45 protein-coding genes (1 of these 45 running past the window's edge) are annotated in these 57,671 nt (G+C 53.9%); 29 read left to right on the top strand and 16 right to left on the bottom strand.

What is annotated here, in order from left to right:
* The 7 genes from GK091_RS28180 to GK091_RS28210 all read left to right on the top strand — a co-directional run.
* A partial coding sequence (locus tag GK091_RS28180; protein ID WP_164044089.1) for a hypothetical protein occupies nt 1-285 on the top strand: 285 nt, incomplete at its 5' end.
* 37 nt (nt 286-322) lie between these two features.
* Nucleotides 323-1,750 carry a SusD/RagB family nutrient-binding outer membrane lipoprotein gene (locus GK091_RS28185; RefSeq protein WP_164044090.1) on the top strand — a complete coding sequence of 476 codons (1,428 nt, stop codon included), beginning with the start codon at nt 323-325 and terminating at the stop codon, nt 1,748-1,750.
* A gap of 100 nt (nt 1,751-1,850) precedes the next feature.
* Nucleotides 1,851-3,191 (top strand): MFS transporter, encoded by a 1,341-nt coding sequence (locus tag GK091_RS28190; protein ID WP_164044091.1) that lies wholly within the window; start codon nt 1,851-1,853, stop codon nt 3,189-3,191.
* Between the two features lie 276 nt (nt 3,192-3,467).
* On the top strand, nt 3,468-5,201 hold the full coding sequence (locus GK091_RS28195; protein WP_164044092.1) for a T9SS type B sorting domain-containing protein: 1,734 nt from the start codon (nt 3,468-3,470) through the stop codon (nt 5,199-5,201).
* A 166-nt stretch (nt 5,202-5,367) separates the two neighbouring features.
* Nucleotides 5,368-6,027: a hypothetical protein gene (locus GK091_RS28200; protein ID WP_164044093.1), complete on the top strand. Its 660-nt coding sequence runs from the start codon at nt 5,368-5,370 to the stop codon at nt 6,025-6,027.
* Complete coding sequence (locus GK091_RS28205; RefSeq protein ID WP_164044094.1) at nt 6,027-6,710, top strand: response regulator transcription factor; 684 nt, start codon at nt 6,027-6,029, stop codon at nt 6,708-6,710. The genes GK091_RS28200 and GK091_RS28205 overlap by 1 nt, the downstream gene beginning before the upstream one ends.
* A 10-nt stretch (nt 6,711-6,720) precedes the next feature.
* Nucleotides 6,721-8,076 carry a HAMP domain-containing sensor histidine kinase gene (locus tag GK091_RS28210; RefSeq protein WP_164044095.1) on the top strand — a complete coding sequence of 452 codons (1,356 nt, stop codon included), beginning with the start codon at nt 6,721-6,723 and terminating at the stop codon, nt 8,074-8,076.
* A 26-nt stretch (nt 8,077-8,102) separates the two neighbouring features.
* On the opposite strand, the gene GK091_RS28215 is transcribed toward GK091_RS28210, so the two are convergent.
* The 5 genes from GK091_RS28215 to GK091_RS28235 all read right to left on the bottom strand — a co-directional run bounded on the left by GK091_RS28215 (nt 8,103) and on the right by GK091_RS28235 (nt 13,964).
* A complete protein-coding gene (locus GK091_RS28215) occupies nt 8,103-9,293 on the bottom strand; it encodes a PepSY-like domain-containing protein (RefSeq protein ID WP_164044096.1) in 1,191 nt (396 codons plus the stop codon).
* A gap of 117 nt (nt 9,294-9,410) precedes the next feature.
* Nucleotides 9,411-10,115 carry a hypothetical protein gene (locus GK091_RS28220; protein WP_164044097.1) on the bottom strand — a complete coding sequence of 235 codons (705 nt, stop codon included), beginning with the start codon at nt 10,113-10,115 and terminating at the stop codon, nt 9,411-9,413.
* Nucleotides 10,116-10,275: 160 nt separating this feature from the next.
* Complete coding sequence (locus GK091_RS28225) at nt 10,276-11,535, bottom strand: arsenic transporter (RefSeq protein WP_164044098.1); 1,260 nt, start codon at nt 11,533-11,535, stop codon at nt 10,276-10,278.
* 19 nt (nt 11,536-11,554) lie between these two features.
* On the bottom strand, nt 11,555-12,700 hold the full coding sequence (locus GK091_RS28230; RefSeq protein ID WP_164044099.1) for a metallophosphoesterase family protein: 1,146 nt from the start codon (nt 12,698-12,700) through the stop codon (nt 11,555-11,557).
* 7 nt (nt 12,701-12,707) lie between these two features.
* The gene (locus GK091_RS28235; RefSeq protein ID WP_164044100.1) at nt 12,708-13,964 is read right to left on the bottom strand and encodes an MFS transporter; all 1,257 of its coding nucleotides are present in this window, start codon (nt 13,962-13,964) and stop codon (nt 12,708-12,710) included.
* Between the two features lie 625 nt (nt 13,965-14,589).
* Here GK091_RS28235 and GK091_RS28240 point away from each other — a divergent pair.
* The 6 genes from GK091_RS28240 to GK091_RS28265 all read left to right on the top strand — a co-directional run bounded on the left by GK091_RS28240 (nt 14,590) and on the right by GK091_RS28265 (nt 20,356).
* Nucleotides 14,590-15,546, top strand: coding sequence for an aldo/keto reductase (locus GK091_RS28240; RefSeq protein ID WP_164044101.1), 957 nt, complete (start codon nt 14,590-14,592; stop codon nt 15,544-15,546).
* Entirely contained in the window at nt 15,539-16,573 is a 1,035-nt protein-coding gene (locus GK091_RS28245) for a zinc-binding alcohol dehydrogenase family protein (protein WP_164044102.1), read from the top strand. The genes GK091_RS28240 and GK091_RS28245 overlap by 8 nt, the downstream gene beginning before the upstream one ends.
* A gap of 3 nt (nt 16,574-16,576) precedes the next feature.
* Nucleotides 16,577-17,389, top strand: coding sequence for a sugar phosphate isomerase/epimerase family protein (locus GK091_RS28250; protein ID WP_164044103.1), 813 nt, complete (start codon nt 16,577-16,579; stop codon nt 17,387-17,389).
* Between the two features lie 52 nt (nt 17,390-17,441).
* Nucleotides 17,442-17,795: an L-rhamnose mutarotase gene (locus GK091_RS28255; protein WP_164044104.1), complete on the top strand. Its 354-nt coding sequence runs from the start codon at nt 17,442-17,444 to the stop codon at nt 17,793-17,795.
* A 443-nt stretch (nt 17,796-18,238) separates the two neighbouring features.
* Nucleotides 18,239-19,066, top strand: coding sequence for a DUF5672 family protein (locus tag GK091_RS28260; protein WP_164044105.1), 828 nt, complete (start codon nt 18,239-18,241; stop codon nt 19,064-19,066).
* Nucleotides 19,067-19,126: 60 nt separating this feature from the next.
* Nucleotides 19,127-20,356: a glycosyltransferase family 4 protein gene (locus GK091_RS28265; protein ID WP_246202460.1), complete on the top strand. Its 1,230-nt coding sequence runs from the start codon at nt 19,127-19,129 to the stop codon at nt 20,354-20,356.
* 448 nt (nt 20,357-20,804) lie between these two features.
* Here GK091_RS28265 and GK091_RS28270 read toward each other — a convergent pair whose 3' ends face one another.
* The 11 genes from GK091_RS28270 to GK091_RS28320 all read right to left on the bottom strand — a co-directional run bounded on the left by GK091_RS28270 (nt 20,805) and on the right by GK091_RS28320 (nt 30,584).
* A complete protein-coding gene (locus GK091_RS28270) occupies nt 20,805-21,293 on the bottom strand; it encodes a cupin domain-containing protein (protein ID WP_164044107.1) in 489 nt (162 codons plus the stop codon).
* A gap of 43 nt (nt 21,294-21,336) precedes the next feature.
* Nucleotides 21,337-22,059 (bottom strand): carboxymuconolactone decarboxylase family protein, encoded by a 723-nt coding sequence (locus GK091_RS28275; protein WP_164044108.1) that lies wholly within the window; start codon nt 22,057-22,059, stop codon nt 21,337-21,339.
* 45 nt (nt 22,060-22,104) lie between these two features.
* Nucleotides 22,105-23,193, bottom strand: a complete 1,089-nt coding sequence (locus tag GK091_RS28280; protein ID WP_164044109.1) for an alpha/beta hydrolase — start codon at nt 23,191-23,193, stop codon at nt 22,105-22,107.
* Nucleotides 23,194-23,243: 50 nt separating this feature from the next.
* Complete coding sequence (locus tag GK091_RS28285; RefSeq protein WP_164044110.1) at nt 23,244-25,400, bottom strand: molybdopterin cofactor-binding domain-containing protein; 2,157 nt, start codon at nt 25,398-25,400, stop codon at nt 23,244-23,246.
* 21 nt (nt 25,401-25,421) lie between these two features.
* Nucleotides 25,422-26,063 (bottom strand): cytochrome c, encoded by a 642-nt coding sequence (locus GK091_RS28290; protein WP_164044111.1) that lies wholly within the window; start codon nt 26,061-26,063, stop codon nt 25,422-25,424.
* Nucleotides 26,064-26,126: 63 nt separating this feature from the next.
* A complete protein-coding gene (locus GK091_RS28295; protein ID WP_164044112.1) occupies nt 26,127-26,606 on the bottom strand; it encodes a (2Fe-2S)-binding protein in 480 nt (159 codons plus the stop codon).
* 177 nt (nt 26,607-26,783) lie between these two features.
* Nucleotides 26,784-27,767 carry an aldo/keto reductase gene (locus GK091_RS28300; RefSeq protein ID WP_164044113.1) on the bottom strand — a complete coding sequence of 328 codons (984 nt, stop codon included), beginning with the start codon at nt 27,765-27,767 and terminating at the stop codon, nt 26,784-26,786.
* Nucleotides 27,768-27,803: 36 nt separating this feature from the next.
* Nucleotides 27,804-28,451: a flavodoxin gene (locus GK091_RS28305; RefSeq protein WP_246202461.1), complete on the bottom strand. Its 648-nt coding sequence runs from the start codon at nt 28,449-28,451 to the stop codon at nt 27,804-27,806.
* Nucleotides 28,452-28,556: 105 nt separating this feature from the next.
* Nucleotides 28,557-29,042: a nuclear transport factor 2 family protein gene (locus GK091_RS28310; protein ID WP_164044114.1), complete on the bottom strand. Its 486-nt coding sequence runs from the start codon at nt 29,040-29,042 to the stop codon at nt 28,557-28,559.
* Between the two features lie 84 nt (nt 29,043-29,126).
* The gene (locus tag GK091_RS28315; RefSeq protein ID WP_164044115.1) at nt 29,127-29,603 is read right to left on the bottom strand and encodes a nuclear transport factor 2 family protein; all 477 of its coding nucleotides are present in this window, start codon (nt 29,601-29,603) and stop codon (nt 29,127-29,129) included.
* A gap of 129 nt (nt 29,604-29,732) precedes the next feature.
* Entirely contained in the window at nt 29,733-30,584 is an 852-nt protein-coding gene (locus GK091_RS28320) for an aldo/keto reductase (protein ID WP_164044116.1), read from the bottom strand.
* Nucleotides 30,585-30,737: 153 nt separating this feature from the next.
* Between GK091_RS28320 and GK091_RS28325 the strand changes: the two genes are divergently transcribed.
* The 16 genes from GK091_RS28325 to GK091_RS28395 form a co-directional block, all read left to right on the top strand.
* A complete protein-coding gene (locus tag GK091_RS28325; RefSeq protein WP_164044117.1) occupies nt 30,738-31,652 on the top strand; it encodes a helix-turn-helix domain-containing protein in 915 nt (304 codons plus the stop codon).
* Between the two features lie 628 nt (nt 31,653-32,280).
* Nucleotides 32,281-36,393 carry a hybrid sensor histidine kinase/response regulator transcription factor gene (locus GK091_RS28330; protein ID WP_164044118.1) on the top strand — a complete coding sequence of 1,371 codons (4,113 nt, stop codon included), beginning with the start codon at nt 32,281-32,283 and terminating at the stop codon, nt 36,391-36,393.
* A 129-nt stretch (nt 36,394-36,522) separates the two neighbouring features.
* The gene (locus GK091_RS28335) at nt 36,523-42,153 is read left to right on the top strand and encodes a choice-of-anchor Q domain-containing protein (RefSeq protein WP_164044119.1); all 5,631 of its coding nucleotides are present in this window, start codon (nt 36,523-36,525) and stop codon (nt 42,151-42,153) included.
* A 110-nt stretch (nt 42,154-42,263) separates the two neighbouring features.
* Nucleotides 42,264-42,824 (top strand): RNA polymerase sigma factor, encoded by a 561-nt coding sequence (locus GK091_RS28340; protein ID WP_164044120.1) that lies wholly within the window; start codon nt 42,264-42,266, stop codon nt 42,822-42,824.
* A gap of 177 nt (nt 42,825-43,001) precedes the next feature.
* Nucleotides 43,002-44,729 carry a GMC oxidoreductase gene (locus tag GK091_RS28345; protein WP_164044121.1) on the top strand — a complete coding sequence of 576 codons (1,728 nt, stop codon included), beginning with the start codon at nt 43,002-43,004 and terminating at the stop codon, nt 44,727-44,729.
* Nucleotides 44,730-44,965: 236 nt separating this feature from the next.
* Nucleotides 44,966-45,649 (top strand): recombinase family protein, encoded by a 684-nt coding sequence (locus GK091_RS28350; protein WP_164044122.1) that lies wholly within the window; start codon nt 44,966-44,968, stop codon nt 45,647-45,649.
* Nucleotides 45,650-46,371: 722 nt separating this feature from the next.
* On the top strand, nt 46,372-48,159 hold the full coding sequence (locus tag GK091_RS28355) for a hypothetical protein (protein WP_164044123.1): 1,788 nt from the start codon (nt 46,372-46,374) through the stop codon (nt 48,157-48,159).
* 175 nt (nt 48,160-48,334) lie between these two features.
* Nucleotides 48,335-48,649, top strand: coding sequence for a hypothetical protein (locus GK091_RS28360; protein WP_164044124.1), 315 nt, complete (start codon nt 48,335-48,337; stop codon nt 48,647-48,649).
* An 860-nt stretch (nt 48,650-49,509) separates the two neighbouring features.
* Nucleotides 49,510-50,622, top strand: a complete 1,113-nt coding sequence (locus tag GK091_RS28365) for a fatty acid desaturase family protein (RefSeq protein ID WP_164044125.1) — start codon at nt 49,510-49,512, stop codon at nt 50,620-50,622.
* 102 nt (nt 50,623-50,724) lie between these two features.
* Nucleotides 50,725-51,837 (top strand): transaldolase, encoded by a 1,113-nt coding sequence (gene tal / locus GK091_RS28370; RefSeq protein WP_164044126.1) that lies wholly within the window; start codon nt 50,725-50,727, stop codon nt 51,835-51,837.
* A 350-nt stretch (nt 51,838-52,187) separates the two neighbouring features.
* A complete protein-coding gene (locus GK091_RS28375; protein ID WP_317166375.1) occupies nt 52,188-52,508 on the top strand; it encodes a Na+/H+ antiporter NhaA in 321 nt (106 codons plus the stop codon).
* The gene (locus GK091_RS30185) at nt 52,474-52,635 is read left to right on the top strand and encodes a hypothetical protein (protein ID WP_394351907.1); all 162 of its coding nucleotides are present in this window, start codon (nt 52,474-52,476) and stop codon (nt 52,633-52,635) included. The genes GK091_RS28375 and GK091_RS30185 overlap by 35 nt, the downstream gene beginning before the upstream one ends.
* A gap of 468 nt (nt 52,636-53,103) precedes the next feature.
* Nucleotides 53,104-55,578, top strand: coding sequence for a TonB-dependent receptor (locus tag GK091_RS28380; RefSeq protein ID WP_164044128.1), 2,475 nt, complete (start codon nt 53,104-53,106; stop codon nt 55,576-55,578).
* Nucleotides 55,579-55,688: 110 nt separating this feature from the next.
* A complete protein-coding gene (locus GK091_RS28385) occupies nt 55,689-56,858 on the top strand; it encodes a PepSY-associated TM helix domain-containing protein (RefSeq protein WP_164044129.1) in 1,170 nt (389 codons plus the stop codon).
* A 192-nt stretch (nt 56,859-57,050) separates the two neighbouring features.
* Nucleotides 57,051-57,410 (top strand): nuclear transport factor 2 family protein, encoded by a 360-nt coding sequence (locus GK091_RS28390; RefSeq protein ID WP_164044130.1) that lies wholly within the window; start codon nt 57,051-57,053, stop codon nt 57,408-57,410.
* A gap of 133 nt (nt 57,411-57,543) precedes the next feature.
* On the top strand, nt 57,544-57,671 hold the 5' end (the start) of the coding sequence (locus tag GK091_RS28395) for a DoxX family protein (RefSeq protein ID WP_164044131.1). It continues 244 nt past the right edge of the window; the window shows 128 of its 372 coding nt (coding positions 1-128); the start codon lies at nt 57,544-57,546; its stop codon lies off the right edge, out of view.

The following is a 57,671-nucleotide window of genomic DNA, read 5'->3' on the forward strand; positions in this document are numbered from 1 at the left end:
GCCTCGAACTCAGCCTCCTACAAGCAGTTTGTGGAAGATGCCAGCGCAACGCGGTTGCGCGAGATTACGCTGATGTATAGCCTGCGCAGTCCGGGTTTCCGCCGATTCACGCACCTCTCTACCGTCGATTTCAGCCTGACCGGGCGCAACCTGGTATTGTGGACCAAGTATACCGGCACCGATCCTGAGGTCAACATTACCGGCGCGGGCCTGTCGCGGGGGCAGGACTGGTTCACCAATCCAAATACGAAGTCACTGCTTTTTTCGGTCAAAATAACGTACTAACCCCGTCGGCGTCACTGCCGTACATCGGTGTCAATTCATGAAAAAATCGATTTCCTATAAAGTCATTATTGCGCTGCTGGCCGTTAACCTGCTAAGTGGTTGCCAACGCCTGTTCGAGGAACCCGCCATTCAGAGTAATCCCAACGCCGTAACCGACGTCGATGTAGCAACGCTGCTGGCGGGTACGCTCCTCGGCGTTTCGTTCCTGCACGAAGATACCGACGTCCGGATTGCGTCGATGTGGGCGGGTGAGTTGAACGGCCTGTCGCGGGCGCATCAAGGCTTTGCGCAGTACATCGTCTCGTCGCAGAGTTTTACGTGGAGCCCCCTGTATCCGGTGGCGGGGCAGGCCCGGCTGATTCAAACCAAAGCCGATGCCGTGGGCGACAAATGGACAAAAGGGGTAGGGCAGGTACTGGAAGCGCTGGTCATCGCCAAAGCCACGGACCTCTACGGCGACGTTCCTTACAGTCAGGCGTTCGACGACGTAGCCTTTCCCACGCCGGTCTTCGATAAACAAACAGACGTGTACACCGCGTTGCACACCACGCTCGACAATGCCATTCAGAATCTGTCGGCCTCATCGGGATTGGCTTTTACCAGTCAGGATTTTATTTACAAAAGTGACGTCGCCAAGTGGCGGGCGGCCGCCAATACGCTGAAAGCCCGGTTGTATCTGCACACCGGCGAGTATGCTAAAGCCGTTGCCAGCGCCAGTTCGGGCATCAGCAGCCCGGCGGGTGACGCCTTGATTCCGCACGGTACGAGCCTGGGGGTAGATTTGAACCAGAACTATGATTTCTTCCGGGTCAACCGGGCGGGCGATACGGGTTTCGACGGAGCGTACCTGCCCGTATTGCTGCGATCACGCATTGGGTCAGCTAACACTAAAACCGACGAAACGGCGCTCTATAACCATTACATCAAAGTGGGCATTACGGCCACAGGTGCGCTAGACCCCAACACTACAGACGGAGCGTTTACGGCCAATGCGCCCCATCCCATCCTGACGTACTACGAGAATCAGCTGATTCTGGCCGAAGCGCAGGCCCGGCTGGGGGCGTCCGATAAAGCGCTGGCGGCTCTGAATACAGTTCGTGTAGCCCTGTCTGCCGGGTACGTGAACGGCAAGACAATTTCGGCTACCGGTCGGAAGTATGACGCCTACACCCTGGATGATTTCGGCCCTACCGGACTGGCTAACCCAACGAAATTGGCGACTCTGCAAACCGCACTACTGTACGAAATTATCAGCCAGCGGTTTCTCCTTTTTTTGATGCAATACGAAGCCTTCAACGACTATCGGCGACTGGCAAAAGCGGTGCCCGTTGTACAGTTACCCATTCCATTATACACCGGTTCTCAACGCCCGCAACGGTTCATTTATCCGCAGGTCGAGATCAATACGAATCCGAATGTGCCCAAACCGTTACCCGATCAGTTTACCAAAGTAACGGTGTTCTGACAGAACGCAGATGGTTATGCTCCTTGCGATTTATTGGGAGCATAACCATCCGCGTTCCAGACGTTCTACTACCTCTTTCTAACCACTTGATTCCCCCTCGATGACTACCTGTACTAGTTTACCGGTCCTTTCGGAAAGTGCCTTCTGGCGGTATTTCGCGTTTACGGCCTTGTACTTCGCGGAAGGGCTCAATATGGGACTATTGTTCGTCGGAATTCCGGCCTGGATGGCCCAGAACAGCAAGACGCCCACCGAAATTGGTCAGTTTGCAGCCGCCTGCGCCCTACCCTGGACGTTCAAATTCATCGTGGCCCCACTCATGGATCGCTATGCGTACCTGCCGATGGGGCGTAAACGGCCCTGGGTGTTGTTTGGGCAGCTTGGCCTGATGGGAAGCCTGATCGTGATGGCGTATATTCCCGACCCGTTGAACAACCTGAATCTTTTCGCGGGAGCCGCCTTTCTGGTGTCTTCGTTCGGGGCCATTCAGGATGCCGCTGTCGATGGCATGGCCGTTGACGCGATTCCCGGTGATCAGCAGGCCCGCGCCAACGGGTTTATGGGGGGTGCCCGCATGATCGGCAGTTCGCTGTCGCTGGCCGGTGGTAGCTGGCTGATGAACCAGTATAATTTTACGGTATCGACCCTGGCCCTGGCGGCTCTAATTGGGCTGATGACGCTGGTGCCCCTCGTGTTGCGGGAAGACCGGGGCGAAAAAATCCTCCCCTGGACGGCAGGAACGATTTCCCCCGAAGCGCAAAAGATGCAGATCACGAGCTGGACTACCATTCTGCAATCGTTGTACAGTCTGTTTCGCCTGAAAAATTCGTTGCTGGTGGCACTGCTGATGTTTATTACAATGGGGTCGTACAACTACTTCGAAACGCTGCTACCCCTGTTTGCCGTCAACGTCTCCGGCTGGACTAACGTATCGTATTCCCAGGCGTTTGCTTCGGCCGATCTGATCGGTGGTATCAGCGGTATTTTGCTGGGTGGCGTGCTAATCGAACGGTTTGGGAAGAAACGAATGATTGGTCTGTATTTTCTGGGTATCATGGGCATTACGACCGCCCTCGCCTTACTGACGCCCTATTGGACCAACAGCGTATTTATTCAGGGCTTTATTATTGTATACCGCTGGCTGAACGCCTTTGCCAAAATCGGCGTCTACGCGATCGCCATGGAGTGCTGCTCGAAAAAAGTATCGGCCAGCCAGTTTACATTTTATATGACCATCGGAGCTGTTGGATCAATGGTTGGCGCGACGCTGATTGGTCCCATTAAGGAGAATTTTAGCTGGCCGTTTACGATGCTGTTATTCGTAGGACTGATCGCTCTTGCCTGGCTGGTGATGCGGTTGCTGAACATCAGTAAGCTGGAAACGCAGATTACGGAATTGGATGAGAAGACAAGCCAAAACGAGGTATACCAACTGAACTGACTTACAGACCAGTCTGAAAAGTGATGGTAGACTGGTATCGCCATATACAAAGTCAGCCTCGAAAATAACTAGTGCAGGGACTTAGTCCGGTAATGTCAAGGGTCTTCCAGCTCAATCGGGAGCATACGCTGCATGGATCGTTACCGTAAACCGGTAATTGATGCAAGTTGCAGACATTGGTTAACCAACCCGATTAAGAAACCTTAATAACATCCTAAGCTCGTCTTCAGATCGACCGTTTACTTTAGCCCTCACGCAGAGCTAGATGAATTTGGCATGAAACGAGCGATTTACTTTTTCTTTCTTTTTGGCACAACCAGCGCACCAATCATCGCTCAGCAGCTTGACTGTACCACCATCGGCTTTGAACGGGGAACGACCGACGGCTGGACGCTGACCAACGGACAGGTCACCAATCAAGGGCAACAGGTCGTTTTTCAGAACGAGACAGCGGGAACGTTTGAGAACGGGCATCGGATCACAAGCTTGGGTGATGGCAACGACCCCAAAATAACCGCCGAGGCTATTCCTATGGTAGCGCCCGGTAGTACGCATTCTATCCGCATCGGCAACGTAACCCGTGGCAGCCGCTTTGACCGTATAAAAGGGTCTTTTGTGGTTACAGCTGACAATACGCTGTTTCAGTACAAGCTGGCAGTTATTCTGCAAAATGCCAATCACGAGGCTTACGAAAAACCGGGTTTCACCATCCGAATCACCGATAGCGAAGGGCAGGAACTACCTTGTAGTTTTTACGATATACAGGTTTCAGCGGCTGGTACGGTCGATGGCTTTAAAACGCAGGGCGATATTCAGTACCGCAACTGGACCGTTGGCGCCATTGATCTACGCAACTACATCGGTCGGCGCATTACGGTGGAAGTGACCGCGCATGGTTGCACGCACAATGGCCACGTTGGCTACGCGTACTTCGATGCGCAATGCCTCAAATCAGAAATCAACCAGGCGTCGGCCTGCCCCGACGCCGACGGATACGTCGTACTGAACGCACCCGATGGCTTCGACAAATACAGCTGGAATATGGGCCAGACGACCCGCTCGATCCGCGTGAAAGCTGCCGTCGGTCAAACGTATTGGGTTAAACTGTCACCCTTCTCCAGTCTGAGCGCCAGCTGCGAATTTCAGCTTGATCATCAGCTAACCTTCCAACCCGTAGAAACAACGTTGACAAAGACGATTTGCGAAGGCGACGGAGTTGTGGTGGGCGATACGACGTATCGGAGCAGCGGGCAATTTGTGCGGACCATTACCCACAATATGCTGTGCGACAGCACCGTAAAGCTATCTCTGACCGTCAAACCACTGGGTCGTTTAGTGCAACGGGTGACCATTTGCGAGGACGGTAGCTTGACCGTTGGCGACTCAACGTACCGCCGGCAGGGCACCTATGTCAATCACTTCACCAATTCGATCGGTTGCGATAGCGTAGTGACTACCCACCTGACGGTCAACCAATTGGCTACCCGTATAAGTCCTGACGTGATGATTACCCAGGGCGACAGCGCCCAATTGATCGTTACAGCCACGCCCACGGGTGCGTATACGTACCGCTGGAATTCTACCGAGCGATTAAGTTGCCCGACCTGTGCCCAGACCTGGGCAACTCCGTCCACGACAACTCAGTATGTCGTACAGGTTTCGGACGAAGGTGGGATTTGCCGGCAGACTAAAGCGGTTACCGTTACCGTCGTTCCGTGCGGATTGCAGCTACCTACGGCTTTCACCCCCAATGCCGATCAGATGAATGATCACTGGATTATCAAAGGCAACGCCTGCGTCAGACAGCTTCGCAACGTGACTATTTATAACCGTTGGGGAGAAGTTCTCTATCATCAGGAGAACATGGCTTTATCGGATCACAATCGATGCTGGGACGGCCAGTATCAGGGGCAACCGGTCCTCGAGGGACTATATCCATACACGATTCAGGCCGAACTGACCAATGGCGATTTAACCGATTACCGGGGCGTTGTTCAACTTGTCCGATGACCGGATACGGGCCGCGAATAGCTCAGACTGCTAGCAGTAGACGTACCATACCGACCGTCGATAGCCATGAGCCCCTAAACATATTCTTCGAAAATAAGGTACTGGTATTGAGTGCCGGCTGATCCTCTACTGTCGTCTACTGCCTATGAAACAAACGCTACTTTTTATGGTTACACTCCTACTTTTTCTGGCTGGTCTGATCCGGGTAGTCGCTCAAACGCCCACGGCTGTTTCGGGCCGGGTGCTGGACTATCTGGCCAACCGGATTGGCGATTATGACGGGCTGCGTTTACAAACGGCCGCGGGGGAGGTGTATCTGTTTTTCCCGCCCCATGCGGCTGCCCAGATCCGACGACTGGCCGCCACCGGGCAACGTATAAAGGCCGATGTTGAACCAGGGCATGGCGGCCCCGGACACGCCAAACCGGTTTTGGAAAAATCAGCGGGAGGGGTATCTACAGCAGAGCCAGCGACCATCCCAACTTACCGGTTGATCCGACTGCGTAACGCAACGTCCGGCACACTGCTTCAATTGTCCGATCTACCCCCTCCACCGCCACAACCGGGCGTTCTGGTCCAGACGGAAGGTCCCTTGGTAGCGAAAATGATTGATGACCACGGTGATCTGATCGCTTTGCTGACGGACAAGTATCTGATTGAATTGAAACCCCATCAGTCGGAGCAGATCAGCTCGCTGCTGGTGGGCGTTCAGCGATTGGGAGCCGTCGGGTTCGAACGAAATCTGGATGGCTTTGTCAATCGTTCCGGCCGACCTGTGCTGCATCCTACTGCCTTAACCATCCGAGGTCAAACCTTTGCACTTTAATGAAAATTCTGTTAATCGACGACGAAGAAAAACTGGTTACACACCTGCAAAAAGGTCTTCGGCAGGCTGGTTATTCAGTCGATATAGCGCTGTCGGCTGCCGAAGGGCTTGAACAGGCTGCCGTAGGCGGTCACGATTTGATATTACTCGACCTGATGCTGCCCGGAACCACGGGTTTCGATGTGCTGCGAACGCTGCGGGCCTTCGGTATCCAGGCTCCGGTAATGATTCTGAGTGCCCTCAACCAGTCGCATCATGTCGTGCAGGGACTGGATTTGGGAGCCATCGATTATGTACGAAAACCGTTCGAACTGGACGAGTTGCTGGCCCGGATTCGCACCGTGCAGCGGAGTCAGGCGGGAAGCCGGCTGGCCGTATGGCGCGTCAATGATCTAACGATGGATCTAGCCAGTCGTCAGGTGAATCGGGCTGGTCAATCCATTGCCCTGACGCCCCGCGAGTATCAGTTACTGGAGCAATTGATGCGCCATGCCGGACGGGTCATTACCAAAGCCCAGCTAACCGAAAAGGTCTGGGAATCGGACTTTGACCGGGGCAGCAACGTGGTTGAAGTGCATGTGCATCAGTTACGAAAAAAGATTGATCGGGGCTTCGAATCTACGCTGCTTGAAACGGTCGTTGGGGTAGGCTACCGGCTCAAGGGATCCCTGGAAATCAACTGACCCTGTTTATATGGTGTTGTTACGTCCTGTTCGCAGTATTCGGTTAAAGATTGGTCTGGTATTCGGGATTACCTTTTTTTCGGGCTTTGCCGCAGCGGCTACTTACGTGTTCTACGAAGTAAAAAAGGTCCTGATTCAGCAGGAAAATCGGGCACTGGACGACCGGGCTGCCCGACTGTCGGAACGTACATCGCTTTATCCGCTGATCATTCCCCTGCCCGAACGGGGCGAAGTTCTTGCACTTTGGTACACAACGAATGGTAGTACCAAACGCCTGTATCAGTCTCCGCGCTTCCCTGCTACCATCAGCGGGATAGACAGCCCCACTATTTCTCGATCGGATACGTTTCAACTCACTCGTTTTGTTCGAAATACGGAAGGGGGCTACGGAAAACTAACGACCATTGTCGGACGCAGCAACCGCCCGTTAGCCCGTCAGTTGCAGTCGATTGGCTGGCTATTGATCGGCATCCTCCTGCTGAGTATGATGCTGTCCAGTCTGGGAGCCTGGGTAATGAGCGGTTGGTTACTGCGCCCGCTGAAAGCCATCATCGATTCGGCCCGTTCCGTCAATCTGGCCGAAGACGTGACACCAATCCCAACGCCCAATTCGAAGGATGAACTCCTGGAGTTGGCCGATACGATCAACGATATGCTGGCCCGTATCCGGCAGGCGGTTGATACCCAGCACAATTTTTTTGCGGCTGCTTCGCACGAACTGCGTACACCCTTGAGCATTTTACGTACGGAGATCGAAGTAGCACAACGGGAAGCCATTAATGATCGGGAACGCCGTTTTTTAGCCAGTCAATTAGCCGAATTACGGCGTCTGAGCCGGCTGGTCGATGATCTGCTGGCGATGAGTCAGCTTCGGGCCGGTACGCTGCAACTGCGCCCCGAGCGGATCGAACTCGATGACCTGACCTTGTTCCTTACCGAACGGTATCATGCGCCCATCAACCAGCGGCATCTGTACCTGTCGGTCCAGCTGGACGATGCGGCCCCGTCGCTGACCATTCTGGCGGATCTGGACAAGCTGACCAATGTGCTGCTGAATCTGCTGGATAACGCCGTCAAATATGCCATTCCAAACACCCAGCTTGACCTTAGTATACGTCAGCAACACGAAACCATCGTCTGGTCGCTGATCAATCAGACAACATCAGTCGTACCCGACCCCAATCGGCTTACCAGCGAATTTTACCAGGCCGACATTCGTCACGATGGGTATGGACTGGGCTTGTGGATCAGTCACCAGATTGTCCGGCTTATGAGCGGAACCCTTACCGTCACCGCTACCGAAGGCTGGTTTCAGGCCGAGGTACGGTTTAAAAACCAGTCAGGTCAGCCTCCTTTCGAAAACTGACCTGACCGGATACCATTCAGAACTGACTAGGCTCTTGCTTCAGCCATTATCAGCTCGCCGGAAGCTGAAAAGCGCAGTTTGTACAACTGCTGACCAACGGCTATATCGATGGTATAGTCATTCGTTGTTCCCGTTGGGGGGGTGTGCAGATCAGCTGCCAGATACGTGTAGCCGCTAAAGTTGGTTTGCAGATACGCCGTAATGGCCGACGGTAACTTCGTGGCATCCAGAATAAGCTGGTGATCAGCCGGAGCCCCTGGTGTCATTGTGCTCGACGCCGGAGGGGTTGGACCACCGGGTTTAGGCGTGGCCGGACCACCAGCTACTGTACCTGACGCCGGAGGAGTTGGACCACCGGCCATCGTACCGGATACTGGGGCCGTCGGACCACCTGCGGCTGTGCCCGATGCCGGACCACCCGCCACTGGACCTTTTGGCGCAACCAGAGAACCGTTCGTGTCGAAGTGTAGAACGGTGGGCTGGTTGTTGCTGAACAGCTTGACATCGTAAGTGGTCGTTCCGTCGTGCACATGCTGCTCGGCCCAGCCGTAAGTATAGGCGGCATACGTGCTGCTCAAGGCCGTTTTGATGGCGCTCGATAAATTATCCCGCGAAACGTAGCTGACCGAGTGGGTAGTGGTCAGGTCGCCGGGCGCGGTGTGCGCATCGCGGAAGGTCCCCGTGCCATCAAAATGAACATCAACCCGCTGATTGTTCGTCAGAATCTGCACGCGGTACTCCTGCGCCGTTCCGTTGATCTGCATCGACTCAGCCATCACCAGTTGATAACCCGCGTAGGTCTGGCTCAGGTAGCTACTGACCGAAGCCGGTAACTGAGCTGCGGTCAGACGCACGATTACTTCACCACGGGGACCGGCGGGACGGGTAGTCAGTGCGCCGTTGGTGTCGAAGAAGTAATCGACCGGTGCTCCATTTTGCAGGACAGTCACTTTCGTTCCCGAGTAGGTTGTGGAACCCGGCTGGCTCATCTTCTCCACTTTGATCAGCGTGTAACCCGAAACGTTCTGGTCCAGGTATGACTTCACGTTGGCAGGCAGGGTGGCCGAGGGTAAGCCCACGACATTGGCCGACGAACGGGCTCCGAACAGTACGCTGGTTTCGACGGCCTGAGTCTGGTCGGGGGCCATCGCTGTTTTGCTACAGCTCGTTGTGAGTAGCGTCACCAGAACGGCGACGGATAAAAGGGTTCGTTTCATTTGTTTTCGTTTACGTTGTTGAATCAAATTTGCCGTTCCCAGATGAAGATTCCCTTAAGATAGAATTAATTCGATACGGCTAATCATCATCGCGGAACAGCCAGCGGAACGCCCTCGCTAACGAACCAGAAACGATTGGCCGTTGACGGTGATAAGAGAAGCCTCAACAACCGTCTGTTTCTTCAGCTGGACCTGCCCCTCGCCAATCGGATGGAGGAACCCGTCTACCGAAATCGTACTTCCGTTGGGGGCTATCGTGAGGAGTTGAGTGATTACATGCGGGGGCACGCGGACCAGCGTTTGATCACTAAGCCGTAGTCCACTGACCTGGCCCTGTCTGTCGCGCTGATAATCGATTACTTTTCCTTTTACGGTTACCGACGTTGGAGTAGGCAACACAGCCGGTGCAGCCGGTGGTGTATCCGTAACGACGGTTTGCCCGTTCGTCAGACTAACCAGCCGAAAAACGCTCTCGCCTTCGGGTGTGATGTCGGAAGAGCCAGTCACCGTAATGGACTTACCCGCCTTGCCGGCCGTCTGGATCGCCTGGCCCAGATGGGGCGGAAAGCTAACCGCAATGCTTTTCGAGCCCGTGTTGAACGTAAACCCATCCAGAATGGATTCGTCGTTGGCTGTAAACTGCTGAATGGTCCCCGTCAGGGTTGTCAGTGATAGCATTCCCTGCGCCTGCGGAGAGCGAATACCCGCGAAGGCAACAGGACCGGGTACGCCGGGGCCTGGACCCAAGGGCGGTTGTGCCTGTACGGTGAACAAGCCTGCCAGTAAGGCAAGTAAAAGCAGAAATTGGTTCGTACGTTTCATAGTCGTTTTTCAGTTAATTACGAAAGCAAACGTACAGGGCCAACATGAAGACGACCTGAAGAAACTATTAATTTATACTAACCATGTTTTCCAGCGACAGATCCGGTTAAACGAGTCGCCTGAGCTGGCCCCGTTAGCCATGGACAGCTCAGACGGGGCGCTAAATGAAGCGGAAATAGAGCCAGACCGCAAGCAGGGTACAGAGCAATGGAATCGTCATCACCAACGCTCCTAGTTTGAGAAATGCCCAGGCACTCACCGTCTGCCCCTCCCGACGTAGCGCAACTAACCAGAGAATGGTTGCCAATGATCCAGTCACCGACAGATTGGGACCCAGGTCGATCCCGATCAGAACCGCACTTTTAATCACGTCGGGCACCTGTCCAGCCTGAATGACGGTACCCGCGATCAGACCGGCAGGCAGATTGTTGACCAGGTTACAGGCGAGGGCCACCCCAACACCGCTCAACCAGGTCGTTTCGGTAACCGAACGCGCTGTTTGTTGGTGCAACAGCGTCGTTAGCTGCTGAATAATGCCCGTCTTGGCCAAAGCTTCTACCAGCACGAACAGCCCGGCTACCAGCGGCAGCACGGCCCAGGATACGTTTTTAATAACGATCCACGGCGTTTTTCTGGCCCGAATCAGGACCAGGATCGAGGTGAGAATTCCGGTAATGGCCGTCGGCAGCCCCAGGGCTACATCGAACGCCGAAGCGATCAACAGAACAAGCGCGGTGATGGCGATACCGGCAATGGCCAATCGCCCACCTGACGACAGTGTTGGAATGGTAATATCACCGGCAATGGATTCGCTTAACGCCTGGCGTTGGGTAAACCGTAAAATACCGTACGTAGTCACGATCGAAACAATTGACGGTATGGTATACTGCGCTAACCAGGCCAGTAACGGAGGCATGTGCGTGCCATAAATGACCAGATTGGCCGGATTGGAAATGGGCAGCACAAACGAGGCCGCATTGGCGATGAAAGCGCAGATGAACAGGTAGGGTAGTGGATTTTTAACCCTGGCCGTTTTTACAGCCGCTGCTACCGCAGGCGTCAACACGACGGCGGTGGCATCGTTGGATAAAAACGTCGTGACGACCACCCCAACCAGGTAAATCAATAGGAACAAACTACTGGCCGATCCGTTTGCCCGTTGGGTTGCCTGGGCTGCCAGCCAGTCGAAGAGCTTTTCTTCACGAGCCGTTTCAGCCAGTAGCATCATCCCGGTCAAGAAGAGATACACATCGGTCCCTTTCATAATGCCTGACAGGCTTTCAGTGGGTGTGATCAGCCCGAGAGCCAGCAATACGATCGCTCCACCAACGGCCCAGATAAATTCCGGCGTTTTAAACGGTCGGATGATGACGCCCGCAACGGCTAAAAGTGTAATTATCCAAATAAAACTAGTAGTCATAGTTACTGATTTAACGAATTCAGGAGGTTGGTTTACCATTTCGATTGGGACCCAGCTGGGTTCCCAGAATACCATTTTCGGGCCAGGCACCGATCGCGTCGGCATCGCTCCCGTTTTTTATACGCGCTCGGGTTTTTATGCCGGCTGAAGCCAGTTGAATAGTGTGCCGTCCGGGCCGGCCGCTTACGTCGATGGCTTCCACAGTCAGTTCCAGTTGGTCATCGGAGGGGACAAAGATCGTGGCCACCCAGCTACGCCGATCGTCCGACAGAATCATAGGAACCCAGTCGCCGTCGTTGAGTCGGCAGGCTACGGCTCGTTCGGCGGTGGCCCCGACAGCGATGGCGCGTACCTCGACGGAACCCAACGGAACCGGTGTTTCGTCCCGGCGAAGCCGATAATCGGCTGGACTGGTAATCAGAACAAACGGGAACGCGTCGTGGAGCGCCTTGAAACGCCAGCTGACCTGCCCTTCGTCGACAGCAATCAGCGCGTACCCGACGGGACCTTCCTCAATCTGACCGGTAGACCGGGTTGCTGAGAAAATCACATGCCCATCGTTGGCCAGTTCGTTGTAATGCGTGTGTCCCATATCGACCAGAACCACGTCGTGTTGCGCGATGAGTTCGTTCACGAAACGGGTTTCCTGTGGATCGGTCAAATCAGCCGGGTACGAGTGCATAAACAGAACGATCCGCTCGTCATTCGTCCGGGCAATGGCCAGCTCACGCACCAACCACTGCCGTTGCGAATCACCCAGCCGAAAATCCGGCCCGCCAGAACCTGGACCGCTCATATCCAGAAACAGGCAGCGAACACCCTGTATGACCCGTGACAACGGGAGCGACTCGGCCTGAAGGTGTTGGTAAAACCCCGCCAGACTTTTCTGCTCCATGTCGTGATCACCGGGGATACAAAAGACGGGAACGCTCAGCATCTTCAGCGCCGTAGCGACCCATTTGTACTGGGTGGGCAATCCATTATCGGCGTTGTCACCCGGTAAGACAACGAAATCAAGCGCCGAACCACATTCCGTTTCGAGCTGGGCTACGATGGATAAAAAGTCTACGTAATTCGGTTGTTTGGCCTGCGTGATGTGTAAATCGCCGATGTGCGCGAAGAGAAGCGGGCCGTTCGTTGACGGCTCAGAAAGTGAATTGGTCATTATCAGTTCAGGCGGGAATTGCGGCTGTTGCCGTGGAGCTACAGGCCGATTTAAGTGTCGTGGCAAACAGTATCCACAAACCAATCGAGACGAAGGCAAAACTGCCTAAAATGAGGAACGTGGATGGGTAGCCGATCTGTTGGGCCATCCACCCGCCAATAGCAGGACTCAAGGAAACCCCCAACCCCTGTACAGTCATAACAGCCCCCTGACCGATGTTAACCCGCCCTGTTCCGTTCAACAGGTGGGCCACCAACCCTGGCACTGCCACGCTTTGTAGCCCCGCGCCGATGCCGTCCAGCAACTGTACCGGGTACAGGCCCATATGACTGATTAGGTGAGCAGCAATAAAACCACGTAGCGGTAGGGCAATGAACGAAATGAGAATGACCAGCCAAAAACCGCTTTTTTCTGCCATGCGCATGGCTACGATGGAGACGACAATCATAGCCAGTTGCGCAATAATGATGGTCATAGCCACGAATTCGGTGGGGTTACCTACGTTTTTGGTGGCAGCGGCCAGTCCATACAGCGGTAGCATAGCTCCATTTCCCAGGTGAAAACAGGCCAAGGCAGCCGCCAAAATAAGAAGCGGTTTATTTTTTAACAGTACCTGAAAACCAGTGGCTTTCTGCGTTTCGTCACCTTTCCCCTGATCAGCCAGACCACGAGCAGCATTATCGTCAATTTCCTTAGCGGGAATCAACAGGACGGACACGATAGCCAGTACCCCAAACAGAGCGGCCAGCAGGAAAACGGCGGGCATACCAAACCGCATGCCGAGATAGCCTGACAGCGCAGCGCCAACAACATTACCCGCGTGGTTATAAGCCTGGTTGTACCCATTCTGTCGGTTAAAGCCGGTCTGACGCACGATGCCCAGCGTAATACCAACTACGGCGGGGCCAATGGCCGAACCCGCAATGGCCGTAGCGACCTGCGAGATACTGACTAACCAGAAATTTTGCGACAGCAGTATGATTCCCGATGCCAGCGTCGTAAACAGGGCTGCGACAACGACATACATGCGTTTGCGTTTCGTAGCATCGATGAGGGCTCCGGCGGGCGCGGTCATCAGCATACCCGCCACCCCGCCAATGGTCATGACGGAGCCAATCAAGCCACTTTTCCAGCCGTGAGCTAACAGGAATATGCCCAGAAAAGGGCCAATGCCCGCCTGCATATCGGCCATAAAGAAATTCAGGGCCTGAAGCGGCCAGACAATGCGGTGTCTGTCTACGGTTTGGGCTGTCGATGAAGGCATAGGTAAACGTTAGTGAGCGATGTGCCGGGTTGATTCTGATAGTCTGTGCCGGTGTCAATGAGTCAGTAGATTGTTCAGCAGACCGCTGCAAAGCAATCTCCGTTAGCTGAAGTTTCGATTAGATTAATATTAATTTATCTTCATCGTCAGGACAACGTGGCTCATCCACCGGAAACCGACTATGCCATGTGCGTTCTTATTCGTCAGAAAAATTGTGCCATAAATGAGCCATATCATTAACCGCTTGTCTGCTAGTACGTTGGTAATCAATGACAGGTATGCCCGTATGGATTGTATGGCTATTTTTACTCAGTATTGTAGAGAGGACTGTTTCTTTATCTACCTATCTTTCAGCGACTTATATTAAAAAGGGATTAAAATTTCGTACCCGTATTACTCAATTTTAGCCGCTTATGGATCGCTTTGTGACTCTATCGCCTATCGATTGATAGCGGATCTATGGTCAGTTGCTACACGTGTAAAGCCACCAGGTAGAACCGGTTACAGCGTGTGGTTCTGAGAAACAATAATGCGCATCGGAAGAAGTAGAAATACAGTCGATGTGGTTTTCTGGATGTAGTCTTGATACACGAAAAAACAGACTATTGCTTTCAATAAACACGCAATGCAGTATCGCAAATTAGGCAATACAGACCTGAACGTTTCGCTCCTGAGTTTCGGGGCATCCCCATTGGGTAACGTGTTCGATGAGACCAACGAAGCGGAAGGCATTCGGGCCGTTCACGCAGCGATTGATCTGGGGATCAATTTTTTCGACGTTGCCCCTTTTTACGGGGATACACTGGCCGAAAAGCGACTCGGAAAAGCACTGAAAACAAAACGGAATGCTGTTTTTCTGGCCACCAAATGCGGCCGCTACGGCAACGGCGTGTTCGACTTTTCTTACGAACGCCTTATGCGCAGCATCGACGAATCACTGACTCATTTGCAGGTCGATTATGTCGATCTGCTTCAGGTGCATGACATCGAGTTTGGCAATCGTGATCAACTCCTTGCCGAAGCTATTCCAGCCGTATTGAAGCTGAAAGAAATGGGGAAAGCCCGGTACGTGGGCTTCTCCGGACTGCCGGTTCGGTATCTGGCACAAATTGCGCGGGAGGTCGACGTCGATACCGTTCTGTCCTGGGGACATTATACGCTGCTGGCCGACGAGATCAATGAGGAGTTGGTACCCCTTTCGCTCGAAAAAGGTTTTGGCCTGATGAATGCGGCTCCGCTCATGCAACGGATTCTATCGGATGCCCCGGTTCCCGCCTGGCAGAATTCGCCCCAGGCCGTCAAGGATATGCAGCCACTATTACGGGCATTATGCCAGGAATACGGTCTGGCCCTCAGTGATGTCGCCTTGCGGTATGCGGTCAGCCATCCCGTAATCGCCACCACAATTGTAGGCATGTCGGAACAGCGACAGGTCGAACAGAATCTGCACGCACTCCAGCTTACCATTCCTGACGAACTGCTCCGGCGCATCGAAACGCTGGTAGCTCCGGTCAAAAATCAACTGTGGTTCGAAGGAAAACCGGAAAATAATATCCCTAAATCGATGGTGACCCATGACTAAACAACCCGCTTTAGTGCTAGTCGAACCGGGAAAAACGGAGGTCCGGTTCATCGATATACCGGTGCCTGGTCCCGATGAAGTGCTGTTACAGGTAAATAGGGTCGGCTTTTGCGGGGGCGATCTCAACGGTTTTCGGGGTTTGTTCGAATTGCAGGAATACCCCAATGTGCTGGGCCACGAAGTAGGCGCTACCATTCTGGAAACCGGCGGCCAGGTTCCGGACCCGTTCAAACCGGGTATGCGGGTGACGCTGAATCCCTACCTGAACTGTGGCCGTTGCCTTTCCTGCCGGAAGGGTCGCCCGAACGCCTGTCAGGACAACAAAACCATGGGCGTTCGTCGACCGGGCGCCATGACCAGTTTCATCGCCGTTCCCTGGGAAAAGCTACATACGTCATCCCGGTTGTCTGTTCGGGAATTAGCTCTGGTGGAGCCACTTACGGTCGGTTTTCATGCCGTTGCCAGAGGACGCGTGGTGGCGGGTGAAAAAGTGGCCGTTATCGGTTGTGGCATTGTTGGTTTGGGGGCCATTGCCGCTGCGGTAAGCCGGGGAGCAGACGTAATTGCCATTGATATCGACGATTCGAAAATGCGGATTGCCCGGTTGGCGGGGGCGGCCCACACCATCAATACGACTACCGCTGATTTGCACGAAGCCCTGCTGGCTATCACCGATGGCGATGGACCGGACGTGATTATTGAAGCCGTTGGAAACCCGCATACGTACCGGGCAGCGGTAGAGGAAGTGGCTTATACCGGACGGGTTGTCTATATCGGGTACGCCAAAAAACCCGTCGAATATGCTACGGGAACGTTTGTCCGGAAAGAAATCGAGATTCTGGGTTCGCGCAATTGTCTGGGCGATTTTCCGGATGTTATCCGCCATCTGGAAACGGGCCGGTTCCCCGTTGATGCCGTCATCAGCCGGGAGGTTACCCTCGACGAAGCGGGCGCGGCTCTGGCCGATTGGTCGGTGAATCCGGGACCCATCACGAAAATAATGGTGAACCTTGACAACGGCATCTAACCCATGAAATCCTGCGTAACGATCGCATTAGTGCCTCAAGTCCAAACGGGTCCCTGGATCTACTGGAATGATCTGGAAGCGAGCATGGCGAAAGCGGCCGAGTTGGGATTCGATGCGGTCGAGCTGTTCACGGCTTCAGCGGATGCTCTCACGACTGACCGATTAACCGCGTTGATCGATCAGTTCGGGCTGAATATCGCGGCTGTGGGTACCGGAGCGGGCAAAGTCGTTCGGGGGCTGACGCTGACTGACCCCGATCCTGTTATTCGAACCAGGGCTATTGCTTTCATTACCGACATGATTGGTTTTGGGGCCAGCGTTGGGGCACCCGCCATCATCGGGTCGATGCAGGGAAATGCCGCGCCGGGCCTCGAAAAAGAGCAGGCGCTGACCTGGCTGGCGGAAGGCTTGACCATCCTGGGCAAACAGGCCGACGAACAGGGTGTTCCCCTTATCTACGAACCCCTGAACCGGTATGAGACCAATCTGATCAATGATCTGACAACGGGAGCTAGTTTTCTCAGCGGCCTCCGTACAGAAAACGTTGTGTTGCTAGCCGATTTGTTTCACATGAATATAGAAGAGACGTCAATGGCGGACAGCATTCGTTCGACAGGTGCACGCATTGGTCACATTCACTTCGCCGACAGCAACCGCCGACCCGTTGGGCTGGGTCACACGGATGTGGATGCGGTGGCTGGTGCGTTAAAGGAAATCGGCTATTCAGGCTATGTATCAGCCGAAGCGTTTCCGTTTCCTACGCCCGACCAGGCCGCCCGGCAAACGATCCAGTCCTTTCAACACTATTTTAATTAAGACGGGGTGCGCCTACAGCCTCCCGGTCGATCAACTTAAATTCGTAGTACCGATGCAACGATTTTGTCTGGCTCTTGACCTAAAAGACGATCCTGAATTGATCGCCGAGTATGAACAGTGGCATGCCAAAGGAAAGGGGTGGCCGGAAGTACGCCGGAATGATCTACAGGCGGGCATTCTGGATTTGCAAATATACCGGACGGCCAACCGGATGTTTATGATTCTGGATACCGACGATGAGTTCACCTTCGAAAAGAAAGCCCACCTCGATGCGGGCAATCCACATGTGCAGGAATGGGAGCGGCTCATGTGGACATTTCAGCAGCCGTTACCCTGGGCGCTGGCGGGTGAAAAGTGGGTAAACATGAAGCAGATTTTTCAGTTTGAGCCGGACGCCCCGGTATAAAGTACACAGCAGCGGCTGGCTGTCGGCGAAGCTCAGCGATCGCGTTGATGCCTCTGATAGGTCTGTAAACCGGTGCGGTAAACAAGTCAATAACCTCTGCGAACGAACCACGCAGCATACGATAATGACGCTGGCTACGACTTCTTCGGCTGATGAGAAAGCAGTAAACACACGGGTTGGCCTATTCATCTTCTTCCGTTTTGGCAACGGGCTACCGTTCCTGAAATTAGGGAACCGTTTAGTGAATTTACGGGTCACGTTTAGCGTGAACCCCCTACATTGTGGCTCCTTTTCAACCAATTTTTGATGGTATTTATTCGATCTCGTATTGGCACACAGACCACCAGTTCTGTGTGCCAATGAGGTAGTTTCCCGGTCGCCATCGTTTATCAAAACCTACGCATCTCTATCACTTAGGCTCCTGGAAGGGCCTCTTTGTGTCCATGAATCAATCGCTATCGGTGTCCGTCAATGTAGTGATCCCTATTTATAAAGTCGAACTTACCGAGTACGAGCGCATTTCGCTCACTCAATGCTTACGGGTATTATGTACGTATCCGATCTATCTGGCAGCGCCCCATTCCCTCGATACGTCTGCTTATCACAAAATGGGTCCCGATCTTCAGGTCCGTACGTTCGACGATTCTTATTTTACCGACATCCAGGCCTACAATGAGCTTTTATTGTCGGAACACTTTTACGAAGCATTTAATGATCAGGAGTACATGCTGATCTATCAATTGGACGCTTTTGTATTTCGGGATGAGCTACCGTACTGGTGCGGGCAGTCCTATGATTACATAGGTGCCCCTATACTGCGAGACCGCGATTTCTACGGGTGGTTTGACCGGCAGGATTTTACCATACGCCAACAAATTGCCACCTGGTTCAACCTAAAGAAAGCGGACGGTCAAACCCCTCGCGAAATTATCTCCCTAAATAGGGTAGGTAATGGAGGATTCTCGTTGCGACGTGTAGCGGCAATGGTCAACGGTTTGAGAAAGCGCAAAAGCAAAGTCGATCTCTACCTGAGTAACTCGCTGTATCAGTACAACGAGGATGTGTTCTGGAGCATCGAGGTCAACCGGTACTGGCCTCACCTCCGGATTCCACCCTACTCGAAGGCGCTTCATTTTTCGATCGAATTTTTTCCCCAGTGGGCAGTCGAACACTATAATCAGGGTACTCTGCCATTCGGGTGCCACGCTTGGGACACTCACGGAACAGACTATTGGCGCTCCATTTTTTTGACATATGGTTATCAAATTTAACTACCCACCGCTATCATAAACCCATTCTTCAATACCGTCCTTGACATTAATATGTTAGGTATGGGCTACTATTATCGTAAATCTCGCACAGGGGTCAGCCGCGTTGCGGAACGCTTACTGATGGGCTTGTGGCAGCGGGAAGATGTTCATCTGAAGCTGGCAGCGTCCTCTCATTTACCGGAAGCGATGCGGTATGCACACAGCATCTTCGGTAAGAAAGAGCCTGTTTTTATCAATAGGGGGATCGAGCGTCGTCAGGCAATGATCGAAAACGAACTCTTACAACCCTTTCCGCAGGATAGCCTACCCTCGAAAGTAATTCGCGAATGCTTTTATCAGACAAAAAAGATGCTACGCGCTGAACGGGCTCATTTCGATGCTCGTCAGTGGCCATCGGGAACAATTTACCACTCACCCTTTTATGCCATCCCCGCCGAAATCGCTGCGTGTAACTCCGTTCAGACCGTACAGACCGTGTATGACCTGATTCCAATTTTTCACCCCGAATGGTTTCCGGATGGCGATCAATCCGTTCAGTTAATGCTGAAGGCCCTGGGTAACGAAACCCAGGTAGTAACCGTGTCTGAAGCGACCAAAGCTGACCTTTGTAACTATACGGGTATCGATCCGGCCCGAGTAACACCTATTCACTTAGCGGCTGTATCCAGTTTGTTTTATCCGGTTCACGATCAAGCTGTTTTGCAAGCTATTCGCCATCGATACCACCTGGGCGATTCCCCTTATTTTCTCAGTCTGGCCACTTTCGAGCCACGTAAGAACCTGGATCACTTAATTCGCTGTTTTATTGACGTAGCCGAAAGTAACGCCATTACCAGCGACACCAAGCTTGTTCTGGTAGGCGTTCGAGGATGGAAGTTCGATAAAATTATGGCGGAATTGGCAAAACACACTGCCATGCGTGAACGCATCATTGTCACGGGTTTTGTACCCGACGATCAATTGGCACCCTTGTATTCTGGTGCTCTGGGCTTCGTTTATCCTTCTTTGTACGAGGGCTTCGGCTTACCACCGTTAGAAGCGATGCAATGCGGTTTACCCGTTATCGTCTCAGACATTCCATCCATCAATGAAGTAGTCGGAACGGCAGGTATCAGCGTACCGCCCACCGATGCATCTGCCCTTTGCGAGGCTCTTGTCAAGGTGGCCAACGTAGGGCGGATACGGGAAACGATGGCTGCGCAGTCTCTACAGCGAGCCAAGTTATTTTCCTGGGAAACGTTTATCCAGAATCACGTGACCTTATATGAACGCATGCCGGCTGCTCGGTAAAATCCGGAGTAAAGTTCACTAACTAGCCAAGAGCAGAAAAAATCTGTTACAACGGAAGAAGCGAAGCGATAATACCCCAAAACGCCCGAACGATCCACTGACTGGTTCCAGTTTTTTATCGATCAAAAACCAGTAGATATTACAACGGTGCCGAAAGAAGGGACCTGGGTAAGAGTCTACTCATCCTGATACCAACACAAGTCTGAACCAATGCCGGATCAGACGGGAGCGAGGCAATCTTACAGAAGCCCCGTGTCCGCTAGTTGGCCTTCCGGGTAGTAGGCTGGTGTAGAATGACTGGTGCATTTGGAGGAAGTTGCCTACTCCACTATGGGTAGTGTCCACCGGACCACGGCTTCGTTCAGATCAATAAGGATTCTGCGTCTGTAGACATGTCGAAGGGGACGAGTGCACCGGGAAACCGAATGCGTTGCTAACAGGCAATTGATTACTTCCTGATGTTGGTATACTCCTCATCCGTGACGGGCTTCATCCAGGTTACTCGGCCTTTAGTTGTATTCGGCGTAACGGCCACTTGCATAAATCCGACGGTGGGGGAAGCGCCATGCCAATGGGGTACGTTTGGAGGACATTTCACCGCGTCGCCTTTCCTCAGGATTTGGATGGACTTTCCCTGCTCCTGATAGTAGCCAATGCCCCCCATCGCCAGTAGCACCTGTCCACCCGCGTGGCTATGCCAGTGCGAACGGGCACCCGGTTCGAAGGTTACGTAGCCTACCGGAATGTTGAAGGCACTGTCAGGCTCAATCAACTGCTGCACCCAAACGGTTCCGGTGAAGTTACGGGTCGGTGCTCGCTGTCCCTTCGGAAAAATAGCGTCGGTATCGGACCTGGTTTCCGTTTGGGCGCTTGCGCCTAAACGGGCTAAAATCACCAGCAAAATGGTAAATCGTAATGCGCTTGCGTTGTTCTTCATTCCGTTGTGTTAAAACGCTACTTTTTGCGTATTCCTGTGCTGTTTAATACGTTGATGCGATTAGCTGCGTCAGAACCGCCCGCCCGGCCTGGGCTTCCGCGGTACCGATACTCATCCCGATCAGGTCAAATGCCTGTTTTAGTTGCGGTTCGGTCAGACCCACGTGCAAACAAATACCCAGGTGGCTTTGCAGCATGGGCTCGACACTACCGATGCTGGCAAGTACCGAAATGGTCGTTAGCTCCCGGTCGCTATAACTAAGCACATCGCGCTCAAACAGATCGGCAAACAGGTGTTCTTTGAGAAATACCTCGATTTCGGGACTGAAGGCCGCATAGCCTTTTTTAGGTCCGGTTTCCGGCTGACCAGTGAGTTGTTCGAGCGTTTTTTTACCGCGCTCGTACTTCGACTCCCGGCTGGTGATCGGCGAGGCTGCCTTACCCATTTTGTCAGTAATGCCTTTTTTCTTCCGCTCATCCAGCACGGTCATCAGCGTTTGCAACCCTCGAATGCTCCGGGGAAATCCGCAATAGGCGTACAGATGCACCAGCACTTCCTTGATTTCATTGACCGTCAGCCCTGCATCCAGGCCCGTATGCAGGGCGGGTTGTAGTTTTTGCAGGTCGCCTTTGGCGGTGAGGGCGGAGATGACAACAATGCGTTGCTGGGTTGGTGACAGGGTAGTTTGTTGATTCATCTGATTTTGAGCGTTAAGCTGAGTAGCGATGAACCAGCTGACGATCATACCGAAGAAAGCAATGCGCATACGTTTGGTGAAGAATAGGGTAGTTACAATCGAAATGAAAGCTCGTTAATCCAGCTTATTCTCCTTCAGAAATTTAGCCATCAGATCCGCGATCTGGATGTTGTTGAGATCGGAAAACGGAAAATGGGTATTGCCCTTGATGCCTATTTCAGGCAGGTGCACGACCTGCGCATGGCCTCCGTGTTTGTTGACGGTCGCGGCCCAAAGCCTTGCCATCTCCAGTCCGGCCCGCCAATGGTCTTTGTTCCACACGGTCGTTGGCTGGTCAGCAATGTTGTCGCCGTAATAGATGATGATCGGAATTTTGGTGAGCTTCGTAAAATCCGACAGAGGTATCTCAACGCCTTTCAATTCACCAAACAGGCTGGTCGACTGAATGGGTTTGGGTAATTCGCCCGCCGGAAAAACAAAACTGCTGAAGGGTTCGTAGGCGACAACGGCCTTCACGTTTTCGTTTTTTATCGCCGTAAACCAGCCAACCCCTCCTCCCTGCGAATGGGTAATCAGGATACCTCCGCCAATTCGATCGACTAGTTTCGAACACGCCTTGGAGACAACAGTCGCGTCGAAAGCCCCCGTATTGGGCGTCATCTGCCGAAAAAACTGCTCCAGCGAAGCAGTATCCTTCGGAAACTGACTACCGGCAAAATAATCGGGATAGTTGCCAATCCGGAACTGCGTAAACCAGAACTGTTCGTCCAGCGTAGGCGTAATCGTTGTCGAAACCAGACTCTTTCCGGCTTCGCCCCGCCTGGGCTGATCCAGTAAATAAACCCCAAAACCCCGTCGGAGAAAGATTGTCTGAAAGCCTTCCCGTCCATCGGGGGTCGATTCCCACGTTTTTTTGGATTCGGCGGCCCCGTGCAGAAAGACCAGCGGGTATTTACGGGGGTTGGGCGGAATCTGATAAAACACATAGGCGTGATCGCCGTGCAAGGTCTGCCCCTGGGGTTTCAGGGCATTCGTCAGCTCAAATTTACCGGGCTCGGTTAGGCTGGTTCCGCCAACCAGGAAACTACCCTGTTGTTGTAGGGTCAACAAACCCGTTTGCCGGCTTGTGCGATTCATGGCACAAGCCGATACGAGCAGGGTTAGGCCGGTAAGCAGCAACACGCTGAATTTCTGTTGTTTCATGCCGTTAATTTACTCAGCGAATCAGTCGTCTTTCGCTCATTTATCGTCGCCTATACCGCGGCCAGACTAAAAGGCAGCTTACGGATGCGCTTGCCGGTCAGATCGAAGATGGCATTGGTCAGGGCTGGCGCAAAGGCGGGTAAACCGGGTTCGCCGACACCGCCCGCTGGTTCGTCGTTGTCCATGACATACACATCAATGGGCGGAATGTCGGGAATGCGGGGTAGTTGATACGAGTAAAAATTCTTGTCCACCGGCACACCATCCTTGAACGTTACCTGATGCTGGGTAGCCGCCCCCAGCGCCATAACGATAGACCCTTCTACCTGCGCCTTGACGGTATCGGGGTTGACGTACCAGCCGCAATCCATAACGGCCCAGACATGGTCGATCTTCACCTGACCATTCTGCCCTTTCGATACTTTTACAACGTGCCCAACGGTACTGGCAAAGCATTCGGTGATGGCCATACCGTAGCCCTCACCCGGTTTACGGGTCTTCCAGCCCGACACCTCGGCTAACTTGTCAAGTTGTCGGTGCAACCGCTCGTCGGGCAGGTGGTCCCGGCGGAACGCCATCGGATCTTTCCCCGATTCATGGGCCAGTTCGTCGATAAAACTTTCGTAGGCAAAGCCGTTGGTGGAGGCATACACGGATCGCCACCACATCGTCGGAATGGGGGTTTCGAAGGGAACGTCCGCAATGCTCAGGTTTTTGATGCTGTCGGCGTAGGGTTTCAAAAAACCTTCCGAAGTGCTGCGGTTGGCTTTGTCTTTCGGACCACCACGCCAGTGATCGTTGTTCTGACCGGCCATGCGTAGCTTGAACGCGCTGATCTTTCCGTTGTCGACAACGCCCTCGCAGCGGTACGAAATACCGGGCCGGTAGGGGCCTTGGGTGGCGTCATCCTCGCGGGTCCAGACCACCTGTACGGGCGCTTTTATCTCTTTGGAAATCACCGCAGCTTCGTGCGGATAATCCATGAACGCTTTCCGACCAAATCCCCCGCCCAGAAACGTCATGTGAACGATCACTTTTTCGCGATCCAATCCCATCTCTTTGCTGACCGCATCCTGCACCCATTCCGGAGCCTGAATAGGTCCCCAGATTTCGAGCTTATCGTCCTGATAATGAGCCGTACAGTTCAGGGGTTCCATGCAGGCGTGGTACTGATAGGGCGTTTCGTACACCACATCCAGTTTCTTCGGAGCCTGAGCGAGGATGGCTGACGCATCGCCCTGCTGCTTGAACGAAAGCCCTTCCTGCGTTTGTAGCGCCTGCTTCTGGCGGGTAAAAATCTCGTCGGTGCTCAGGTGTTCGAATCCGCTATCGTCCCAGGTTACCGTCAAGGCTTTCTTTCCTTCCAAAGCTGCCCAGGTTGAGGTAGCCACCACCGCAACGCCCTCACGGTAGGTGTTAAAAACCAGCATTTTGGTCTTGAACACGTGTTTGACACCAGGAATTTTGCGGGCGGCTGTGTCGTCGAAACTCTTGACTTTACCACGAAGGCGGGGGTTCCGCTCCACGGCAGCATACAACATACCCGGAAGCGTTTTGTCCAGCCCAAACGTGGCCGTACCATTGGTTTTCAATTTGGTATCCAATCGACGGAGCGGCTTGCCAACGAGCTTGTAGTCGGATCGCTTTTTCAGGACGACGTTCTTGGGCGTTTCCAGCTTCATGGCGTCTGCCACCAGCTCCCTGTAGTGAAGCCGCTTCGCCGTTGGCCGATGAATAACCTGTCCCGATTCGGCATAACAGTCGGCGGTAGGCACGTTCCATTTGGCCGCGGCAGCCCCAATCAGCATCTGGCGGGCCGTGGCTCCCAGCGTCAGTAAGTTTTTATACGAGCCCCGTACCGTCGAACTGCCCCCGGTGACCTGGCTGCCGTATTTTTTGTTGTCGCCTTTGGCAAAAACGATATTCACTTTATCCAGGTCAACTTCAAGCTCTTCCGCGATCATTTGGGGAATGGCCTGATAAACACCCTGCCCCATTTCGGCCCGGTGTGAGAAGATGGTGACCTGGCCGGACGGTTCGATATGAACCCAGGCATTCATTTCAACCCCGAAACGATCGGCTTCGGCGGCCTTGATGATTTCGGCTTCTTCCGCACTGGCGGGGATATAAAAACCCAGTGACAGCGCCAGACCGGTCAGGCCCGAAGCTTTCAGGAAATTGCGTCTGGATACGGGTTGTGTGTCCATCGTGTTGTTTGCCGAAGGCGATTAAGGTTTAGGGGCGTAGGCGCCTGTTTTGAGCCAGGTCGTCCAGGCTTTTTTAAATTCAGCGTGACTCATTGGGGGCAGTGTGCGCCCTTCGCCGGGATTCCAGCCCGCCAGAACCAACCCATCGTCGGCGTGTTCCAGCAGTTTTTCCATGTTCTTATTCCCGTTTTGCCGGGGATCAACCAGTTGTTTGGCCAGTTGATGGGCCGTTCGCCCCTGAAAAACCATGCGCATGGTGGCAGGCGGTAAATGCCAGTCCGGGTTGCCCGGTGGGGTGTGCAAACCCGGCGTGTTGGTCGGCTGGTGGCAGTTAGCGCATTTCATGGCATAGATACCCTTTCCGTCCGTACCCCGTTGGGGACCCATCGTGTGCAGGTGATTGTCGTCGCCCTGCAAAGGAATATCACCCGACGGATGGCAGTTCATGCAGCGCGGACTCATCAACACGTTGTAGACGTTGGCGAACGCCTTGACCGAGGTCACGCTATCCCTCCGGACCGGATCTTTTTTGATGGATGCAACTCGTAGGGCCGTACTCGTCCGTATTGAACTGGCGCGATCGGTATCCGGGATGAATGTTGAGGCCATAATGCCTGTCACCGACAGCAGAATGGCTAGGATATAGATTGTTCGTAAGGGCATAGACTGACTGGCTTTCGTTTCAGCATGTATTTGTCGATGTTGCGCTCAGCAACGTGCGTTGGTCTACTCATTTTTACCAACCTTCTGTTCGGCTCCGGCCGCTAGATGAATGGCTTTCCGAATGCGGGGATACGTACCACACCGGCAGATATTGCCGGCCATAGCTGCGTCAATATCCGCATCGGTCGGGTTCGGATTCTCCCGCAGCAGCACCGCAGCCGACATGATCTGCCCGGAATGACAATAGCCACACTGGGGCACGTCGATTTGTTGCCAGGCCTGTTGCAGGGGGTGGTCGTTGTGTTGAGAGAGCCCTTCGATGGTGACCACTTTCTGGCCGGCAGCGCGGCTTACTTTGGTGACGCACGACCGCACCGCTTCGCCGTTCAGGTGAACCGTGCAGGCCCCGCACTGGGCAACGCCACAACCGTACTTCGTTCCTTTCAGGCCCACCACGTCCCGGATGGCCCACAGCAGGGGCATTTGCGGATCGACATCAATCGATTGCTCGGTGCCATTGATTGTCAGCTTAATGTTTGCCATAGTAGTCATGAGTTATAAAGCCATCGGGTCATCGCTGTTCATACGATAACAACGTATGCGCACTGCCTGTTTCTCTGTTTCGCTCGATAAAGTTACTGATAGTAAGACAATTGGGTAGTGGTTGAGTTGCGCTTTTTACCACCGCAGGGTAGTCTCACACCAGTCGTGAAGAAATCCTTAGCCGCCTACCCGTTTTTGCAGGTGTGCCGGGTAGCGGTCGCCCTGTACCGGAATCTGGGCAAAGGCCGTATCAATCTGGTCAATGTCATCGGCGGACAGTTCGATAGCTACGGCCCCGATGTTTTCTTCCAGACGGTGCAGTTTGGTCGTGCCGGGGATCGGAACAATCCAGGGCTTCTGCGCCAGCAACCAGGCCAGTGCCACCTGCGCCGGTGTTGCTTCTTTTTGCGTGGCCATGTCACCGAGCAGGTCTACCAATTTCTGGTTGGCTTTTCGGTTCTCTTCCGAAAAGCGGGGAACCACATTGCGGAAATCAGTCTTGTCGAATTGCGTGGTTTCGTCAATTTTGCCCGTCAGAAATCCTTTACCCAGCGGGCTGAACGGAACGAAACCAATGCCCAGCTCCGCTAACGTGGGCAAAATTTCGTTTTCGGGTTCGCGCCACCATAACGAGTATTCGCTTTGCAAGGCAGCCACCGGCTGAACGGCGTGCGCTTTCCGAATCGATTGCACACCCGCTTCGCTCATTCCGAAATACGTTACTTTACCTTCCTGGATAAGTTCCCTGACCGTTCCGGCAACGTCTTCGATGGGCACAGCCGGATCAACCCGGTGCTGGTAGAATAGATCAATCCGGTCGGTTCGTAGCCGTTTCAGCGCGTCTTCGGCTACCTGACGGATGCGTTCGGGACGACTATCCAGTCCTTTTGTGGAGTCACCCGCCTGAAAGCCAAACTTGGTGGCAATTACTACCTGACCGCGAAACGGTTGCAGCGCTTCACCCAACAATTCTTCGTTGGCAAACGGACCATAAGCTTCCGCTGTATCGAAGAACGTAACGCCTTTGTCGAATGCGGCACGCAGTAAGTTAATGGCGTTACGTCTGTCGGTTGCCGGGCCATAGCCATAGCTCAAACCCATGCAACCCAAACCAAGGGCGGACACGGTCAGACCGCTGTTTCCTAGTGTTCTTGTTTCCATTGACGTTGATTTAGTTGTTTGGCCGTCAGTTCGATCTTATTTCAACACGTTAATCGTACGCAACCATTGCTGCGCGTTTGTTTCGGCGGTTTTGGCTTTGTCTCCTTCGATAACCAGCAATTGACCATCCCGTTCCGAGCCGCCCCGCATGGTAAACCCGTCCAGTACGGTGCTGTTGGGGCACAATTCCTTTACCGTCTGGAACGTGCTGCCAATCCCATAGCCGCCGTTCGTATTAAACGGAATGACGGTTTTACCCCGGAGATCGTACTGACGCAGAAAGCTTTTCATGGGTGGGGGTAATTGCATGCCCCAGGTCGGAAAGCCAACGAATACAATGTCGTATTGCTGAATGGTGTCGATTTTCGTCGTCAACGGAGGCAGAAAACCGGTTTCATTTTCCTTCGCCACCTGATCTACGGTAGCCCGGTAGTTTTCGGGGTAGGGTTTCGCTAAGTCAAGAGCGACTAACTTCCCGCCTACGTGCTTGTGAATGATTTCCGCGATTGCTTTCGTGTTTTTTGTCCGCGACAAATACACGATCAACACCTTGCCCGACAAGGCATTGGCCGGCTTTACGACTGGTTCACCAACAGCCGGAACACGCTCCGTTTGGGAAGAACAGGCCCCGATCAACAGTAGGAATGCCAACAGGCTGTGCAGTATCATAGTGGTCCGTTTCATTTACGTTATCAAAGGTGCTTACCCTTACCCTCGATCCTGGCTTATTCGGCATCGAATCACTTGACGGACGCCAGACTTCAGGGATGCCGAAAAGGGGATACCTGATTAATGCTTGATGACGTGCGTGTCCCGAACGCTGCTAAATGTCAGGGCCAGCATTTTCCAGGCATTCGCTTGTTTTTGGTAGACTTCCGTAACGGTAAATTCCGTCTTGGCCTCACTACCCCGAACCATGGCTACCAGCGTAATCCGACTCCAGATGATAGCCGTGTTGTTGCCAAACAGCTCCACCGCCGTATCGTGCACATCCGCGTTCTTGTACCAGATGCTTCCGGTTTTAATGATATCGAGTTCTTCGTCTTTTTTCCAGGTGCCACTCATGTGGACAAATTTTGCCTTATCGTCGAAAAGCTGGGCCAGTTTGTCGACATTCTTATCGGCCATCCACTGCCACTTTTGCTTGGAGAGATCAATAATTTCCTGCTGGGCTTTGGTGGGGGCTGGTGTCGAAGCGTTGGCCTGATTTGTCTGCGCAAACGATGCCTGTATGCCTATCAGGAAGAAACACAAACCGAGAATTGATGCTTTCATGTAACAATTGATTTTAACGAGTGAATGCCTGTTTATTAAGCCTAGTTTGTCGTGTTCACGACGATTTCCTGCGCAATAGTGCGCTTAGTTTTTAACGGGCCTCATCAGCCTGGAAAACGAGAGCTGTCCCATTTTCCAGTTACCGTTTTCCTTGATATATACTTCCGTCACCATAAATGGATTGGTCACCTCGTTTCCGCCCACGACGGCTACCAGGTCCATGTCACTGAGCAGGATGGCCGTATTACCAATCATGTTAAAGGTTGTGGCGTAGACTTTCGCTTGTTTGTACCAGATATTCCCGCTTTTGATGACCTCCAGTTCCCGACTCTTGCCCCAGCTGCCCCCCATGTGAACAAACATCGATTTTTCATCGAATAAGGTAGTCAGCTTGTCCACGTTTTTGTCGGCCATCCACTGCCATTTTTCCTTCGAGAGATTAATGACTTCCTGTTCCGCGTTGGCGCTACCGGTCGTAGCTGAGCCTGCATTTTGTGTTTGGGCGAAAGCCCCCTGTATACCAGCCATCAGCAAGCATAAGGTGATAAGCGATAGTTTCATGGAGTTCAAGGTAAAGGATTAGAAAATTGACTAATTAGATCTTACGTCATTCGCTGCGCCGACAGGGCCGTTGCGGCCAAAAGCATGACGTGTTTTTGATCAGGCCCGCCTGTAGCCGTCGTGAAATGTTCACGAAGCAAGCTTGCGCTCTCCCAGCCATTTGACCATAGCCGGATCGCGGTGATCGAAGAACAGACTGGCGTTTGTGTCCAGGCTTTTTATAATTTCCATGTCGTCAGCACTCAACTCAAAATCAAGGCTGTTGATATTCTGTTCCATGCGCTCCTTCCGGACAGACTTGGGAATGGCCACGACGCCCCGTTGGGTCAGCCAGCGCAGCACCACCTGCGCAACAGATTTATTGTACTTCGCGCCGATCGAACGCAATACGTCATTGTGAAACAGATCATTTTTCCCTTCCGCAAATGGTCCCCACGATTCGATTTGCACGTTGTTGTCGACCATGAATTGCTGCGTGTCGATCTGTTGATGAAACGGATGCGTTTCGACCTGGTTAACCGCCGGAGCAATTTCGTTGTGGATGATCAGATCAATCAGCCGGTCGGGCTGGAAGTTGCTCACGCCGATGGCCCGTACCCGGCCTTCTTTGTAAAGTTCCTGCATGGCCCGCCATTCGCCATATACATCGCCGAAGGGTTGGTGGATCAGGTACAAGTCCAGGTAATCGAGTTGCAGCTTTTTCAACGAAGCGTCGAACGCTTTCCTGGTTCCCTCGTAGCCATCCGACTGAATCCAGAGCTTGGTCGTAATGAATAATTCGTCTCTAGCTACACTACTTTTCTGGATAGCCTGCCCCACCGCTTCTTCGTTGCCATACGAAGCCGCCGTATCGATCAGCCGGTAGCCTGTAGCGATGGCATCCAGTACACTGCGTTCGCATTCGGCTGGATCGGGGACCTGGAAAACCCCAAATCCCAGGATGGGCATGGCCACCCCATTGTTCAAAACTACGTGTTGCATATCTGTTTACGTTGATGATACAAAGGTCTGCTCATTTTCTGGCCTGCGTGGTATACAGATTACGGGTATTACTACCATTATTACTGATTCGCGTTTAGGCATCTGGTAGGGTAGTCAGAAAACGATAATTTTGAGACAATAACCAAGCGTGCTATGGATACCCTGCGACGATTCGAGACAATCAATGAGTACAACGCCTTCAATAACAACGAAACCCGGCATCCGCTGGTCAGCGTCGTCGATCTGTCAAAGGCCGATCCCCGACAGGGCTCCCGGATGTATTTTGGGTTCTACACCATTTTTTTGAAAGAGGTCAGATGCGGGGATCTGGTGTATGGGCGGCATACGTATGATTACCAGGAAGGCACACTGGTATTTATGGCACCGGGTCAGGTTGCCGGGGTGAACAGCAACGGGGAAACGTACCAGCCAAAAGGGTACGCGCTGGTCTTCCATCCCGATCTGATTCATGGAACGGCGCTGGGACGACATATTCAGGAGTATAGTTTTTTTGGTTACCAGTTCTACGAAGCGCTGCATTTATCGGGCCGGGAACGGCAGATCGTGCTGGACTGTTTTTCCAAGATCGAGTATGAACTGGAACACGCCATCGATAAGCACAGCAAACGACTGATCGTATCCACGATCGAGCTATTTCTGGGGTATTGCACCCGGTTTTATGATCGGCAGTTCATCACGCGGGAAACGGCCCACAAAGGCATCCTGGAACGGTTCGAGACGTTGTTGAACACCTATTTTCAGGCCGATAAACCGCAGACGTTAGGGCTGCCGACTGTTACCTACTGCGCGGGTGAACTGAGTTTATCGGCCAATTATTTCGGGGATCTGATCAAAAAAGAAACGGGCAAAACCGCGCAGGAATACATCCAGGCGAAAGTGATCGAACTGGCCAAAGAACAAATAGTCGATCAGAACAAAACCGTGAGTCAGATAGCCTACGACCTGGGCTTCAAGTATCCCCAGCATTTCAACCGCTTATTCAAACAGCGTGTTGGGCAGTCCCCCAATGAATATCGTCGAACCGCCGATGTTGACGCGCCACTCTAAGTGATCGTCCCTAAGGTCTCATCTGGTGAGCACGTTGACCAGCGCAGGAGCCGATTACGCGAAAGCAACGCCCAACAGAGTAGCGAATGAATTGGCAGGCTGGGCGTTAGTTTATTTGGCTTCTGCATTGCCACACAGGCTTTTCGCGACACCTCACTTACGCAGCAGGCAGTACCACAGATAGCAACACTCCGCTACCAGCTAACCGAGCTTCAACAATGGGTGCGGCACTGGATCGGGGGTAGCTCATGACATGGAAGAAATCGGTTGAACGACGATTCGCTGGCAGGGTCCTGTATGAAAACGTCATGGGATGCCGTGATATACAAAGCTAGAATCACTGTTTACAACTGGGAGCTGAACAACTCATTTTTCGTCCCGCTTCCTCCAGAACGAACCCTCGAATCTCGAAGAAAAGCTCCGGGATGGTCCGGTAAAACAGTCTCAACGGCCTGGACGCAACCCCTGCCTCTTACTCCATAAGCCATACGCCGTATCCGGTTGGACAACGCTGGGCGGAAATCGCACTAGCCTGGCACTTATTAACCGATTTCTTCTCATATATTTACTTATTCATCTGAAACAATCCCGTTTCAGATAACAAACAATCGATCCGATTTTGTGAACAATGGGGCAGCGTACTAGTCGGTCGGGGTTGATGACCCTGGCCCTATATCTGGGGTGGTTGACGGCTCTACTGGCGACCCAATCCCTGGGTGCTCAATCCCTAAGCTTACCCAAACCCGAGCTAATTACGGCCCGGCAGGGCTTACCGCAGGCCTTTGTACCCGCCATCCTACAGGACAAACGGGGCTTCATCTGGATGGCTACCCGCGACGGGCTATGCCGCTACGATGGCTACTCGTTTCGGGTGTTTCAGCCCGCAGCCGACGGACGTCCCTCGCTTTCCTCACCGGGACTGACCAACCTGACCAGTGCTCCCGATGGGTACATCTGGATTCAGAATGACCAGTTCGGCCTCGACGGATTCGACCCTGTTCGGGAAACCTTTACCAATCTATCCCGCCAACCGGCTTACCGGCAAGTCTTCGGCCAGGATACACTCCTGACCATCTATCCTGATACCCACCGTCGACTCTGGCTCATCTTTCGTCGGGGGGGGCTGGCGCGCTATGACCGGGATACGCACCGCTTCGTTCGGTATCCGCACCGAGCGGGCCAATCGACGTCACCCAGTAGCAATACCATCACGTCGGTCCTGGAGGATAGCCGGGGACAACTCTGGCTGGCCACTCCTCACGGTCTGGACCGCTTCGAGCCGTCAACGGACGGATTTAGCCATGTGGCTTATCCGACGGCCATAAAAACACCCGTCCAGCAGCTCTACCGACGGGCGAACGGGGAACTCTGGCTGTGCAGCGATCGTCAGCTGGCGCGCTGGAATCCAGCTACGGGTGAAACTCACGTATATCCCCTGGCGTGGGTCAATCAACTGGCCAGCTGGACCCACCAACTGACAACCGACAGTCAGGGTACGGAGTATATCAACCTGGGACGGCAGCTGTTCCGCTATACGGACGCTCAGGGCTTACAGCCGCTGCATATACCCGACGGAGCTACTCAGTATGTTTCCCTGTTCATCGACCGATCCGACGTGCTCTGGCTGGGGACCGATCTGGCGGGCGTGCATAAGATCAACCTTCGGGCACCGGCTTTCCAAAATCGGCCCTATCAGCGTTCATTTGTTCAGGACTGGCTCACCGACTACGCGCACCTACCGGCCAGCCGGCTACCGACCGGACTGGCGCATACTTCTCCCTATAACTTCCGGGTAACCACCGACGCCGAGGGGCAACTCTGGTTCGCCGTGGGGGGCACTCCGCTCTACCGGCTCAACCCGGCTACGCATCAGCTGACCACCGTCGCGGGGCCCGCTACCCTGCGCGACTATCGGCTGGAACGACCTACCTTACTGGCCACGGACCCAGCTGGCATGGTATGGGTTGTGCACCCCGACTGGACGGGTTACTACGATACGAGACAAAATCGATGGGTTCGGTTTGCGCATCCCTTCCAGACTTCCATTCGGTCGGCCATGCTCCAGGCGGTCGTTGACCGTCGGGCGGTATGGATTGCCACCGCTAGCACGGGTCTGTACCGGGTCGACCGGCGCAGTGGACAGGTCCGGCATTACCAACGGCAGTCCCGTGATTCCACCTCCCTGAGCAGCGATAACCTCTACTGGCTCAACGCCGATCCACTGGATACGAATCGACTCTGGATCGGTACCTTTGGGGGAGGGCTCTGCCAGTTCGATAAACGCACCGGACGTAGCGTACGATTCACCACCCGACAGGGCTTGCCCAACAACGTGGTTTACGCGGCTGTTCCCGACCGGTGGGGGTCCGTTTGGCTGGCTACCAATCAGGGACTGGGCCAACTCAACCGAGCCACCGGACGCATCCGGGTCTACCGGCAGGAAGACGGGCTGGGGGCCGACGAATTTAACCGCTTCCACGCCGTATCCATGCCCGGAATTGCCTTGCGGGATTCGAACGTTGTTGGACCGACACCCGGCTCAGCGGCAGTCCGTGGTCCGGCATTCCGTGGTCCGGCATTCCGGCGTAACGGAATCAGCGACGAGCGTATCGTCTTGGGGAACATTTCGGGACTGGTTGGCTTCGACCCCCGCACCATTCGTCCCGACACGTTTCAGCCGGAGGTACAGCTTTCGGACATCCTGGTCAACAACCGGTCCCTACTGGATTCATTACCAGCTGCAATCCCGTTCGACTCGCTTCACCAGTTGACGTTGCCTCATGACCAGAACTTCATCACGATTCGCTTTGCCGCCATGCAGTACAATCGGCTGGGGCAGGCGGTATACCGTTACCGGCTGGCGGGTTTATCGCCAGGTTGGGTGGTCACCCAGCGGCCGGAAGCTATTTTCACCGCCCTCGCCCCCGGTTGCTACCGGTTAACTATTCAGGCGGCCAACACGGCAGGCCAATGGAGCCGTCATGTGCGTAGCCTGTCGATAACGATCGATCCCCCCTGGTGGCGGAGTGGGTGGGCTTATCTGGTATACGCACTGGTGGGGATTGGGTTGCTCGCTGGGTTTAGTCGTTACCGGTCTCGTCAACAGCAGGCGCAACAGGACCAGCGGGACCGCCAGCGGGAAGCGGAACAATTGCGAGTCGTCGATGAGCTGAAAACCCGGTTCTTCGCCAATATCACCCACGAGTTCCGCACCCCCCTGACGCTGATCTTATCACCCCTCGAAACGCTGATCGCCGACCTGCGACAGACCCGGTACGGCGAACGGCTGTCCCTGGTGGAACGCAATGCCCGGCAATTGCTGGGCCTGATCAACCAGCTTATGGAGCTGGCTCGACTGGACGCCCGGATGATGCAGGTAACCCCCGTGCGGGGGCGGCCCGACGAGGTGGTGGCCGGGCTGGTACAAACCTTTGCCCAGGTCGCCGAGGCCCGGTCGGTGCAATTGATTTACCGGCCCCAGGAAATGGGTTTATTCTGGTTTGACGCCGATAAGCTGGAGCGCATCGTCATCAATCTGCTGGCCAATGCCCTCAAGTTTACCCCCTCGGGCAGCGTCACGGTAACCCTGAGCCCCATCACTACGGGTACGGACTCCCCGGTACCGGGTCTTCAACTGAGCGTCGCCGATACGGGTATCGGTATTGCCGCCGATCAGTTACCTCACCTCTTTAAGCGGTTCTATCAGGTCGGCTCACCCGACGACGGGGGGGCATTGGGGTGTGCTCAACCCCGCGCTCGCGACTACCAGCCGGGCAGTGGTATTGGCTTGGCGTTGGTCAAGGAACTCATCGATGTTCAGGGCGGACAGATTCGGGTCGACAGCCAACCGGGCCGGGGTACGACAGTCTACGTTGAGTTGCCTTATCCACCGGTGACCGACAGCTTACCTGAGCCATTACTGACTCCCCAGGCAACCCCGCCGGTGGGCGAATCCGGGGGCTTCACCCCTCAGGAGACCGAACCGGCGATGATTCTGCTGGTGGAGGACAACGATGATCTGGCTCAGTTCATCGGTCAGAGTTTGCCCCCGCACTACCAGCTGCATCGGGCCAACGATGGGCTGGATGGGTTGGAGCAGGCCCGGCGGCTGATGCCCGACCTGATCATCAGCGATGTGATGATGCCCCGCCTGGATGGCTACGCGCTCTGCCAGCGACTGAAAAGCGATATGACGACCGACCACATTCCCCTGCTGCTGCTGACGGCTAAGGTAAGCCTGGAAAGTCGGATGCAGGGACTGGCGATGGGAGCCGATGAGTACCTGGCCAAGCCCTTTCATTTGCCCGAACTACTCCTGCGCATCAACAACCTGCTGGCGACCCGGCGCCGGTTGCGTGAGCGACTACAACACCAGCTGACGGCGCCGGTCCCTGATCCAGCCGCACTCGTTCATCTACCCTTCGTGGAAACGCTGCAACGGTTATTGGATCAGCACCTGGCCGAAGCGGGCTTCGGGGTCGATCAACTGGCCGCCGGGGCTGACTTGAGCCGGATGCAGTTACACCGCAAACTTAAATCGCTGACGGGTCTGACGACCACCGAGTTTATGCGGACCTACCGGTTGCAGCAGGCCCTGCCGCTGCTGGCCCGGGGCCTGTCGGTTAGCCAGGCGGCCTACGCGGTAGGCTTCGAGAACCCCTCTTATTTTGGTCAATGCTTCCGGGAGCTGTTTGGGTACCCCCCTTCGGATTATGGGACTACCCTGACGGAGCGAGCCTAAAAAAACCGTCTTTTTTTCGCTTTTTAGCTATAATGTTACAATAGTGAGAGTCGATGTTACAATGGTGAGAGTCTGGTAATCAGGCGTGTAGTAGCTTTGCGGTCAGTCAACCCAAACAAATTATCCGTTATGATACCAACGCTTTACTCACGTAACCAGGGGCGCATTTGCCTGCTGGTTTTTGTGTTACTCAGTAGCCTTAGCAGCTACCTGCACGCTCAGAATGGGAGTGTCACCACGACCCAGAGCTTTTCGTATACGGGCCAGATCGTCACCTGGCAAGTGCCCACGGGCGTCACTTCGCTGACTATTGAAACCCGGGGAGCCGAAGGGGGGGCTATTCAAGGGGGCACCGCGTCGGCGGGCAAAGGGGCCATCGTGGCCGCCCGGGTGAGTGTCACCCCCGGCCAGGCCCTGAGTATCCTGGTGGGCCAGTCGCTGAGTGGCAAAGCCGCCGGGGGTGGAGGCTCGTTTGTGGTAGCTCCCCCGGGCAGTACGACAGCGCCCACCCCGCTGGTGATTGCAGGCGGGGGCGGGGGAGCGGCCGGGGTTGACTCCCCGAGCAAACATGGGCAGGTCGGCCCGGATGGGGGTGCCGGTGGGGGTACCACTGCTAGTGGGGCTGGTGGTAAGGCTGGTGGTGGGGGGAGTGGTGGTGAGAGTGGTGGGGGTGGCCTGCTAGGCGATGGAAATAATGGCAGGGCTAGTGGTGGCAAAGCCTTTGTGCATGGCGGGGCCGGGGGAAGTGCCAGCAACAGTCCGGGTGGTTTTGGTGGTGGCGGCAGCGGTAGTGAGCCTAGTAGCAGTAGCAGTAGGGGTGGCGGTGGCGGCTTCTCCGGTGGCGGTGCTGGTGGCTTCTCAATTGACGATACAGGTAATCTTATTACTGCTGTGGGAGGGGGTGGCGGCTCCTACTATACGGGTACTAGCCTAAGCTTGGTATCGGGAGCAACGGGCAACTCAGGCAACGGGCTGGTCATCATCAGTTACAGCGTTTACCCCATCCGCTACGTCAAACAGGACGGCACGGGCAGCGGCACCTCGTGGGCTGACGCTAGTGGGGATTTGCAAGCAATGATCAACGCCCCGGGTGTGCAGCAAATCTGGGTGGCCAGCGGCCGCTACACCCGCACGGGGGACGTCTCGTTTAGTATGAAGAACAACGTAGCTATCTACGGGGGCTTTAGCGGCAGCGAGAGTAGCTTGAGCCAGCGGTCGGGGGTCAACCCCGTGGCGGATCAGGTTTCCTCCACCACCCTCACCATCCCCCAGGGCAGCACGGGCTCGGTGATTCGCAATAACAACAACGGATTGACCGCCACGGCCATCCTGGACGGCGTGTTCATCACGGGGGGCACAGCAAATGGGGGGGGTATGTATAACTACAGAAGCAATCCCAGCCTGACCAACTGCGTCTTCAGCGCCAACTCAGCGAGTACTGGGGGGGGCATCTACAATGACGAGAGTAGTCCCAGCCTGACCAACTGTGTCCTCAGCGCCAACTCAGCGGGGGGTGATGGGGGGGGCATGTTCAATGGCAACAGTAGCCCCAGCCTGACCAACTGCGTTATTCAGAACAATTCGGCCAACCAGGGGGCAGGCATCGCCAATGCGAGCAGTAGTCTAGGGCTGCTCAACTGCCTGCTCAGCGGCAACACCGCCCGGGGCGATGGGGGCGCCCTCTATAGTATAAGTGGTTTAATAAGCGGGAGCACGCCCACCCTGACCAACTGCACCCTGACGGCCAACCGGGCCGCCAGTGGAGCCGCCCTGCGCAACAACTATACGGGGACCCAGGCCCGGCTGACCAACTGCATTCTGTGGGACAACCAAGAGGCCACCAGCACCAGCATCACCAACGACTCCGGGGGCAGCACCACCGCTAACTACAGTTTGATCGGGGCGGGCGAGAGCGATTATACCAGCAGCGGGCCCACCAACCTGACCGCTACCAGCTCCCCCTTTGCCAGTAGCACCGACTTTAGCCTCAACGCCTGCTCGATCGCCATCAACGCGGGTGACCCCAACAGTAATGCGACGACTAACGGTACGACCGACCTGGCGGGCAACCCGCGCTTCTACCAGAACGGGCGCATTGATATCGGTGCCTACGAATACCAGGGTAGCCTCACTCAGCCCCTAGCCATCACCAGCCAGCCCCCGTCGGCCAGCAACGTAACAACCGGCAGTAACATCAGTGCCCCTGCCAGCGTCACGGGCAGCGTCACCAGCTACCAGTGGTACAAAGACAACCTCAGTAGCCCCGTCACGGGCCAGACCTCGGCTACGCTGAATCTGACTAACGTGCAGACGGGCGCTACGGGCAGCTACTCGGTAGTGGTGACGGGAGCCTGCAACAGTGTGACTTCGACGGCCTTCAGCTTGAGCGTGAGCGCCCCCAGCCAGCCCATCCGCTACGTCAAACAGGGCGGCACAGGTGACGGCAGCTCGTGGACTACTGCCAGCGGTGATTTGCAGGCCATGATCAACGCCCTGGGTGTGCAGCAAGTCTGGGTGGCGCAGGGCACCTACAAGCCCGGCCCGCCAAATAATACCGACCAGAGCATCAGCTTTGCAATGAAAGATGGAGTGGCTATCTACGGGGGGTTTGTGGGCACTGAAGCCAATCTGAGCGACCGGCGGCTGGGTAGCCCGTCAAGCACAACCCTCTCGGGTGACATTGGTACAGTGGGTAACAACGCCGACAACAGCTACCACGTCATCTTCAAGCGCAGAAATGATCCAGCTTTAACCAACACCGCTGTGCTGGATGGCTTTGTCATCACCGGCGGTAACTCCGATGGGGATGGCGGGGGAATCTATCTGGCCGGTAATGATGGTAATAATCCTAATAATCCACGCCTGGTAAATCTTAGTTTTGTCGCTAACTCGGCTAGCTCACTCGGTGGGGGGCTATTTAACAACAGCGCCAGACCAATCTTGGTCAACTGCCTTTTCCTGGGCAACTCGGCTAACAGTGGTGGCGGGATATACGATGATTTTAGTTTCTCGAGTGTAACCAACTGTAGCTTCGCCAATAACTCGGCCCCCGGTGGAGGTGGAGCAATAGCCACTTTTTACGGCAGTCCGTCACTAACCAACTGTGTGCTGTTTGGCAACGGGGGCATCAATACGTTTGCAAGGGGCGGTCTGGGTGCCCCAAGTGTGAGTTACAGCCTTCTGGAGCCCGAGGTAACTAGCTACTTCTCGGACCAGGGTAATAACCGCACCACGTCTACCCTGCCCTTCGTTAGTGCTACCGACCTGCGGCTTAACCCTTGCTCACCCGCCATCAACGCCGGCAACCCCAACAGCACAACAGCAACCAGCGGCTCAACCGATCTGGCGGACCAACCCCGCTTTTATCCTGCCGGGGGTATCATCGACATGGGGGCTTACGAGTTTCAGGGCAACCCTGCCCAGCTCCTGGCCATCACCAGCCAGCCCCCCAGTGGCAGCAGCGTAACGGCGGGTAGCACTGTCAGTGTGCCGGTCAGCGTGAGTGGCAGCGTCAGCGGCTACCAGTGGTACAAAGACAATCTGAGCAATGCGGTAGCGGGCCAGACGTCGGCCACCCTCACCCTGACTAACGTGCAGCCCAGTAATGCGGGCTCCTATTCGCTGGTCGTCAGCGGGACCTGCAATAGTGTCACCAGCACGGCTTTCCGTTTGAGCGTGAGCGACCCCACCCCCACCATTGCAGACGTGGCGGCAACGCCTTCCCCCGTATGCGCGGGTAGCCCCGTTACGTTCACGGCCACTATTGGCAATGTAACGGGCAACTACGCCTACACGCTCACCAATGGCAGTTCAACCAGCACGGGCACTAAAGGGGAGTCCACTTTCAGCCAGACCCTGACGGCTAGCGGGTCGGGTCAGCAAACCTTTACCTTGACGGTGCAGTCCAGTGGCGGGCAGCGGGCTACAGCCACCGCGACCCTGACGGTCAATCCGCTACCCACCGCGACCTTGACGGCATCGCCCTCGATGGTGCTTAGTTGCGCTCAGACCAGTTTAACGCTCACGGCGGGGGACGGAACAAGCTACCTCTTCAGCGGGCCGGGACTTGTTGGTCAAAGTGGTAACCAAGCCGTTGTGAACACACCCGGCACCTACTCGGTGAGCGTCACCAGTGCAGGGTGTTCCAGCACCACCAGTATCGCCATCAGTCAGGATAACAGCCAGCCCACAGTTAGTATCACCCCGAGTACAGCCACGCTAAGCTGTGCCGTGCCTACTGCGACCCTGACGGCCAACACGTCGGCCAGCAGCCTGACCTGGAGCACGGGCCAGACGACGGCTAGCATCACCGTCAGCGTGGCCGGGACGTATTCGGTGAGCGTAACCAGCGCCAACGGTTGCATGGCCATGGCCCAGGCCACGGTCAGTGGCACCACCGACGCACCGGTAGCTCCTACCCTCTCGGCTAGTCCAGCAACGAGCACCACCAATCAGCCCATCACCGTCACGGCCAGTGGCTGCAGCGGAGGCACCATCAACTGGACCGCTTTGGGCGGAACAGGGCAAGCCAGCGGCAACACCTACACGCTCGCTCAGCCAGGCAACTATACCCTCTCGGCCAGCTGTAATCTGAACGGCTGCACCAGCAGCTCGTCCACTCCGCTGAGCGTACAGATCCGCCCCGGTGGCTTTGCCATCACGGGGGTGAGCATGGTCAACTGTCAGTTGATCGACGAGGCCAAGGGCGGCTATCAGGTCCAGTTCACCCCCCAATACGCAGGGCAGACCAATAGTCCTATCAGCTTCTCGGTGGTCAACGAACTAGCCGCTACGACGAAACCGGCCCCCTACTCGCTGCGGCTCTATACGGACAACCCAGTGATTACGCTGGTGGCCACCCAGGCGGGTAACGGGGAAGCCCGCTTTGCCTACAACTGGCTGGCCTCCTGCCAGAGCGGCACGAGTCCCAACCAGCCGCCGACCACCACGGGCATTCCCTCGCAGACGATTCTGGTGGGACAAGGCTATCAGTTACAGCTCACGACTTACTTCTCCGATCCAGACGGACAGGCCTTAACCTTCCAGGCGTCGGGCCTACCCACGGGGCTTAGCCTAAGCGGCTCAGTGATCAGCGGCACCCCTTCGCAAACGGGCGTATCCACCGTGACCGTAACGGCTTTGGACCCCGGTGTTCTGCAAGTCAGTACGAGCTTCCAGTTGACGGTGACTCCCATGCCAGTTACTCCGCCGACGGGCTTTGCCATTGTGGGCGTCTCGACGGTGAGTTGTCAGGTGCTGAGCGCCGGTGAACGGCGGTTGACCTTTACCCCTCAATACGCGGGGCAGAACGCCAGTCCGATCAGTTTCTCGGTTGTCAATGAGAAATTGCCCACTACCGATCCGGGTCCGTACAGTCTGAACCTCTACACCGATAATCCAAGCATTACGCTCAGCGCTCAGCAGGGGGCGACAGTGAGCACGTATCGATATAACTGGCTGGCCGTATGCAATCCAGCGGCTCGAATAGGCATAGGCGAAGCATCTACGCGTTTGCAGGTTCGCGCACTGGGCAACCCCGTAGACGGGAAGATGGCGGAGATAGAGATCAGTGGCGCGATGGGTCAACCCGTGCAGCTCAACCTGGTCGATATGCAGGGCAAATCGGTCCACACCCATCGAATCGATCAGGCGGGCGGAGTAGAGCGGGTGAGTCTGCCGCTGGGAGCCAGCACTGGCGTACTGCTCCTGCGGGTGAGTACCCCTACGCAAAGCCAGCAGATTAAGCTACTTGCATTTTAAATGAATCCGTTGTTTCAACCTGTTCGACAAGTTCCATCCTGAGTGATGTGGATTTGTCGAACGGGTATGGAACACGTTTCAGCGATCCACTACCCCACAACTCAACGACGATGAAAAAACACGCTCTGGCCGACGAGCAACTTGTCAGCGCCTTTCAAACCACCAGTTCAGCCCAAAGCTTCGAAGCCCTTTATAATCGCTACATCAACAAAGTGTATCGAACCTGCTTGTCGTTCACGAACGATGCCCAGGCCGCCCAGGATTACACCCAGGACATCTTCCTAAAAGTTTTTGATAAACTGGGCTCCTTTCAGCGCCAATCCAGTTTTTCAACTTGGCTCTATGCTATTTCCCATAATCACTGTCTGGATCAGCACCGACTCAGCAAGCGGCTACCCACAGAGCCCCTATCGGCCGAAGTCGTCCAAACACTCGCCGACAGCCTTCCCTGTAGCCATGACCCTAACCAGGATCAACTCCAGAATATCGAGTGTCTGCTGGCCAAACTGCCCCAGTCCGATCGGAGACTCCTGGGGCTCAAGTATGAGCAGGGGTTATCCGTAATGGCCCTTTGTAATCACTATCAACTCTCGGAAAGCGCGGTTAAGATGCGCTTGAAGCGGTCCAGGGATCGGTTACGTAAGCTCTATGTCAGTCAAGGAGGTGAGTAGAGGCTGTGGAGTCTTAATCGGAGAAAACGGCTATTATCCGGTAAAACAGCATCGCCGTTCGATCGGGTAGGTATAATCATTCAGCATCGTCTTTTTAGAACGTAAATCGTTCCCAAAAAAGAAAGAGCCTTGACAATACCAGTCAGGTAGCACGATCAGCGATTCTCCGATCCCCTTATGAACCTTACTCCAAAAGCACAACTCAACAACACGTTCGATGCCATAGTGGTTGGTTCGGGCGTTAGTGGCGGCTGGGCCGCTAAAGAACTCACCCAGAAAGGATTGCGGGTACTGATGCTCGAACGGGGGCGCGACCTTCAGCACATTACGGGCTACGATACTGCCATGAAAGCCCCCTGGGAGTTTGCCCATCGCGGTCGTACGATTTTACCAAAAGACAGCCCAGCGCCTGACTTTCGGGTTCTGGGCTATAATGAACAGAATGGTCATTTCGTATTTGATGATCGAAACGCGCCGTACAAGGAAATCCATCCATTTCTCTGGTACCGTCCTGACACACTGGGTGGCAAGTCGATTATGTGGGGGCGACAAAGCTATCGATTCAGCGAGATGGATTTCGAGGCTAACGCCCGGGATGGGTTCGGCACCGACTGGCCAATTCGGTACAAGGATCTGGCTCCCTGGTATAGCTACGTCGAATCGTTCGCGGGTATTTCGGGCAATAAAGAGGGGTTGGCTCAACTACCCGACGGTGAGTTTTTGCCGCCGATGGACATGAACTGCGTGGAGGAGCACGTTCGCGGGAAACTGAAAACCACCATGAATCGTGTGATGACTATCGGCCGAACCGCCAATCTGTCGAAAGCCAATCCGATCCATACCTCGGTTGGCCGCGCCCCGTGCCAGTACCGGAATCATTGCGCCAGAGGTTGCCCTTATGGTGGCTATTTCAGTTCACTTTCCGCTACATTGCCAGCCGCCCGCCAAACCAATCGGCTCACGGTTCGGACCGATAGTATTGTATCGAACGTGTTGTATGACGAGAAGAAAGGAAAGGCTACTGGCGTTCGGGTTATTGACTCAAAAACAAATCAGACAACCAAGTATTACGCCCGGATCATCTTTCTGAATGCGTCGGCCATGGCCACCAATTTCATTCTACTCAACTCGGTTTCAAGTCGTTTTCCAAACGGGTTTGGCAATGATAGCGGCACCTTGGGTAAGTACATCATGGACCACCATTTTCAGGTTGGAGCCAATGCACAAGCCGATGGCATGGGATTCGATGATATGTACTACTACGGACGTCGGGCGAATGGCATCTATATTCCCCGCTATCGGAACATCGGAACCGACAAACGGGCGTACCTGCGCGGCTTCGGCTATCAGGGTGGCGCTTCCCGATCCGGCTGGCAACGACTTATTGCGGAAGCGGCTGGTACTGAGGGCAATTTCGGAGAAGACCTGAAAGAAAGAGCGGCTCAGCCGGGTCCGTGGACGATGGGCATCATGGGCTTCGGTGAGTGTTTGCCTTACGAAGACAACACAATTACGCTTGATCCCAATCGGCTTGACAAGTGGGGTTTACCAACGGTTGTATTCGACGTAAAATTCCGGGAAAACGAAGAACGGATGCGTCTGGACATGATGAACGATGCGGCCGAGATGCTCGAAGCGTCTGGGCTGAAACAAATCACTACGTACGACAATCAGTCCATCCCCGGTCTGGCGGTTCATGAAACGGGAGGTGTTCGCATGGGCCGCGATCCCAAGACGTCGATGCTCAACGCGCACAATCAGCTGTGGGCCGCTAAAAATGTTTTCGTTACCGACGGCGCTTCGTTCGCTTCTGTAGCCTGCCAAAATCCATCGCTCACGTTCATGGCCCTGACTGCCCGAGCGGCCAGTTTTGCCGTAAGTGAATTAAAAAGGCAGAATTTATAACTTGACGCTATTTACTCCTTTAGCGTCCACAGCCTTTTGCCATTCTAACGACAGTCGGAATGGCAAAAGGCTGTTTTGGTGGTAGTCCTATTCTGGGCTTTTCTTGTCACTCCCGTAATCACTTTTTAGCTAGGTCAGATCAGTAAGCTGGTTATTGGTCGAGCCTAACGCAACTTTACAAATCATTAACGGACGTTAATGATTTGTAAAGTCAGCGCGGAACACTATCTTGCACCATGCAAACCTACGTGGCCTACTACCGAGTCAGCACCAAAAAGCAGGGACAGTCCGGATTAGGCCTCCAGGCTCAGCGCAGTAGTGTCCTGGGTTTCGTGCATTCTCCCGCCTTGCTGGTGGGCGAATTTTGTGACATTGAATCAGGCAAGCGGGACCAGCGCCCGGAGCTGCTCAAAGCGATCGACTTTGCCCGGCAACACAAAGCCCGGCTGGTCATTGCCAAACTTGATCGGCTTAGTCGCAACCTGACCTTTATATCCTCCCTGATCGATTCCAAAATCAGTTTTGTTTGTGCCGATATGCCCGATGCCAATGAATTTACCATTCATATATTCGCGGCTTTGGCACAGCAAGAACGAAAGATGATCAGTGAGCGGACCAAAAAAGCCCTGGATGAGAAACTACGGCAGGTAGGACAATGGCGAAAGAGTGGCCGCGTTTTTCAGGATCCACTAATTTCGGCCAAAGCGGCCCAGACCAATCGGAATCGCTCACTCAGCAATGAGAACAACCGAAAAGCCATTGCGTTGATCAAGGCGCTGAGATCGGCCAAAGTAAGCTATCTGGAAATCGCCCGTCAACTTAACCAATCTGGCTTTAAAACGGCCAGAGGATGTCTGTTTCAAGCGACTCAAGTCATGCGTCTGGCAACGCGCTCAACGGAGCAAACCGAACCAAAGTAACTCAGGCGGTCGGCCGTTACCACGTCGGCCGTTACCACCACGTTTCGATCATGGCTGCATTGCGTGATGCCCACGGCATTCTTCTCAACCCTTGTCACACAAATAGGCTACGGGCCGCGAAATGCGGTTGACGATCGGGCGCGTACGGTTGACAATCACTGGTTGCTTTTATTTACTGTTTTTGGGCGGCAAGCGGATCAGGCCACGGAAAACGAGGTAGGCATTCCGCACTAGTACAGGTAAACGTGGCTGGAAACGAAAAAGCCCCACTGGTGAACCAATGGGGCTGAAGAATCATAACAGACATAAAACGTCGACCCAAGGGCTTTATTGTGCACACTGCATCAGAATGAGTCTTATTTTTCACTTTTTTTTCAGAGATTCCGGCTGTCTCTTTTCAGTAGACCAGCTTTGCCGGGTTGGATGACCCCCAACTCCGTTTGGGCTAACGACAGGGTTTAACGCAGAGCATCTCATCAGCTAAGCGCACACATTAATGTTTTCAGGGGCAGATCAGTCGGTCGCCCTTTCGAATTTAAGACATTTCCTATCATTTTTAGGACAATTCCATCTAGACGTCGATTATCTGCCTATACTTGTTTCCATCGACAGGTGGACCCTCCCTGCGGCCAGTGAAGAGGTAGCGTCCGTTAGCTATCCATCACCTTGTCGATCCGTTATCTGTCAGCTAACCGATCGTTTCACGTTTCCCATTCAAGTGTATGCAGAACAACTACAACAGGGTAACCCGCCAAGACTGGCTGGTTATCAGCATTTTGGCACTTTGCCTGGCACTGCCGACTTCAATCCTGGCGCAGACGGGCAGACCATTGGTCCTTACGGTACCTACCTACTCTTGTGCAACCGGAGCCATCACCTTCAATACCACAGGTGGAGATGGATCGCCTATTACCTTCACGGCGCCAGGTATTACACGCCAGTCGGTTTTCAGTCAGTCCGGTATTGTTGAGGAAGGACTCCGCAACGATCCCAAGCCGATCACTATTCTAGCTACACAGCGTGCCTATACAACCAGTCTTACTTTCGATCTGGCCGTTTATTGTTTGGTTTCCAGTTTCCCCTCCCCGGTCCTTGTCTCACCAATCGACAACCTAACACTAACCGTCGGTGAGCAACTTGACCACTATGATGCATCGACCCATTTTAAAGACCCCATTATCTACCACGGACTTGGCTACACGCCTGCGGCATTTCGGGCCATGAACACGCCACCGGGTCTGGCGTTTATCGATGCCACAACGGGGGCCAGTAAGGTCGCCTATTTTACCGGCGCTCCAACCGTTCCGGGGGTTTATTCCGTAACGGTAACCTGTTATTTCTACCCGTCGATAACCAACGATTTAGCCACGTCAACTACGTTTACGATTACGGTGGTTGATAAACCCGTGGTGAATCCACCCTCGGGCAGTAACCTGGCCTTAACACAACCCACCTATAACTGCTCGACCGGAGCGATCACCTTCAACACCACCGGGGGTGACGGAACACCCATTGAGTTTCAGGCGCCGGGCATTACGGCCTGGACGACCAATCCCAACCACATTCTAGATGCGTGTGCCCGGAGCTGTGCTGATGTTCCTCCCTTCATGATCTCAGCCCGGCAGCAGGGAAAACTAACTACTTACACGTGGTCACGACAGGACTATTGTGCCCTTACACCGTCCGTAGTTCGGGTAAATCCCATCAGTGATATGACCGCTACCGTTGGTCAGGGAATCTATTACGCAATAGGGGCGGCATTTTCCTCTTCACCGACTACCAACTGGAGCGTCAGTGCCCAGGGGTTGCCGCCGGGTGTGAGTTATTTTTTCAGGCAGGAAGGCGGGGGTAGTCCGAACCCAACCTGGGCACTGATCGGTACACCCACTATGGCAGGCACTTACTTGGTAACTGCGTCGGCCAGTGCCAATGGTGGCAGTGCGTCTACTACGTTCAAATACATCGTTACCTCTGCTACGAATCCGCTTACGCTGACGGCACCAACCTATAACTGCCTGACTGGTGCGATCACCTTCAACACCAGCGGGGGTGACGGAACACCCATCGAGTTTAAATCGATCGGTATCACCGACTGGACGGGCAACGCAACCCAGCTTGTCGACAGGGAAAGCCGCACGGCCAGTGATGTGATGCCCTTCACCCTGATGGCCCGTCAAAGTGGTCAGATCGTAACATTGAGCTGGAATCTGAAAGCGGCCTGCGGTCGGGCACGCCTTGGCGTTGACGATACTGATGGACAGCTTTCCCTAACGGTGCTGGGCAATCCCGTTCACGATCAACTAAAGGTATTGGTGGCGGGTGTACCGGGCCAGTCCGTGCAGTTACGCCTGACGGACGCGGGTGGTCGTTTGCTGGAGAAGCGCACCATAGAATCGGCTGGTGTGCGGGAAGAACAGCATTTCCGACTGGATCAATCCAGTGGGGGGCTCTTGCTACTACAGGCCACAACGAGCACCCAGCACCATACCGTAAAAGTCGTCAGGCACTAGAACCGGAGCTGCTATTGACAATCAGAACGGCTTCTGAAAAATCAGGCGCCGTTCTGTTTAGTTGATGCGTGCGAGCCGTTGACCGCCAACTACCTGTCAACGAAAGCGTGAGATTTGAGCGGGGGGTGTCTCTAAACAGTGACCGTGTCGCCTGTGTTGTTATAGAAAAAACGACATGCAAACGCCCTACGAGTATTTACAAGCACAATTTGTCGCCCAAAAACCTTTGATGGAGACGGAAGAAGGTGGCTATTTAGTCGCGGAACTGAACCTGATTGATGAGGATACTACTAATTTCACGTTTACGCTGGAAGGCTATGGTATTATGGCCGGGCAAACATTAGAGGGCAGCGTAGAGGACTCAGACGATCCCAACTATCCGGGCACCTATAACTTTGTTGCTGGTAATGCCGATGAGAACAAGCCTGTCCACCAGAACTACAGTCACGATAATGTGATGCTGTTCTTTTCTCAGGGCGTCACCGTCTAGCTTTTCGTTGGATCGTATCGTTTTTTGATCCGATCAATTGGATGGTCGTTCTGATACGCACACGGTTTAACATAGCTTCGTGAGCGTACATGACCTTTTTCTACGCCCACTCTATCCGTAGAGTGGGCGTAGTTCATTTTACATCGTACCGAAAGCCGGGGCGCGTTACACCAGTCAGCTTGATTGGTGCCTGTATACGCATAGTTTGGCCGCTCTCGTTGCTACACGCTATCATCTCCCCCTCGCCGGGTCATGTACTATTTGGATAAATGCGCCTGACTCACTGGCCAATTGTCAACTAGTGGTTGACCAGACAGCCAGTTGACTAGCAACCGATAATCGACGCGATCATCAAGGGCACAACTAAATCAAGTAATTTGCTGAACGCCTGGGTCGACGGAAACTGACGACGTGACGGACATGGATCGACCTCATCTGTCCGGTAATGCTATCCATGAACCAGTGGTCCCGTTTCGGGTGCTCCCATCTGATAATTCCAGTCCGTTGTGCGTCCTGATCATTTGAAAACACCGAAATGCAGTTGACCAGCCCAGTTGATGTACCGTTGCTCGTTACGGTGGGCAAACGTCGAAGCCGGAATCAAAAACGTCTGCTTTTCTAATTTGCCAGGTGCCAAAACCTCACTTTCTGCCTCAATAGCTAAGCTATCAGCGGGTTAGCGGGTTGGACAAGCAGGCTAGCTGGCCAGCCCCGTCGGATTCTGGACCAGTTTGACTCAATCAATAGCCTCTGGACATACCCTCGAACCAGCCTGTTCAGGCCCTTGGCTTAGAACGGGTTCGGAAAAGCTCAGCGACGGCCGGGGCTGATTAAACGAACTCATCACTTGACCGCTTTCTATGGCAAACAAACTTAAATTCGCCACCACTAACCGATCTCCGTTCATAACTACCTTACGCGGGCGGGTCGATGCCTATTTTACCCAGCAAAACCTCTCACCCCATGCCAACGAAGCGATGTGGGCCAAGGCGCTTTTTTTTCTGCTGGGCTACGGGCTGATTTATGGGCTGATCCTCTCCAATCAGTTTGGTACGACGGCCCTGCTGGGACTGGCGGTTTTACTGGGCGTGTTTGCCGCCTGCATTGGCTTCAACGTCTCTCATGATGCCCTGCACGGTGCCTTTTCGGCTCGTCCCTGGGTGAATAAACTCCTGGGGAGTAGTTTTTACCTGCTGGGGGCAAATCCCTACGTCTGGAAAATTACCCACAACATCGTCCACCATACCTTCACCAATATTCCCGGCCATGACGAAGACATCGAGGTTGCGCCGGGATTGGTTCGGCTGGACCCCGAGCAGCCGCTAAAGCCCTGGCACCGTTACCAGCATTGGTACACCTTTCCGCTCTACGCGCTGGCGTCTCTATCGTGGGTGTTGCGAAAAGATTATGTCAAATTCTTTAAAGATCGCATTGGCCAACATGACATGCCTACTCATCCCCGGGAGGAATATGTTAAACTATTTTTGGCCAAGGCGCTTTATTACCTCTTCTTTCTGGGATTGCCTTTTGCGCTGCTTAGTCTGTCCTGGTGGCAGATAATGGTCGGGTTCGTGGTCATGCACCTGGCCGAAGGATTGGTGTTGGGCCTGGTTTTTCAGCTGGCCCATACCGTAGAAGGTACTACCTTTCCCTTACCCAACGAAGAGGGGAAGATGACCGATTCCTGGGCAATTCACCAGCTATGCACAACGGCCAACTTCGCACCCCGCTCGGCGCTGGCGGCCTTTATCTGCGGGGGGTTGAACCGACAGATTGAACACCATTTGTTTCCCAAAATTTGTCATATTCATTACCCTGCCATCACGGCCATCGTCAAGCACACGGCGCACGAATTCGGTCTGCCTTACCTGGAGAATCGCAGCTTTGGTTCGGCACTTTACTCTCATTTTCGTCTGCTACAGAAATTAGGGCGACCCGTCCCGGCCGAACGGCGTAGTCCCATTGATGCATGAACAACGGCGATGGCTCGGCGAAGAACAACCATGCCGTTAAAAATACAGTGGTCCTTTTCAGGAGTGCCCGCTGACAGGTAATCAACTTTTATTCAGTAAGTAATGAACGCAGTAAAACAAGTGCACGAGCTAGGACAAAGCATCTGGTTGGACTTTATCGACCGACCACTGATGAACTCAGGCCGCCTTCAGCAACTCATCGATGAAGATGGCGTTCGGGGCATTACATCCAATCCCGCTATCTTCGCCAAAGCCATTACGGGAGGGACCGACTATGACCAGGATATCCGGCGGCTGGCGCAGGAAAATGACTCGAACGAAGCTATATTTTACCAACTAGCCGTAACTGATATCCAGCAAGCCGCTGATTTATTCGCACCGGTATACGAAGATAAAGTTAGTGGGGCGGACGGATTCGTCAGCCTGGAGGTCTCACCCCGCCTGGCGCTGGATACCGACCAGACGCTGGAACAGGCCCGCACGTTGTGGCAAGCCGTCGATCGGGCTAATGTGATGATCAAGATTCCGGGTACCAAACCAGGTTTGCCTGCGATCCGGCAGGCCATTGCCGAAGGCATTAATATCAACGTTACGTTGCTGTTCAGTCTGGAGCGCTACGAAGCCGTGGCGGAGGCTTACATCGCCGGGCTTGAGGATCGGTTGGCCGCTGGTCAGCCCATCGATCAACTGGCTTCGGTAGCCAGCTTCTTCATCAGTCGTATTGATACACTGGTAGATCCAATGCTCATTGAACGGGGATTGGCCCCGCTAAAAGGGGAAACAGCCATTGCGCTGGCAAGACAAGCTTATGCACGCTACGGCCGACTGTTCAACAGCGAACGCTTTGAAAAACTGGCCGCACAAGGCGCAACGCCCCAACGGTTACTGTGGGCGAGTACGGGCACCAAAGACCCTGCCGTTTCACCCGTCAAATACGTGGAAGCCCTGATCGCACCCAAAACCGTTAACACCGTACCAATGGACACGTTGACCGCCTACCGGGAGGCTGGCCAGCCAGCGGTTCGGCTATCGAACCACGAATCCGAATCCCTTCAGATGCTGGCGCAGGTGAAGCAAGCGGGTATCGATCTGAACGCAGTCGCGGAACAGCTGGAAGCGGAAGGAATCGCCAAATTTAACCAGCCCTACGATGAGCTTTTGCAAGCGATCGACGCCCAAAAGCAAGCTCTAACGGCTGGTCAGGAAAACGGTTAACCACCAGGATAACAGCAGCCGTTACCTGACTAAATTCTTATTACCAACAATGGCCTGTTTCGAAAGAGACAGGCCATTGTTGGTAATAAGAACCGCACAAAGGTCGTCGGAACGAGGGTTAGAGAAGGCTATCGTACTACTGAGTAAACGAGCCTATAAACCAATCCACACGCTCACTATAGTCCCATCGAGCCACCTTTGCCTTTTCGTTTCGCCACCTACTAAGGTGGCGACGATTTCCACAGACGAAAGCAAGCAGTGGTTCATTGAGTAATGGGGTGCGAGTTTTAAAACTATCTAAGGAATTTTCAGCATCCGGCTCCATCAGCGGACTGCTTCTGCTAGATAGTGTGATTGTCGCGTTAGTAGTGGCCAATTCTCCGTTGGGAACATTGTATGAACATTTTCTGGCTCTGCCTACCGGATTCAATGGGGCAGGGCTGAACCTGAATTACCCACTCCTGAACTGGATCAATGACGGACTGATGGCCGTGTTCTTTCTGATGGTCGGCCTGGAAATCAAACGCGAGCTGATCGACGGGAAATTGGCCTCGTTCAGCAAAGCGGCTCTGCCCATTCTGGCCGCGCTGGGCTCATATTATCGGCGTCGGCATCCTGGGAGGTATCGGCTTTACCATGTCGATTTTTATCGCTCTGCTCTCCTTTCCTGATCAGGTCACGATTTCGTCGGTAACGCAGTTTACGGTTCTCACGACATTCATATTGTCGGGCCTCATTGGATACATTACGTTAAAGACCGTTGGCAAAGGCGAAGTTTTTGGGGCTGAGGATGACTAGGAAAGCCTAGTAGTCAGAATCGAAGCTTGGTGTATACGGTAGGCTGACCACTTAGGCAGACTTGTTCAACAATGACGTTGATTTCTGCCGATAAAACTCCGATTCGTGCCGTAGTTCGATCCCTCTATCGCTGCGATCCGTGAGCTGGTCCTGCTGGCATCAGTAGCGTTGGGTAAGCGAACAATACCCCACTAACCGTTGGACACCGATTTTACGCCGTGTCGACGAATCCAGAACCTCTCTAGCTGTCTCGAGCTAACGAATAACGGCCATTTGCGGACCTGTTTTATCCCGGTTCACTGAAACATTTCAACTTACAGAAACAGCATGGCCCGTTGCATTTGCCAGCCAGTTTGTCCCAATGCCTACCAGCATAGAACCAACTACAACATCAATCTTTATTTGTACTAAATACAAATAGCTATAGTTTTGTAGCGATTTTGATTACAACCTCACTAATCGCTACCCATGAAATTAATTTTTATCTGTCTACTTCAACTAGTCAGTTTGTTTGCTTTAGCCCAAAACGGGGTCATCCGAGGGCGGGTAACCACCGAAGATGGTGAACCAGCTGACTTGATCAATATTGTCTTAAAAGGCACCGATAAAGGTACCGTGACATCATCCTCGGGCGAGTTTACCCTGTCAGGCGTAACAGCCGGCAAGCACCAGCTTGTTGCATCCGGCGTTGGCTTCGTTACGATCGACCGACGAGTGACGCTGGCAGCAGCTGAGGTTCTGACTCTCAACCTGATCCTTCAGGAAAATACCCATCAGTTACAGGCAGTGGAAATCACGGGACGGCAGGAAAAAACGTATAAAAATGACGTGTCGTTTATTGCCAGCAAAACGGCGACACTGCTCAAGGACGTACCTCAGGCGATCAGCTACGTGACCAAAGAAGTGTTACGCGACCAGGGTGCGTTTACGATGGGCGATGCTGTCAAGAACATGAGTGGGGTGAACCAGTTCACCTTTTACGACGACCTGACCATCCGTGGCTTTCGCATGAATGGCGGAAGTACAACTCAGTTGTTCAATGGGTTACGCACGTTTTCCGGTTTCTGGAAACAACCGCCCGTCAACTATCTGGAACGGGTAGAAGTCATCAAGGGGGCGGCATCGGCGCTTTACGGGAATACCTCGCCGGGCGGAACGATCAATCGGGTAACGAAAAAGCCGCTGACCACAACGCAGAAATCGCTGATGTTCACCACGGGCAGCTTTAACACCATGCGGGTGTTGGCTGATTTCACCGGTCCGATGAACGAGAGCAAAACACTGTTGTATCGGCTAAATCTTGGCTACGTGAATGCACAGGGGTTCCGAAATCTGCAATTCGATAAAAACATCATTATTGCTCCATCCGTATCATTTCTGCCCACCGATAAAACCCGCATCAACTTCGATCTCGTCTATAACAAGTCGAACAGCCGCCTTGACCGGGGGCAGTCGGTTGTTGGAAACGACCTGTATTCCAGCTCGATCGCTACGTCACTGAACGCGGTTAATGACCATTTGAATGAAGAAACGTACCTGATCACTACGTCGCTCAATCATCAATTCAGTCAAAGCACATCGGTCAACATGGCCTACCTGCGGACGGGCTACTCGGAAGATTTGCTGGAACATCGGAGTAGCAACGTCAACGGAATCGACTCGGCTGGTGTTGCCGTTCCAAATCTGGTAGCCCGTCAGGTGTTCGTTCGGCAAACCAAATCGTTTATGGACAATGTGTCCCTGTTTCTGAACCACACGGTCAACACGGGTCGAGCTGAACATAAGCTGGTTGTGGGTTACGATTACATTCAGTCGAGCACCCCCAAAGGATCGGGGCAGCAAACGGCAAACGGATATCTGTTGAAGGCGGGCGGAGCCGCGGCCTACAATGCCAGACGCCCGGACCTGTATCAGTTTTATAATTACACCAGTAACGGCGTTACGCGTAGCATTCCGAAACCCAACGTTTCTCACTATGATCTGACGCTTCAGAATAACCAACTGGAAGACGTCACCAAATACACGTATAACGTAACGGCCAATGCCGCCACCACACCCGTCTTCTATTCCCTGCACGGACTTTACGTTCAGGAACAGCTTAAGCTGAATCGTTTTCAGGTGCTGCTTGGCCTGCGGTATGACACGTATGTCGATAAGAAAGGGTACACGACGACCGCTGAAAGTAATGTGACGCAGCATGCGGTATTGCCCCGAATTGGCGCGGTATACAGCGTAACGAAAAACATTAACCTGTATGGCACATACACCAAGGGCTATAATCCCCAGGACGCTGCGGTGCAAAGTGATCCAACTACTGGCGGACCGTTTGACCCGATCAGAAGCTCGCTGACCGAATTTGGCCTGAAAACCGACTGGCTGGATGGTCGACTGACGGCGAATGCGTCGGTGTACGACATCACCCAAACGAACACGCTGTACTCCGCCAATGCAGCCAACAACCCCAATCTGTTGCTGCAAATAGGTCAGGAACGGGCAAAAGGCGTTGAAGTAGACGTAACGGGCAACATCCGGCCAAACTGGAATCTGATTGTTACCTACAGCTACAACGACGCCAAGATTACCGATGCGGGAACAAGAGCAGCCGACCAGTCGCTGGTGAATCTTCAAAAGCCCAACGCGCCCAAAAACCAGGGTAGCTTCTGGACGAAATATACGTTTGTCAGTCAGGGCCTGAATGGTTTGGGCCTGGGACTGGGAGGCAACTTTGTGACCGAGCGAAATCTGTCGCTGAACAACACGCAAACGATTCCAGCGTACGCGCTCCTCAATGCCGCCCTGTACTACCGGATTGACAAGTTTCAATGTCAAGTCAACCTAAATAATCTGGCCAACAAAACGTACTGGGTGGGTGGCTACGATTACCTGCGTCTTTTCCCTGGTGCACCGCGTAATTTCATGACAACGGTTTCGTATACGTTCTAACGTGTCGTACGCAGAACGGGTAGCGCTTTCGTCAACAAACTGGCTTAGACGCTACCCGTTCTGTTCGTAAAAATTTGATAGACAACAACTTATATTTATAAACCAGCGTTATGGCATCACTCGGAAAAACGATTATATCAACCCTGCATTTGTGGCTGGGGCTAAGCTCTGGCCTTGTAGTTTTCATCGTAGCGCTGACGGGTTCACTGCTTGTTTTCGAAGAAGAACTGGAGCCGATTATCTATCCTCAGTTTCACCGGGTGGACGTACCCGCTCAGGCCAAACGACTTCCACTCGACCAACTGGTTGCAACCGCGACGACGCAGTTTCCCGGCAAAAAAATCAGTCGAATCGAGATCGAGCCGCACGCTGACCGCACGGTTATTATCGAACTTCAGCAGAGTAAAAAAGCAAAAGATGTTCTCTCGGTGGCGCTCAATCCCTATACGGGACAGGTCGTTGATTCGCGTCAGGAGCTGGCTGCTTTTTATTCGGTTGTCCTGCGCCTGCACCGCTACCTTTGCCTGGGTGATACGGGAAAACTTATTACGGGAATCTCATGCAGTATGTTTCTGATTATCATGCTGAGTGGCCTGGTTCTGTGGTGGCCGAACCGAAAAAACAGCCGGCAACGGTTTACCGTAAAATGGGGTGCTTCGTTCAAACGGCTGAACTGGGATCTGCACGCTGTTTTCGGCTTTTACGTACTTCCGTTCGTGTTTTTAATCGCATCGACAGGCTTGATCTGGAGTTACAAATGGGTCAACAACCTCTTGTTTTACGCGTTTGACGGAAAGCCGCAGTCAAAGCGGGAAGCGCCGGCCAATCCTACGTTGGCTGCGCCGAAAAGCACGACCCTGTACGAAAAAATCTATGCAGCCAGCAATCAACTATTGCCCTATACAGGAGCTGTCACGTTGACCGTACCCGAAAAGGATAGTTTGTCGATAACGCTATCGAAAAAGAACGACGAAGCATCCATCAGCAACATTGTCGACTTTCTGTACTTCGATGCCAGAACGGGCGAGCTGGTGAAGAAGCGACTTTACGCCGATGAAACAAGAGGGTTCAAAGCGCGTCGAGTGGTGTTTCCAATCCATACGGGTAGTCTGTTTGGGTGGCCAACCAAGCTTATTGCGCTATTTGTCGCGCTTACAGCGGCCAGTTTGCCCATTACCGGTTTTTTGATCTGGTGGGGCAAACGTAAGAAAAGCAGGAAATCCGTATCGTCCATGAAACGCGTGTCCAGCCCACGAATCACGGCTCAAAACGTATCGTAACCGTTGATCTCGTACAGCACGTTAACCTAACAAAGATTACCCCTACTATCTTGATTATAAACTATATACACCAGATCACCAGAACAATTTAGAGTTCAGTTCGGGGGCGAGGTGACGCGTTCAGGGTAATGTACAGGTCGTCGCGTGCCTACTTCGTTTTACCGTTGCGGTGCATCTTGTAAACCCAACGCCATGGAAGCTACGAACAAATCGATTTTAGAAGAGGGCAACGCGGCAATCGCTGCGGGTAACAATGAAGGCTTCTTGTCCTTGTGCTCCGAAGACACCGAATGGACGTTTGTGGGCGAACAGACCCTAAGGGGCAAAGAAGCCGTTCGGCAATGGATGGCAGCCAAGTATATGGAGCCGCCTACGAATAGGGTCGCTCACTTGATTGCGGAGGGTGAGTGGCTGACGGTCCTTGGCTCGTTGATCACGAAGGACCAGAACGGGCAAGTGGCTCAGTATGCGTATTGCGACGTTTGGCGTTTTCGGGAAGGTAAGCTTGTAGAACTAAAGGCTTTCGTCATCAATTCTGAAACCAAGTACTAATCGGGATGGTATCCGATTTGCTGTGTTGTTGAGCATCGTATTCAGCATAGAAATGACGAGTATCTCTACGCTTGAATCGTTCTGGTTCAGTATCTTTCGAACAAATAAATGGTACTACCTAATCGCCTGAATTATGTCGCCTTCTCTTCGGAATACGATTGCCTGGATTCTACAAGTGCTACTGGGTTTGTTTTTTATTTTCGCTGGCTTCAACAAACTGCGTGACCTGTCGGCGACAACGGCTATGTTTGGTAACCTGGG

The sequence above is a fragment of the Spirosoma agri genome (assembly GCF_010747415.1).
Taxonomy (GTDB): domain Bacteria; phylum Bacteroidota; class Bacteroidia; order Cytophagales; family Spirosomataceae; genus Spirosoma; species Spirosoma agri.

Bases quoted from the DNA above. Each gene is read 5' to 3' on its own strand.
- tal (WP_164044126.1), top strand. From the start codon at position 50,725: ATGAACGCAGTAAAACAAGTGCACGAGCTAGGACAAAGCATCTGGTTG.
- GK091_RS28355 (WP_164044123.1), top strand. From the start codon at position 46,372: ATGCAGAACAACTACAACAGGGTAACCCGCCAAGACTGGCTGGTTATC.
- GK091_RS28255 (WP_164044104.1), top strand. From the start codon at position 17,442: ATGCAACGATTTTGTCTGGCTCTTGACCTAAAAGACGATCCTGAATTG.
- GK091_RS28340 (WP_164044120.1), top strand. From the start codon at position 42,264: ATGAAAAAACACGCTCTGGCCGACGAGCAACTTGTCAGCGCCTTTCAA.
- GK091_RS28350 (WP_164044122.1), top strand. From the start codon at position 44,966: ATGCAAACCTACGTGGCCTACTACCGAGTCAGCACCAAAAAGCAGGGA.
- GK091_RS30185 (WP_394351907.1), top strand. From the start codon at position 52,474: ATGTCGATTTTTATCGCTCTGCTCTCCTTTCCTGATCAGGTCACGATT.
- GK091_RS28205 (WP_164044094.1), top strand. From the start codon at position 6,027: ATGAAAATTCTGTTAATCGACGACGAAGAAAAACTGGTTACACACCTG.
- GK091_RS28285 (WP_164044110.1), bottom strand. From the start codon at position 25,400: ATGGACACACAACCCGTATCCAGACGCAATTTCCTGAAAGCTTCGGGC.
- GK091_RS28360 (WP_164044124.1), top strand. From the start codon at position 48,335: ATGCAAACGCCCTACGAGTATTTACAAGCACAATTTGTCGCCCAAAAA.
- GK091_RS28310 (WP_164044114.1), bottom strand. From the start codon at position 29,042: ATGAAAGCATCAATTCTCGGTTTGTGTTTCTTCCTGATAGGCATACAG.
- GK091_RS28380 (WP_164044128.1), top strand. From the start codon at position 53,104: ATGAAATTAATTTTTATCTGTCTACTTCAACTAGTCAGTTTGTTTGCT.
- GK091_RS28235 (WP_164044100.1), bottom strand. From the start codon at position 13,964: ATGCCTTCATCGACAGCCCAAACCGTAGACAGACACCGCATTGTCTGG.
- GK091_RS28345 (WP_164044121.1), top strand. From the start codon at position 43,002: ATGAACCTTACTCCAAAAGCACAACTCAACAACACGTTCGATGCCATA.
- GK091_RS28265 (WP_246202460.1), top strand. From the start codon at position 19,127: ATGGGCTACTATTATCGTAAATCTCGCACAGGGGTCAGCCGCGTTGCG.
- GK091_RS28250 (WP_164044103.1), top strand. From the start codon at position 16,577: ATGAAATCCTGCGTAACGATCGCATTAGTGCCTCAAGTCCAAACGGGT.
- GK091_RS28365 (WP_164044125.1), top strand. From the start codon at position 49,510: ATGGCAAACAAACTTAAATTCGCCACCACTAACCGATCTCCGTTCATA.
- GK091_RS28220 (WP_164044097.1), bottom strand. From the start codon at position 10,115: ATGAAACGTACGAACCAATTTCTGCTTTTACTTGCCTTACTGGCAGGC.
- GK091_RS28270 (WP_164044107.1), bottom strand. From the start codon at position 21,293: ATGAAGAACAACGCAAGCGCATTACGATTTACCATTTTGCTGGTGATT.
- GK091_RS28275 (WP_164044108.1), bottom strand. From the start codon at position 22,059: ATGCGCATTGCTTTCTTCGGTATGATCGTCAGCTGGTTCATCGCTACT.
- GK091_RS28245 (WP_164044102.1), top strand. From the start codon at position 15,539: ATGACTAAACAACCCGCTTTAGTGCTAGTCGAACCGGGAAAAACGGAG.
- GK091_RS28215 (WP_164044096.1), bottom strand. From the start codon at position 9,293: ATGAAACGAACCCTTTTATCCGTCGCCGTTCTGGTGACGCTACTCACA.
- GK091_RS28325 (WP_164044117.1), top strand. From the start codon at position 30,738: ATGGATACCCTGCGACGATTCGAGACAATCAATGAGTACAACGCCTTC.
- GK091_RS28225 (WP_164044098.1), bottom strand. From the start codon at position 11,535: ATGACTACTAGTTTTATTTGGATAATTACACTTTTAGCCGTTGCGGGC.
- GK091_RS28390 (WP_164044130.1), top strand. From the start codon at position 57,051: ATGGAAGCTACGAACAAATCGATTTTAGAAGAGGGCAACGCGGCAATC.
- GK091_RS28230 (WP_164044099.1), bottom strand. From the start codon at position 12,700: ATGACCAATTCACTTTCTGAGCCGTCAACGAACGGCCCGCTTCTCTTC.
- GK091_RS28330 (WP_164044118.1), top strand. From the start codon at position 32,281: ATGGGGCAGCGTACTAGTCGGTCGGGGTTGATGACCCTGGCCCTATAT.
- GK091_RS28305 (WP_246202461.1), bottom strand. From the start codon at position 28,451: ATGAAACGGACCACTATGATACTGCACAGCCTGTTGGCATTCCTACTG.
- GK091_RS28240 (WP_164044101.1), top strand. From the start codon at position 14,590: ATGCAGTATCGCAAATTAGGCAATACAGACCTGAACGTTTCGCTCCTG.
- GK091_RS28385 (WP_164044129.1), top strand. From the start codon at position 55,689: ATGGCATCACTCGGAAAAACGATTATATCAACCCTGCATTTGTGGCTG.
- GK091_RS28200 (WP_164044093.1), top strand. From the start codon at position 5,368: ATGGTTACACTCCTACTTTTTCTGGCTGGTCTGATCCGGGTAGTCGCT.
- GK091_RS28295 (WP_164044112.1), bottom strand. From the start codon at position 26,606: ATGGCAAACATTAAGCTGACAATCAATGGCACCGAGCAATCGATTGAT.
- GK091_RS28300 (WP_164044113.1), bottom strand. From the start codon at position 27,767: ATGGAAACAAGAACACTAGGAAACAGCGGTCTGACCGTGTCCGCCCTT.
- GK091_RS28185 (WP_164044090.1), top strand. From the start codon at position 323: ATGAAAAAATCGATTTCCTATAAAGTCATTATTGCGCTGCTGGCCGTT.
- GK091_RS28320 (WP_164044116.1), bottom strand. From the start codon at position 30,584: ATGCAACACGTAGTTTTGAACAATGGGGTGGCCATGCCCATCCTGGGA.
- GK091_RS28290 (WP_164044111.1), bottom strand. From the start codon at position 26,063: ATGCCCTTACGAACAATCTATATCCTAGCCATTCTGCTGTCGGTGACA.
- GK091_RS28315 (WP_164044115.1), bottom strand. From the start codon at position 29,603: ATGAAACTATCGCTTATCACCTTATGCTTGCTGATGGCTGGTATACAG.
- GK091_RS28190 (WP_164044091.1), top strand. From the start codon at position 1,851: ATGACTACCTGTACTAGTTTACCGGTCCTTTCGGAAAGTGCCTTCTGG.
- GK091_RS28280 (WP_164044109.1), bottom strand. From the start codon at position 23,193: ATGAAACAACAGAAATTCAGCGTGTTGCTGCTTACCGGCCTAACCCTG.
- GK091_RS28260 (WP_164044105.1), top strand. From the start codon at position 18,239: ATGAATCAATCGCTATCGGTGTCCGTCAATGTAGTGATCCCTATTTAT.
- GK091_RS28195 (WP_164044092.1), top strand. From the start codon at position 3,468: ATGAAACGAGCGATTTACTTTTTCTTTCTTTTTGGCACAACCAGCGCA.
- GK091_RS28335 (WP_164044119.1), top strand. From the start codon at position 36,523: ATGATACCAACGCTTTACTCACGTAACCAGGGGCGCATTTGCCTGCTG.
- GK091_RS28210 (WP_164044095.1), top strand. From the start codon at position 6,721: ATGGTGTTGTTACGTCCTGTTCGCAGTATTCGGTTAAAGATTGGTCTG.